At 47.8% G+C, this 57671-nt stretch carries 28 protein-coding genes (2 of these 28 running past the window's edge); 14 read left to right on the forward strand and 14 right to left on the reverse strand.

All coding sequences use genetic code 11. From position 1 onward, the window contains the following. Together C5O19_RS22290 and C5O19_RS22295 are read left to right on the forward strand one after the other, a co-directional pair. Positions 1–572, forward strand: the 3' end of a protein-coding gene (locus C5O19_RS22290; RefSeq protein ID WP_104715600.1) for an acyltransferase family protein. It extends 694 nt beyond the left edge of the window; only the last 572 of its 1266 coding nucleotides appear in the window; the start codon falls outside the window, past its left edge; its stop codon occupies positions 570–572. Between the two features lie 104 nt (positions 573–676). After that, positions 677–3043: a glycoside hydrolase family 127 protein gene (locus C5O19_RS22295; RefSeq protein WP_104715601.1), complete on the forward strand. Its 2367-nt coding sequence runs from the start codon at positions 677–679 to the stop codon at positions 3041–3043. A gap of 130 nt (positions 3044–3173) precedes the next feature. Here the strand turns inward: C5O19_RS22295 and C5O19_RS22300 are convergent, their stop codons facing one another. Further along, positions 3174–3737, reverse strand: a complete 564-nt coding sequence (locus C5O19_RS22300) for an NADPH-dependent FMN reductase (protein ID WP_104715602.1) — start codon at positions 3735–3737, stop codon at positions 3174–3176. A 467-nt stretch (positions 3738–4204) separates the two neighbouring features. Here C5O19_RS22300 and C5O19_RS22305 point away from each other — a divergent pair, with 467 nt between their 5' ends. From C5O19_RS22305 to C5O19_RS22320, 4 genes are all read left to right on the forward strand, one after another. Then, positions 4205–7252: a SusC/RagA family TonB-linked outer membrane protein gene (locus C5O19_RS22305; RefSeq protein ID WP_165796102.1), complete on the forward strand. Its 3048-nt coding sequence runs from the start codon at positions 4205–4207 to the stop codon at positions 7250–7252. A gap of 10 nt (positions 7253–7262) precedes the next feature. Next, complete coding sequence (locus C5O19_RS22310; protein WP_104715604.1) at positions 7263–8588, forward strand: RagB/SusD family nutrient uptake outer membrane protein; 1326 nt, start codon at positions 7263–7265, stop codon at positions 8586–8588. A gap of 231 nt (positions 8589–8819) precedes the next feature. Continuing rightward, on the forward strand, positions 8820–11408 hold the full coding sequence (locus C5O19_RS22315; protein ID WP_104715605.1) for a M14 family metallopeptidase: 2589 nt from the start codon (positions 8820–8822) through the stop codon (positions 11406–11408). Positions 11409–11752: 344 nt separating this feature from the next. After that, entirely contained in the window at positions 11753–14302 is a 2550-nt protein-coding gene (locus C5O19_RS22320; protein WP_104715606.1) for a TonB-dependent receptor plug domain-containing protein, read from the forward strand. Between the two features lie 77 nt (positions 14303–14379). On the opposite strand, the gene C5O19_RS22325 is transcribed toward C5O19_RS22320, so the two are convergent. From C5O19_RS22325 to C5O19_RS22335, 3 genes are all read right to left on the reverse strand, one after another. After that, positions 14380–15213, reverse strand: coding sequence for an NmrA family NAD(P)-binding protein (locus tag C5O19_RS22325; protein WP_104715607.1), 834 nt, complete (start codon positions 15211–15213; stop codon positions 14380–14382). 89 nt (positions 15214–15302) lie between these two features. Continuing rightward, positions 15303–16118 carry an AraC family transcriptional regulator gene (locus tag C5O19_RS22330; protein WP_104715608.1) on the reverse strand — a complete coding sequence of 272 codons (816 nt, stop codon included), beginning with the start codon at positions 16116–16118 and terminating at the stop codon, positions 15303–15305. A 313-nt stretch (positions 16119–16431) separates the two neighbouring features. Beyond that, on the reverse strand, positions 16432–19485 hold the full coding sequence (locus tag C5O19_RS22335; protein WP_104715609.1) for a T9SS type A sorting domain-containing protein: 3054 nt from the start codon (positions 19483–19485) through the stop codon (positions 16432–16434). A gap of 743 nt (positions 19486–20228) precedes the next feature. On the opposite strand from C5O19_RS22335, the gene C5O19_RS22340 reads away from it, so the two are divergent. The 6 genes from C5O19_RS22340 (at position 20229) to C5O19_RS22365 (ending at position 31852) form a co-directional block, all read left to right on the forward strand. Then, positions 20229–22910, forward strand: a complete 2682-nt coding sequence (locus C5O19_RS22340) for a substrate-binding domain-containing protein (protein ID WP_133163430.1) — start codon at positions 20229–20231, stop codon at positions 22908–22910. Positions 22911–23106: 196 nt separating this feature from the next. Beyond that, entirely contained in the window at positions 23107–24420 is a 1314-nt protein-coding gene (locus tag C5O19_RS22345; protein WP_104715611.1) for a sugar porter family MFS transporter, read from the forward strand. 45 nt (positions 24421–24465) lie between these two features. Next, positions 24466–25356: a carbohydrate kinase family protein gene (locus tag C5O19_RS22350; protein WP_104715612.1), complete on the forward strand. Its 891-nt coding sequence runs from the start codon at positions 24466–24468 to the stop codon at positions 25354–25356. Between the two features lie 30 nt (positions 25357–25386). Further along, complete coding sequence (locus C5O19_RS22355) at positions 25387–28491, forward strand: SusC/RagA family TonB-linked outer membrane protein (RefSeq protein ID WP_104715613.1); 3105 nt, start codon at positions 25387–25389, stop codon at positions 28489–28491. 14 nt (positions 28492–28505) lie between these two features. Beyond that, entirely contained in the window at positions 28506–30224 is a 1719-nt protein-coding gene (locus C5O19_RS22360; protein ID WP_104715614.1) for a RagB/SusD family nutrient uptake outer membrane protein, read from the forward strand. 59 nt (positions 30225–30283) lie between these two features. Next, positions 30284–31852 carry a glycoside hydrolase family 32 protein gene (locus tag C5O19_RS22365; RefSeq protein ID WP_104715615.1) on the forward strand — a complete coding sequence of 523 codons (1569 nt, stop codon included), beginning with the start codon at positions 30284–30286 and terminating at the stop codon, positions 31850–31852. A gap of 107 nt (positions 31853–31959) precedes the next feature. Here C5O19_RS22365 and C5O19_RS22370 read toward each other — a convergent pair whose 3' ends face one another. The 8 genes from C5O19_RS22370 to C5O19_RS22405 all read right to left on the reverse strand — a co-directional run bounded on the left by C5O19_RS22370 (position 31960) and on the right by C5O19_RS22405 (position 46670). Beyond that, positions 31960–32982: an aldo/keto reductase gene (locus C5O19_RS22370; protein WP_104715616.1), complete on the reverse strand. Its 1023-nt coding sequence runs from the start codon at positions 32980–32982 to the stop codon at positions 31960–31962. Positions 32983–33173: 191 nt separating this feature from the next. After that, on the reverse strand, positions 33174–34808 hold the full coding sequence (locus C5O19_RS22375) for a RagB/SusD family nutrient uptake outer membrane protein (RefSeq protein WP_104715617.1): 1635 nt from the start codon (positions 34806–34808) through the stop codon (positions 33174–33176). 27 nt (positions 34809–34835) lie between these two features. Further along, positions 34836–37967 carry a SusC/RagA family TonB-linked outer membrane protein gene (locus C5O19_RS22380; RefSeq protein WP_207766519.1) on the reverse strand — a complete coding sequence of 1044 codons (3132 nt, stop codon included), beginning with the start codon at positions 37965–37967 and terminating at the stop codon, positions 34836–34838. A gap of 323 nt (positions 37968–38290) precedes the next feature. Next, the gene (locus C5O19_RS22385; RefSeq protein ID WP_104715619.1) at positions 38291–38635 is read right to left on the reverse strand and encodes an L-rhamnose mutarotase; all 345 of its coding nucleotides are present in this window, start codon (positions 38633–38635) and stop codon (positions 38291–38293) included. Between the two features lie 8 nt (positions 38636–38643). Next, entirely contained in the window at positions 38644–40275 is a 1632-nt protein-coding gene (locus tag C5O19_RS22390) for an alpha-L-fucosidase (RefSeq protein ID WP_104715620.1), read from the reverse strand. Between the two features lie 728 nt (positions 40276–41003). Continuing rightward, the gene (locus C5O19_RS22395) at positions 41004–41606 is read right to left on the reverse strand and encodes a Crp/Fnr family transcriptional regulator (protein ID WP_104715621.1); all 603 of its coding nucleotides are present in this window, start codon (positions 41604–41606) and stop codon (positions 41004–41006) included. Positions 41607–41804: 198 nt separating this feature from the next. After that, complete coding sequence (locus C5O19_RS22400) at positions 41805–42296, reverse strand: hypothetical protein (protein WP_104715622.1); 492 nt, start codon at positions 42294–42296, stop codon at positions 41805–41807. Positions 42297–42413: 117 nt separating this feature from the next. Then, on the reverse strand, positions 42414–46670 hold the full coding sequence (locus C5O19_RS22405; protein ID WP_104715623.1) for a hybrid sensor histidine kinase/response regulator transcription factor: 4257 nt from the start codon (positions 46668–46670) through the stop codon (positions 42414–42416). An 842-nt stretch (positions 46671–47512) separates the two neighbouring features. Here C5O19_RS22405 and C5O19_RS22410 point away from each other — a divergent pair. Then, positions 47513–52117, forward strand: a complete 4605-nt coding sequence (locus C5O19_RS22410) for a LamG-like jellyroll fold domain-containing protein (RefSeq protein WP_165796103.1) — start codon at positions 47513–47515, stop codon at positions 52115–52117. A 198-nt stretch (positions 52118–52315) separates the two neighbouring features. Here the strand turns inward: C5O19_RS22410 and nhaA are convergent, their stop codons facing one another. Further along, positions 52316–53623, reverse strand: coding sequence for a Na+/H+ antiporter NhaA (gene nhaA / locus C5O19_RS22415; RefSeq protein WP_104715625.1), 1308 nt, complete (start codon positions 53621–53623; stop codon positions 52316–52318). Between the two features lie 454 nt (positions 53624–54077). On the opposite strand from nhaA, the gene C5O19_RS22420 reads away from it, so the two are divergent. After that, positions 54078–56096, forward strand: coding sequence for a BCCT family transporter (locus C5O19_RS22420; RefSeq protein WP_104715626.1), 2019 nt, complete (start codon positions 54078–54080; stop codon positions 56094–56096). 102 nt (positions 56097–56198) lie between these two features. Here the strand turns inward: C5O19_RS22420 and C5O19_RS22425 are convergent, their stop codons facing one another. Next, positions 56199–57671, reverse strand: partial view of a glycoside hydrolase family 43 protein gene (locus tag C5O19_RS22425; protein WP_207766521.1) — the 3' portion only. The gene runs 81 nt beyond the window's last position; 1473 of the gene's 1554 nt are visible here — the last part of the coding sequence; the start codon falls outside the window, past its right edge; it ends in the stop codon at positions 56199–56201.

A 57671-nucleotide genomic window follows, 5' to 3' on the forward strand; every position in this document is an offset into this window, starting at 1 on the left:
TGAATCAGCTTTTTGGCGTGGATACGCCTAACAATAATCTGATACCCAATACCCGTCCCTTTTTGGTGTACAGCCTTTTTTTCGGACTGGGTTGGTTGTTACGGCGACAAAGCGAAGTACTACCGCAACTCAAAACGCATCGGCACGTAACGCTGTTTTTCAGCGGGTGCTTACTGGCCGGCGTTTACGTATATTTTTTATCGCAATCCGGCCGGGCTTGGGCTGATGCCAGCTCAGCCTTGCTTAGTGACCATGTCTACAAAGCCTGTTACGGGTTGGCCTCTACGGGTCTGGTTTTTGCGTTTTTAGGATACATGTTGCACTTCTTCTCCCGACCTAACGCTACGTTTCGCTATTTGGCTGATGCTTCGTACTGGATGTATCTGGCCCATTTTCCGCTGGTGGTGGTGCTACAAATTCTGGTTAGTGCCCAACCCTGGCCTTGGCTGCTAAAAGTAACCGTCATTTTTGGGGTTTCGATCGTTACCCTATTGTTGAGCTATCACTATCTGGTTCGTGATCGTTGGCTCGGTACGCTTCTTAATGGCAAAGCCGTGCGAAAGGTTAATTAATAACTGGTATGTAAAAGGATTAAACAAAGAAGTTTTAGTATTTTTGATAAATGTGTTAAATTGACGCAATTTTAAAACAAGACCTCTTTAATTACTTACCTGACATGAATCGGTTTCGTACAGGACTACTTATTGGTACGTTATGCACCCAGGCTTTACTCGGTTTCGCTCAGGAACCGGTAAAGTCTTTTCCACTCCGTGAGGTACGACTGCTCCCCGGAGCATTTAAAGAAGCGGAGCAAACGGATCTCCAGTACATCATGGCGATGGATCCGGACCGTTTGCTGGCTCCGTATCGGAGAGAAGCGGGCCTACCCTCCAAAGTAGCCAGTTACGGGAATTGGGAAAATACCGGGCTGGACGGGCACATGGGTGGGCATTACCTGACGGCTTTGTCACTCATGGCCGCTTCTACGGGTGATAAGCGAGTGCAAGACCGACTTACCTATATGGTCGCCGAGCTAAAACGTTGTCAGGATCAATTGGGAACCGGTTATGTCGGGGGCGTACCGGGCGGCGTTGCCATCTGGAAGGACATTGCCCAGGGAAAAATTGATGCAGGAACTTTTAGTCTGAATTCGAAATGGGTGCCCCTTTATAACATCCATAAAACCTTCGCTGGTTTGCGGGATGCGTATCTGGTGGCGGGCAATGAGCAGGCCAAAACGATGCTGATCCGATTGGCCGACTGGATGATTCAGCTTTCCGCAGGATTAAGCGACGAGCAAATCCAGAATATGTTACGCTCCGAGCACGGTGGATTGAATGAGGTATTTGCGGATGTATCCTTCATTACGGGAGATAAGAAATACCTCGAACTGGCTCGCCGTTACTCGCACCGCGTTATTCTGGATCCACTGGTTGAGCAACTGGATCGGCTAAATGGTTTACACGCCAATACGCAGATTCCCAAGGTTATAGGGTTTGAACGCATTGCCGAGCTTAGTGGGGATAGTGCGTACCATCGGGCTGCCCGTTTTTTCTGGGAAACCGTTGTCAAGCAACGTACGGTAGCCATTGGGGGAAATAGTGTGAGTGAACACTTCAATCCCGCCAACAATTTCAGTTCGATGATTAGCCGCGTGGAGGGGCCAGAAACCTGTAATACGTACAACATGCTTAAATTGACCAAGCAGTTATACGAAGCGGAGGGAAAAGCCAGCTACCTGGATTATTACGAACGTGCTTTGTACAACCACATCCTCTCGACACAACGGCCGGGTACGGGTGGGTTTGTGTACTTCACGCCCATGCGGCCCCGTCATTATCGCGTGTACTCGCAGGTACCGCAGGGGATGTGGTGTTGCGTGGGTTCGGGATTGGAAAATCATGGGAAATACGGTGAAATGATTTATGCTCACCGGGGTAATGATCTGTACGTCAACTTATTCATTCCTTCGCAGTTGAATTGGAAAGAGCAAGGAGTGATGTTAACTCAACAAACGAAGTTTCCGGATCAGGAAAGTACCCGGCTGACGCTAACAACGACGCAACCCCGGAAATTTACGCTGAACCTACGGTATCCGTCCTGGGTAGCGGCTGGAGCTTTGAGCCTAAAAATCAATGGAAAGAAGACGGATGTATCGGCTCAACCAGGGTCGTACATTGCTCTGGAGCGTACTTGGAAGAAAGGGGATCAAATCGAGATTACCCTTACCATGCAAACGACTACCGAAGCCTTACCGGATGGTTCAAATTACGTGGCTTTCCTGCGGGGACCAATCGTACTGGCGGCTAAAACGGATACCACCGATCTGAATGGCTTGCTGGCTGATGATAGTCGGATGGGACACATCGCAGCCGGGAAAACGTATCCGCTTCAGCAAATGCCCCTGCTGGTGAGTACCGAATCGCGGATTGAAAAATACCTGAAACCCGTACCAGGCAAATCGCTTACCTACACGGCCTCTGAATTACTGTATCCGGCCAAGTATCGGACGCTGGAGCTTATTCCTTTTTATCGGCTCCATGACGCCCGCTACGTAATTTACTGGCAAAAACAAAGTCCGGAAGGCTTACAGAAAATGCAGGAAGAGTTGGCCCGGCAGGAGGCAGTAGCTCAGCAGTTAGCCGCGATAACGCTGGATGTTGTCTATGCGGGCGAACAGCAACCCGAATCGGATCATTTTGTCAAGAGCGAAAAAAGCAATACGGGGCAAAATCAGGACCGTCACTGGCGGGATGCCCGAGGCTGGTTTAGTTATCAGCTCAAAAACCCGAATCAGCAGGCGGATCGTATACAGGTGACGTATTGGGGTAAGGACCGAAACCGAAAGTTCAAAATTCTCTTAAACGATCAACCTTTGGCTACTGTTGAGCAGGATGGTCAGAAAGGCGAAGCGTTTTATACGGAAGAATACGCCATTCCGGCCTCTCAAAATGCTCAGGCAGGACCGCTAACGGTCAAGTTTCTCGCGGAGCCGGGTTCGGCGACGGGGGGAATTTATGAGGTGCGGCTGCTAAAGAAATAAAACCTGGGGGTGAATGAAAACCCAAGTTAGGAAACTAGTCGAGCCTACGGCTTTTATACATGCGTGTAAGATCCGTAGGCTCGACTAGTTTTAGTAAGGTCGGATTTTAATCCTGCCCTGCTAGGAATGTTTAAGCCCGTAAGGTCTGCAACGCTTTCGTCCAGCGGGCCAACTCTTTGAACATCGCATCCGCCGCTCTTTCGGAGCTATCGGTAGGCTGGAAATTCATCTCATCGTCAAATAGCTTATTGAAAAACGTCAGGGCTACGCTCTCCACGAGCGGTACCATTTTCAGCGTCGTGAGTACTTGCTTAAGCACTTGAGCCGCCCGTAGTCCGCCCGATTGACCGCCGTAACTGACAATGCCCACGGGCTTGTAGGCCCATTCGTGATAGACGTAATCCAGAGCATTTTTTAGGGGAGCCGTAATACTGAAGTTATACTCGGCGGTAACAATTATGAAGGCATCCGCTTCATCAATCTTCGCACTCCACTGCTTGGTGTGTTCGTGTTCGTACTGACGCATGGCAGGATGGGCGGGTTCGTCCATCAAGGGAAGATGGATTTCACCCAAATCCAGTATTTCCACCGAGAAATCAGGATGGCGTTGGGCTACGGAAGCTACCCAGTCAGCAATGCTAGGTCCTTTACGACCCGGACGAGTAGTGGAGGTAATGATTTTGAGCGTATACATCGATAATAAAAAGGGTTTACGGTGGCCAGCGGGTACTGACTCGGAAGTGAAGAAAAAGCAATCGTATGAAAAACGGAAACCCAAGCATTAAGTTTATCTAATTCCATGAAATCAATCAATACAGTTTCTCAAAGCACTAATAGAACTGTAAAAATTTATGAAATTCTGGATCAAATTAATGCATTCAGAATCAATGGATTTTGAAGATATGAGCTAATAAGGCCTCTCATTTTTTTAAGAAATCACTCGCGTATTGATCAAAGTACGAAAAGGTTTTACTTACTTGCGGCCATTAATCTATAAAATCTATAGACTTAATAAATAGTCAAATCTTCCCTGATGAACAAATCTGATTCGCTGATGACTTCTAAATGTTGTATCTGTTGCCCAATGCTTGGGTAGGTCTTGAGCCTGTTAAGTTTTCCCTGTACTCCCCCGATTCTTTCAAACCATCAAATTCTTCGTGTATGAAAACAAGTATACCTCGTTCTTTGGTATGGCTTACGGTTTGGTTGCTGAGTCACGCAACCTTTGCTCAAACCGTATCGCTCCAAGGCAAAGTTCTTTCTACTGATCAGGAACCTCTGGTAGGAGCGACCGTACAAATCAAAGGCACGCAATCAGCGGCATTGACGCAGCCCGATGGTTCTTTTCAGTTGAGCGTTCCGGCAGGTTCAACCATCCTACGGGTAAGCTATATCGGCTTTGAATCCAAGGAAATTACGCTAAACGGTCAGACGCGTTTAACCATCGAGCTTAAACCTGACAGCCGGCAGCTGAACGAACTGGTCATTACGGGTTATAGTACCCAAAATCGAAAAGACATTGTCGGTTCGATTGCAAAAATTTCCGGGGAAGAACTCAAAAACGTACCCGCCGCCAGTTTCAATCAACTCTTACAGGGCAAAGTGACGGGGGTGCAGGTACAGTCAAATTCTGGCGTACCCGGTGGCGGGATTACCTTTCGTATTCGGGGGAACAACTCCATTAACGCCTCCGTCGATCCTTTGTACGTCATTGATGGAGTGTTTGTAAGCACGAGTGAACCCATCCGTACGGGCCTGGGGCAGCAGCAGCAATCCAATCCCTTAGCCGACATTAACCCGGCTGATATTGAAAGTATTCAGGTCTTGAAAGATGCCAACGCTACTGCCATCTACGGTTCATTGGGAGCCAATGGAGTTGTGATCGTCACCACGAAGCGGGGAAGTCTGAACAGTCGGGCTAAAATCACCGCCAATGTGTCGCACGGCTGGTCATCCGCCATTAAAAAATTTAAAGCTACCACCGGTCCCGAAACCGCCACGCTGGTCAACGAAGCCGTTCGAAATACGGCTCAGGATCGCGGTTTGGACCCTACTACCGTTGCAGTCCCTTTTCCCGATCCTAGCACCGTGCCTACGTACGACCGCATCAGCGATCTGTTTCGGGTGGCTTCTACGTCCGCGTATGATCTTTCGGCTCAGGGTGGTACGGCCAAGAGTACCTATTTTGCCGGATTTAGCTATCTCAAGCAGGAATCAATTGTCAAACCATCTGATTTTGAACGATATACCCTTCGTTTTAACTACGACAATTACTTAACCGACAAACTTAAGCTGGGCCATAGTATCAACGTGACGCGTTCGTTTCGCAACGTGAGTAGTAATGATAATAACCCCACGGGTGTCATCAACTCGGCTATTTTCCCACGTTCGTACCTGCCCATTTTCAACGAAGATGGCACCTACGCCCGATCGGGTAGTTTCGATAATCACCTGGCCCTGATCAACAATCTGAATAACCAGGCCGTCGGATGGCGGACCATTGGTAACGTATTTGCCGAATTACATATCCTGCCGGAACTGACCTTGCGAAGCAGCTGGAGTCTGGACAACACGGACATGTACGAAAACAACTACAGCAATACGCTCATTGCCGCCGGGATTGCTACCAAGGGAGCGGCGACTTCATTTGAAACTAAAAACCTGATTTTCACTAATGAACAGGTACTTACCTACATCAAATCTTTCGGGGAAAAGCATCGGATCAATGCACTGGTAGGAAATACGTTCAACCGGGTATTGAACGAAAGCACGAGTGCATCGGGGCAGAACTTTGCCAGTAACGATCTGACGGCGATTTCGGTAGCTGCTACCACGACGGGCTCTTCCGGTCGGAGCCGGGCTACCTTGCTTAGTTTCTTCGGAAAGGCCAGTTACACTTACAATAACCGCTTTACGTTCGATGCCAGTTTGCGGGCCGATGCCTCGTCCAAATTCGGGGCCGACCGCCGTTGGGGGTATTTCCCTTCGGGCGGGGTAGCCTGGAACGCTTCCCACGAATCATTCATTGAGGATTTAAACGTCTTTAGTGACCTGAAATTTAGAGCCAGTCTGGGTCTGAGTGGGAATCAAAACGGCATCGGGCCCTACGCCGCTCAAGGTTTGTGGTCGTCGGGAGCGAACTACCTCGATGCAGCAGGGATTGCTCCTTCGCAGCTCGAAAACCGACAACTTACCTGGGAAACAACCCGTCAGGTCGACATTGGGACGGAGTTCAGCTTTTTCAAAAACCGACTCAGTTTTATCGTGGATTACTACAACAAGTACACCTACGATCTGCTGCTGAACGTTCCCGTACCCTCACGTTCTGGTTTTACGACGTATTTGCAGAACTACGGAGCGGTTCGTAACAAAGGCGTGGAGTTTTCGATTCATTCCGAAAATTTCGCGGGATCAAACTTCCGCTGGTCCACGGATTTCAATGTTTCCTTCAACCGGAATCGCATTGAAAAACTGGCCTCGGATATTGCTCAGGGAGCTTCGGGTCGGAATATTTCCATTCTGCGGCAGGGCTACTCCGTCAACTCGTTTCAGTTGTACAAACAGCTTTACGTCGATCCACAAACGGGCAATGCCGTATACGAGGATGTCAATAAAGATGGACTGATTACCTCCGCGGATCGGCAAATAGTGGGCAATGCCCTGCCGCGTTTTACGGGCGGACTTACCAATACGCTCTCGTATAAACGATTCGACCTGAACTTTCTCTTTTACTTCCAGCAGGGTAATAAAATCATGAGTATGCATGATTTCTTCCTGGTACACGGAGGTACGCAGAACTTCATCGGCTTTATTCCCCGGCAACTCGAACGCTGGCAAAAACCGGGTGACGTTACGGAAATTCCCCGGATGACGACCTACAGTGGCGATCCCACCGTCAACGGCGGAGCATCTAACAATTACAGCGGAAACGTGACCAATCAGAGTACCCGGTATTTACTCGATGGCTCGTTCATTCGGCTGCGAAACGTGTCCCTGGGTTACACGCTACCGGATGCGATTACCCGCAGAGCCCGTTTGTCGGTAGTACGGGCCTACGTACAAATTGCCAACCTGCTCACCTTCACCCGCTATTCCGGACTTGATCCGGAAGTGAACTCGCAAAGTAATAACCAGAACACGTCGGGCTACGACTGGGCGACGGTACCCCAGCCCCGAACGGTACAGGCTGGTTTGAGTGTCACTTTATAATTTTCGATTCATGAAAAGATATATCCTTGCGGCTGTGCTGACGGCCAGCCTGATTTCCTGCGACAAATACCTGGACGAAACGCCCAATAATGCCCTCCCCGCCGCTACGGCCATTCGGGATGCGGGTACGGCTCGGGCCGCCATTAATGGGGCGTATTCCCGCGTGCAGAGCTACTACGCCAGCGGTTATCCCACACTGGGCACGATTACGACGGACAATGTCATTTTTAACGGAACGCTGAGTCAGTACCTACAACTGGATCAGAATGCCGTTACACCCGATAATGCGATTACGCTGGACGTGTACCAGAGTATCTACCGGGCCATCAATACGGTGAATAGCATCATCGCTTACGTCCCGGCCATCAACGATCCGAACTTAGGCAGTACGGAAAAAAATACCATTCTGGGCGAAGCCTATTTCATTCGTGCTCTAGGCTACTTCGACCTGGGTCGGGCCTGGGGTGGGGTACAGTTACAACTGACGCCAACTACTACGCTAGACGGACTGAAGGGCATCAAACGCAGTACCCTGACGCAGACCTACGATCAGGTACTGGCCGATTTGACCAAAGCTGAAGAGTTGCTGGCCGAAGATGCCACGACCCGAAACCGGGCTCAGAAAAGTACGGCCCGTGCCTTGCGGGCTCGGGTGCATCTGTACCGGAAAGAGTGGGCGGAGGCTGAAACGTACGCTAGCCAGGTCATAGGAAATACGAAATATGCCTTAGTGAAGCCGTACAAAACCTTTTTTACGTCGCCGTTTTTGAGTCAGGAGTCGGTTTTTGAACTGAGCTTTTCTACCAATAACCGAAATAGTTACTGGAATTTATGGTACCCCAGCTCACTGGGTGGACAGTATACCTTGAAACCTTCGGCCACAATCGTAGAGAAATTGAATAACCCAGCGATTGGCGGCAGTCGCAAAGCTCTGCTGGCGGGTACGGGTAACAACGTATACGGTGTGCTCTACAATACCTCGGCGACGAGTACGGATCCTTCCTACGTCATTCGTATTGCCGAGTTATATCTGATACGGGCCGAAGCACGGGCTCAGCAAAACAAGCTTACCGAAGCTTTAGCGGATCTGAACACGGTACGTAGTCGGGCGGATGTTGCGGCAGCTACCGCGAGTACGAAAGAGGCTTTACTGTTGGCTATTGAGGAAGAAAATAACGTCGAATTCGCTTTTGAGGCCCACCGCTGGTTCGATCTGGTACGTACGGGCCGCACCGGCGCCGTGTTGGGCCTGACCAACTCACAATACTGGGTATTTCCCTTTCCGTACCAGGATGTCTTGTCTGATCCGGATCTGGAGCAAAATCCAGGGTATTGATCTGGGTGGCGTATGGTTGGCAGTTGGTCTCGTCTGTATAGTTGTTCGTTGTTTCGTGAATAGTTGCATAATCAAATTAAGCCCAGTATCAGTCATCTAAGACTGGCAGCTAAGCCAGTTGTGCGTTCTGTCTAAGGTTAGTTAATCTAGTAGTAGGCGTTTGGATACCTGATTACAAAGACGCTGAAATCAAAAGAAAAATCCTTCATTCACCTCGTATTCCTTTTCCCAATGAACCAACGATTGCTACTCGTTCTCTTTCTTCTGCTAGCCAGTTCTTCACTGTGGGCTCAGCAGTCGTATTACTTCCCGAATACGGGCACGTTTGATTCACGCGTTCCCAGTCCCGAGCAATTTCTGGGCTACCCGATTGGAACGCATTATACCCGTCACGATCAGATTGTTGCGTACTTCAAAGAACTCGAACGAACCTCCAATGGCAAGGCTCACGTGCAGGTCATTGGCAAGAGTTACGAAGAACGGCCACAGATCATACTGACGATTACGGCTCCGGAGAATTACAGTAATCTGGAAAAGATTCGCCAGAAACACCTCACCGTCACTGACCCGGCTCAACCCAATTTGACCAAGGCCGATCCGGTGATCGTGCTGCTGGGCTACAGCGTACACGGAGCCGAAACGTCCGGTGGCGAAGCAGCCCTGCTGACGGCATATTATCTGGTAGCCAACCAAAGTGCCGAAACGGCCCAGTATTTGAAAGAATCGGTCATTCTGATCGATCCTGCACAAAATCCCGATGGTCGCGACCGGGCGGCCAACTGGCATAACATGTACAAGTCGTTTCCGCCCGTATCCGACCCGGCGGATCTGGAACACCTTCAGGGTTTTCCCGGTGGTCGCGTCAACCACTATTTTACGGATTTAAATCGCGACTGGCTGAGTGCCGAGCAGATTGAAAGCAAGAACCGGGTCGATTTCTCGCATCAGTGGTATCCTAACGTGCACATCGATTTTCACGAAATGGGTACGAACAGTACGTACTATTTCGAACCTACGCCAGCGGGTCACCAAAGTCCGCTGTTGCCACAGTCATCTTACGATTTCAATGCGACGCTGGCTAAATACCACGCCGAAGCCCTCGACAAGATTGGCTCATTGTATTTTACCAAAGAAAGCTTCGATAACCTGTCGCCCATTTACGGTTCGACGTATCCTGATTTCTACGGAGCCGTTGGTGTAACCTTTGAGCAGGGGAGTTCGCGAGGACTGGTGCAGGAAAGTACGTCCGGTCCCGTTACATTTCCGTTCACCATTCGTAATCACCTGGTAACGGGTTTGGCTACGCTCAAAGGAGCTTTGGCCGAAAAAGAAAATCTATTTAAACTGCAAAAGGACTTTTTCAAATCGGCCGTTACTCAGGGCAAGGCTAACCCAGCCAAGGCGTTTGTCTTCGGCGACAGTCGCGATGTTTCGCTGACGAATAAGCTGTTATCGCTGGTGTTACGGCACCGTCTGAAGGTGTATACTCTGAATGCCGACGTAACCGCCGATGGCAAAAAATTCGAGAAGGGAAAAGCCTACGTGGTTCCCGCCGAGCAACCCTTTTTCCGAATCGTACACTCCTTGTTTGAAGAAACCCCAAAACTGAAAGACAGTACGTTCTACGATAACACGTCGTGGTCGGTTGTACACGCGTATGGTATCCAACAGGCAAAACTCAACTCGGTACCTTCGCTAGGACAGGCCGTTACCGCCGTGCCGACCGTGCAGGGAGGTGTAGCGGGTGGTAAGGCTCAGTTGGCGTACTTGCTCAACTGGTCGGAATACAATGCTTCACGGGCTTTGTATTCCCTGCTTTCACAGGGAGTACTGGTAAAGACCTCGCTGAAACCTTTCACTAGTCAGACTGCTACGGGGCCGCAGAAATTCAGTTACGGCTCGCTGGTGATTCCGGTAGCTGGTCAAAAAATCAGTTCGGACAGTCTATACCGGGCAGTAGAAGAAGCGTCGCGTCGCTCCAACCTGACCTTTGCAACTACTTCTACGGGTTTTAGTCTGGAAGGCATTGATCTAGGTAGCAATAACATTCTGCCCGTACGCAAACCCGAAGTAGCTCTGGTCACTGGAGCCACGTCGGGACTAGCCGAAGCTGGTCAGGTCTGGTTTCTGTTGAATGAACACCTGCAATTGCCCGTCAGTAAGCTGGATCCGCAAAGTCTGGAACGCGTTTCACTGGATCGTTATCAGGTGCTGGTATTACCCAACGGAACGTACCGCGAGTGGAGCAAGCCAACCGTCGATGCCTTGAAAGCTTGGGTAAGCCGGGGTGGTACGCTGATCACCTTCCGTACGGCTTCGGAGTGGGCCATCAGCCAGGGTTTTGCGAAAGAACGCGTGTTTGTCGATTCTTCGGCTACGCGTCGCAATGCGTCCGTAACCCGCGTTGATTACGCTACCCGGGCCGAAACGGAGGCTCCGCGACGTATTAACGGAGGGATTTTCCAGGCGGACATCGACATTACTAATCCCATTGCGTTCGGTCTGAACGATCGGAAAATTTTCTTCACGAAAACGGGCAATACAATCCTGTTACCCAGCAAAGACAAGTATGCAACAGTGGCCAAGTACCTGCCTTCCTCGTACATCAGTGGTTATGTTTCCCGGGAAAATGTAGCTAAAATCAACAGCACCGCTTCTATTTTGGTTGGACAACTGGGACAAGGGAAAGTCGTTCTGTTCGCCGAAGATCCGACCTATCGCCACTACTGGCACGGGACCAATCGATTGTTTCTGAATGCTCTTTTTTACGGAAATCTGATTCAGTTGCAGTCGGCTTTTCTGGGAGCTGCTGAAGAGTAATTCGATCGTTTATGACTGAATAGTTTAAAAAGCCGTTGTCGGAACTCCGATGACGGCTTTTTTTTACTAATACAGGTTTCCAAACCTGTACCTGCCATCCGGCAGTTTCCAACTGTCTTGGCAATTTTTCCCCGCATTGCATGCTGGGCCATGGATGTTGAACCCCTCCAGGGTTGGCAAGTCGGCGTGCAAGTTTGCATGAGAAAGGAAAGCGATAGCCATTCAACCCACAAGGGGTTCCATTCGATTAGCCATGGGTGCAGCCTATGGTCAATACCTAACGTTATATTTCAATAAACATATCCCGCCCGCCAGTCGTTATATTCAAACGGAAATAACGATTCATGAAATACACTCTACTTTTTACCTTCTTCCTGACTAGTGCAGTGCTCCAGGCACAAACCCGTCTTGATAGTCTTCGGTCGGATACGTCCCGTAATGTGCAGCTTCAGGAGCTGGTGATTACTGCCTCGCGGGTGCCCGAACGGCTGTTGCTGTCGCCGCTCAGTATTGAGTTGCTCAATGCCCGCCAGATTCGGTACTCGGCTCAACCCTCGTATTACGAAGCGATTGAAAATCTGAAGGGGGTGCAGCTACTCACCTCCAGTTTAGGTTTTAAAGTCTATAACACCCGGGGCTTTGCCAATCCAACCAACGTACGCTTTGTGCAACTGGTGGACGGAATGGACAATCAGGCACCGCACATCGGGTCTCCCATTGCCAGTGCTCTGGCTCCCTCAGATCTGGATATTGAACGGGTAGAAATTGTACCAGGAGCGGCTTCAGCCTTGTACGGACTCAGTGCCTTGAACGGTTTGGCCCAGCTCATTACAAAAGATCCATTCACTTCACCCGGACTAAGCATTGGCCAGAAAACGGGCGTGAATCACGTCGGAGAATCGCAGGTTTCACCCCAACTTTATACTGAAACCAGTCTGCGATACGCCCAGCCTTTGAGCAATCGGTTTGCCTTCAAGATCAACCTTACCTACCAGCAGGGGTACGACTGGATCGCTCGCGACGCTGCCGACCTGAATCCGAATGCTAATGTCTCGCTTGGTTTGACGGGTATGAATAATCCCGGAAGTGATCGGGTCAATCAGTACGGCGATGAATCCGCCAATCGGCGTACGCTGACGCTGGGCGGCAAGAAATACGTAGTCTCGCGAACGGGCTATTTTGAAAACGATATTACCGATTTGCGACTTCGAAACCTACGGGGTGATATAGCTTTATACTGGCGATTGAAACCCGGCTGGACGCTTTCTTATCATTACAAAGCCGCCACGCTCAACAACGTATATCAGCGAACCAATCGTTTTCGACTGGAAAATTACCGACTCAGTCAGCAGGGACTGGTACTGCAATCACCAGCCTTGTTAGTGCGATTGTACGGCACCGCCGAGAACACGGGCGATTCCTACAACATCCGTTCGATGGCGGAAAATATGGATCGTTCGTTCAAATCCGATGATCGCTGGTTTAGTGATTTTTCCAGCCAGTTTGCCGCAGCCACGCAAGCCGGACAAAGCGTAGGACAGGCCCTGCAACAGGCTCGCACTCAGGCCGATCAGGGGCGGATTCAACCGGGTACCACCGCTTTTGATTCGGAAGTTAGTCGTTTGCGAGCTATTAATAACTGGGATATTGGGGCGGCCCTGCGGGTAAAATCCTGGCTGTATCACGGGGAAGCTCAACTGGAAGTCAGTCGCCTGCTGGGCCCTACGTTTCGGGAAAAAACAGGTCTTCATCTCTTAGCCGGAGGCGATTTTCGGGAATATGTTGTCTTCCCCGATGGTAACTATTTTATCAATCCCGATGGTACGGATCGGAATCTTCAATATCGCAAAGCGGGCGGATTTGTGCAGGCTTCGCGGATGTTCTGGGGCGAGCGGTTAAAGTTAACCGGCTCCCTACGTCTGGATAAAAATCAGTATTTTACGCCGCGACTAAATCCCTTGGTAACGGCCGTTTATTCGCCCGCGGCCGAACAGTATGTACGAGCTTCGTACCAGACGGGCTATCGATACCCGTCGCTGTTCGAAGCTTTTTCCAATGTTAATTCGGGCGGGGTGAAACGGGTAGGAGGACTGAAGGTGATGTCGCAGGGCATTTTCGAACGTTCCTATTTCCGTACCTCCATCGATGCGTTTCAAACGGCAATCAATACCGACGTTAATACCAATCAACTGACTACCGAACAGGCCATTCAGAAAAACAAGGGCTTACTACGGAAAAACACCTACACCTACCTGCAACCCGAACAGGTGAACAGTCTGGAAGTGGGGTATCGGGGCCTGTTTTTCAAAAAACGTCTATACATCGACGTTGATTTTTACTACAACGTGTATCGGAATTTCATCGCTCAGGTCGAAGCCAACATTCCAAAAAAATCCAATCCTGATTCACTGGCCTATTACCTGGCCGACCGGACCCAGCAGGACCGCTATCGGCTCTGGACCAACTCAAAAACCCGGGTGTATAATTACGGCTCCAGCGTAGGAATTCGGTATGCCCTGGTACGTGAATGGACCGTAACTGGAAATGCCTCGCTGGCTCGCCTGGACCGGACAGATCAGGGAGACGGTCTCGAAGAAGCTTTCAATACGCCCCAATGGATTACTAATGTTGGGTTGGCAAATCCAACCTTGTGGAAGTCATTCGGTTTTTCAGTGAATTATAAATACCAAAGTGCCTTTCTCTGGCAATCGTCCCTGGCAACGGGGCAGGTGCCCGCCATTCATACGTTTGATGCTCAGGTGAGCTATGATTTCTTCTGGTTGTTGGTAAAAGTAGGAGGTACGAACGTGTTTAACCGCCCGTACACCACCTTCAAGGCTGGTCCCAGTGTGGGAGGACTGTATTACACGTCGCTCGTACTAAAAGCCTGGTAAGAAGAAGTGCGTAAACGATGGAATAGGCATTTTCTGCAAGGCTGTACCAAGGGCGAAACTCACCAAAAGGAGGGGATTCATACGGAAGGAGTCCATAGTCCCGAGGCCGCCGTTCGCTCAGCATAGGCGTCAAAAACAATAGGCGGGCGACCCAGTATTTGTGCTACGTCAGGAGTTAGCGAGGCGTTTCGACCGTCGAGTACCTCGCTGAACAGATACGCAAGTAAGGCTATCATTTCGGGCGGCGTACCTAGATCCTGCAAGGCGGACAGGTACGATTCCAGCGGAATTGTTTCGTAAGAGATTGATCGGTCGGTGTAGCGGGCAATCGTCTGAACAGCCTCGGCAAAGGTAAGCAGGCGAGGACCCGTCAATTCATAGACTCGTCCCGTATGCTGGGGCTGCGTCAGAGCGGCTACGGCCACTTCGGCAATATCATCGGCATCGATAAATGGCTCCCCAACGTCCGCTACCGGCAAGACCAGCTGGCCTTGCTGTATACTTTCCAGAAAAAAACTTTCGCTAAAATTCTGATGAAACCAGCTCGCTCGCAACACAGTCCATTCGACGCCAGCGTTCATGACGATTTGTTCGCACCGTTCAGCGGCTTCCTCTCCCCGGCCGGAAAGGAGGACTAGTCGACGAATCCCCGCCTGCACGGCCTTTTCCACAAACGAACGAATGATGTCAAACGCTTCGGGAATGGCCAGATCGGGCTGAAAGCTGATGTACACGGCTTTCACGCCGCTAAGTACGGCGGGCCAGGTGGTAGCGTCATACCAGTCAAAGGCGGGTTGGTTGCGACGCGACCCGATTCGTACGGGAAAGTTCTGATTATGAAGGCGTTCAACGATCCGGTGGCCGGTTTTTCCGGTTCCTCCCAGCACGAGAATAGGATTGCTAATGTGCATGTTTGCAGCGTTTACGAGTGAAAGCTTCCCTGGAGAAGCTGCTTCAAAAGTATCCCATTGAAAAACGCGGCCCTAGAACAAAACCGACACTAGAAGGGCGAACTCGAAAAATTACCGAGAATCTGGCTGTTTTCCCGAAGATATGACTGGGGTGAAAGACCCGCGAAGGTCTGAAAAGCCCGAATAAAATGTGACTGGTCGGCGTACCCGCGATCAAAGGCTACGTCGGAAAGCTTTGTGTATCGATTGTGATTCAGTTGTTCCACCGAGCTTTGAAAGCGGTAAATACTGGCCCATAATTTAGGCGAAAGGCCAACGTAGTGCTTAAACCGGCGCTCCAAACTTCGTTCGGAAAGCCCCGTCTGCTGTTGCAGCACCTTCATGGATAGATCGCCCTTTTGCTGATGAATTAGTTGCAAAGCCTGATGTAGCGTAGGATCAGGAGTCGCGGATGTTTGTTGTGAACGTTGAACGAGGTATGCTGACAGAAGATCAATTTGGTTAAACACCGTTGCCTGAAGCATGAGCTGCTCAGACAGATGCTGCGTTTGAGGAATGGACAGCTCTTCCAAACCCAGACAGCGGTCCGTTAGAGTCGAAGCATCCAACTGGAAAAGGGTTTTCAACGCGTGCGGATAAAAGCAAAAGCCAATTACGCGAAAGCTACCGGGAAAATGCAACTGCGTGTACTGCGTAGCCGGTCCATAGAGGTACAAGGGGGGGAGGGGCTTCTCGTATTGATAGAATGAACCACTTTCGGACTGCTGAAAGATGAGGCCGGGACAGCCATCTGCCAGTACGCGGAACGTCGGCCCGGATACCTGCGATACGGGCGTTTCGAGGTACCAGATCGCCTGCACATACGCAGCAAGGGCGGGTGGGGGAGCGACAAATTGATAAGCCATACGAACGAAGAATAGAAGTACGCGAATCCGTAAGAAGGCAGGGAGTACTCCTTATTTATAAGAAAGGAGTACTCCCTGCAATCGTCGGGTCCCAGACTTAGTAGTTCAGCGAGTTTCCTAAAACCTGTGCGAGATACGGCTTAATCCTAATTCTCAAAAGCGAAGTCGGATGAACGGAACTTGAGGCCAAGCTATTAAGCTTTCAGTAAGCTTACTGGCATTCCGTAATACCTCAAATTTTCAGCGTTAAAAAAAGCACTAAAAACAGATTCAAAAACGGCGTTTATAAAGTCAAACAAAGCTCTGCTAATCTTTATTTTATTAATTTCTTGATGTACACTTTGCCCTCGCGTTGAATCTTGACCAGATATGTGCCCGAAGGTATGGCCCCAATCTGTACGGCTACCTGCTGCGTAGGGGAGCTGATAAAAGTTTGTTCGGGGATTACAATCCGACCTTGGGTTGTGAGAACACTGACTTGTACCGGGGTTGAGCGATCTTCCTGGAATCGCAAATGCATCAGTTGCGGGGCCGGGTTCGGGTACAGGTCGATTTGAAGGATGTCCTGGCAAGCCTGTTGCAGGGATATAATCGAACTGTAAGCGTAGGATTGATCTTCATCCAGAATTTTGAGGCGGAAATAATTGATTCCTTCGCTGGAAATCAAGGAGAGCATGGAGTAATTGTTCCGGGATTTTCCGGTGGGCAAAGCGAAAGTAAAGGGTACAAAATGCTTTCCGTCCGCACTCTGCTCGATGATGAATCGATTGATGTTCCGTTCATCGGCCGTTTTCCAGCGAAACCGAATATTACAATTTTCATCAGCAGCTGAAAAATGAAGCAGGCGTAAAGGCAGGGGACCACTTATCTGTTTTTGCAAAATAACTGAACTGAAGGGTAACACCGTGTAAGTTCCTGTGTACGTCGCTCCCCGTACATCCGTATAGGTCTCGCCGCCTAAATTGACCGTTCGACTAGTACTATCGGCGTTTACTTCAAAACGAACGTAATTGGTCGGATCATTTTCCGTGACTTCGAGTTCGCTGAAAACGATATTATCCAGCCAGATTTTGCTTTGCGGATCGTGTAAAGTTAAACTCAGAAAGGTATTGTCGTTGGTATAGTTAGGGCTAAGCAATAACTCGACTTCCGTACGTGTAGTTGACAACGTCACTGTTTTTAGTTTACAAACGCCAAAATTTGAAGAGGCTGAAGATAAGAGAGCCACCTGTAACGCCGTAGTATCCCGACTGCCTTTGGCCGAAAATCTCAGCCGGTAGTACTTGCCAAAGGTAATCGTACCAACATTGATAACGGCCCGGGATGATTTCGTTGTCGTGGTATCCGTCAGGTTCAACCGCAACGATCCGCCATCTAACTGTCCCGTATTGTCCCAGGCGGGAGCACTGGTGCCACTGGCGGGCGTAAGCGTATAAGCTGTTGTTCCGGTGGTAAGTCCGGTATTGAACTGGCTATTATTGCTGACTGTAATGCGGTTAGGCCCTTCGGATTGTACAACCACGGGCGACTGGTACGTCTGTCCATACACCCCATGAGTATCATACGAAAGCTGCTGCCACTGGTTGAGGGTCAAGGCTTTCGAAACGCGAGGGGTAGTGGCCGTCGTGACGGTTTGCACAAAGGTGGGGTCTTTCTCGAAGGGTTGGCTGTAATAGTTGCTGTCCAGCGTACCCACTAAAGGCAGATACACCGCACTGCCGGTTTGTACCAGTCCACCCTGCTGATTGAGCGACCGAGCGTAGAAAATATTACGGACTACCCGATGATTGCGGGAGGCGGGTTTGCTATCGGGAAAATAGCCGAAGCCGTACATGTTGTCGTAAAACGTATTGTTGCGTACGGTATGACCTGACGTAGTAACGTTAAGCATCAGTCCGGCTCCCATCACCTGATAGACGGTATTGCCCTCCACCAGATTTCCCAAACTATTCCCATCCATATAAATGCCACAGGCGTAATTGGAATTGACAACGCGGGACGTAGTACCAAAAAGGTTGGGATACGCCTGGCTCACGACATTTCCAATCACCCGGTTGTTGCCGTAGCCGTACGTAGCCGGAGCAAAACCCTTGAACGTATAGATACCGCCTATGTCGCACTTGACCCGGGCAAAGTTGGAAACCTGATTGTTTTGAACCAGGAGATTAGTGCCCTCAAACCGGATGCCGCAATAGCCCACGCTGTCGATGACATTATTGGCAGCGGTTGCGTTTCGGCCTACTAGATTGATGGCGTTGTACTGATTGTTGTTCGGCTCACCCATACCCGCCCGCAGAGCCGTATTCAGGATGGTATTTCGGTTACAAACATAGTCGCGAGCAGTAATGAAAATGGCGTTGTTGTTAGTCTGGTTAAACGTATTGTCGGAAACAAGTACCTGTACGGCCCGGTTAACCAGCATCGCATTGTGATTATTATTAAACTGACAGGACTGAATGCGAATGTTTTGGGTAAGGCTACCCGCGGTACTATCGATCCGGATGCCATACTCATTGGCCTGGGTGAATACCAGTTGCTGAATGCTCAGGTGACTTTTTCCACTGGCAAAGAACGTACTACTCACCACTGGAGCCTCCGTCTGTAATTGATTAGGGTTTGTGGTAGAATAGAGGTAAACCTTTTTAGCCGATTGGTCGAAGTACCATTCGCCGGGCTGATCGAGTGTAGCCAGGTGATTTTGCAGGAAATAACCGTAACCCGCATTAATGGTATAATTTCCTACCCCCGGAGCCACAAAGGTGAGCGTACTTCCGGTATGCGACTGAACCACGGGTTTGTTAAGCAAAAACAGATTTACCCGTACCACGGCGGTAGCACCCGTCCAGTCCTGTCCCGCCAGCGAGTTATCGTTCAATATAGTATTGCCACTGCCGGACTGAATACGCAGATAACCCTGATTAGTAGCGTCAGCATTGGGGTAGCGACCGATCTGTTGGGACGTTCCATTGATGAAAAAATTATTCATGGCCGTAATCGAACCGGCGTAGTCCGCAACCCAGACGTTGCCTTGAAAAACGCTCCAGCCCGAAAGAGGCTGCGACCCGTTGATGATTGGTCGCGATCCCGTGCCGTAGGCTCCGTATGTAATCGAAGCAGTAGCAGTACCGGATTTTTGTGGTAACAACTCACCCCGGAATACATCTCCCCGCCGGAATAAAATGCTGTCGCCGGGATTAAAAGTAGCGGCTATGGTATTGACTTTCGCCAGGGTTTTCCAGGGACTTTGTTGACTGAGCCCCGTGTTACTGTCATCATTGCCATCGGCGGAAACGTAATAGTTGACCTGAGCCTGGAGCAGCGTACAACTGACCAGCAGGAGTACCCCTAAGAAGTAATGCTTTTTCATAAAAAAGGGTTTAGAGTGATACCGACGATAAAAATGACCGGGTCAGCAATTTTTCCAATTGTGTACAAGACCCTTACTGTATTTTCGACAGGGTACTTATATCGTCTTATTTTGTATTGGAATCGTTCAAATATGCGGTGAAGTAACGCATACCCGCTGAATCAGAACCCGTGGAGATGGTGCAGATGTACTGAGAAATGTTGCAACCTGTGTTTTGAGGAGCTTAGACTTTCAAAATACTCGGAGTTTAATAGAATAGAAGCTAGGTAATGAAAAGATCAGGGCATGTTAAAGCGGTAAAAACGGTGTCTGCGGGAAGGTTACATCTATTACGGAGCACAAGCTCGCTTAGTCGTACGTCTTATCTGAGCAGTCAAATACTACACTGTTTATGAGGCTCGAATTTGCCTTTGTTAGGTCCACTATAATAATCGGCTATACGTATATCAATAAACGTCATGCTTATTATTCCCACAATAGAACGCCAGATAGGAAAGGTGAAAGGCAGTGAAACGTAAATAGCGAACAAACGCGGGCAATCCATCCAAAGCTACTCGGGTAAGAAGCGTGACAAGACTAAGGTTAAACGAGAAAACTGGAAAGATAATTCGATAAGAAACGGGAAAGCTTCTCTGACAGCCATTCCGAATACACGCTTTTTTTATTATTTTGTATAATTAATCGTTTGGAACATCGTGCATATCATTCAGAAGCTAATACTTTTTGGTCTACTCGCTCTTTTCGTGGGATGTTCCTCTCAGGAGAAAGCAGAGAAATTTACTATTGGCTTTGCTCAGTGTACCAATGGCGATGACTGGCGGAAGGCAATGCTTGAAGGCATGGAAAAAGAGCTTAGCTTTCATCCGGAAGTAAGGCTACTTATGAAAGATGCCCGCGATAATAGTGAGCTTCAGGTGCGGCAAATTCGGGAATTACTGGCCGCCCACGTGGATCTACTGATCATCTCTCCTAATGAAGCTCAGCCCATCACACCGGTGGTAGAGGAAGTATTCAATCAAGGTATTCCGGTCATTATTGTGGATCGCCGAACTACGTCTAAACTATACACGGCTTACGTAGGGGGAGATAATCATCAGATTGGTCATACGGCTGGGTTGTACGTGGGAGAATTACTCCAGAAAAAAGGCCGAGTGTTGGAAGTTACGGGTACGCCCAGTGCTTCAGCCGCCAGTGATCGGCATCAGGCCTTCGCCGCTACGCTGAAAAACTATCCGAACATTGACTTGGTAGCGAGTATGAATGGCGATTGGGAACAGGCTTTTGTCACGCAACGCTTACCCGATGTACTAGAAACGCACCCTAACATTGATTTAATCTTTGCTCAGAATGATCGCATGGCGTTGGGCGTCTACCAGGTTTGTAAAGCGATGGGGCTGGACAAGCGTATCAAAATTGTGGGCGTAGATGGGCTATCGGGCCCTAAGGGTGGATTACAGTTTGTTGAAGACGGCCTGTTTAAGGCTACGATTCTATATCCTACGGGTGGAGAAGAAGCCATTCGAACGGCTCTTAAGGTGTTGCATCAGGAACCTTATGGGAAAGAAAACATCTTGGGTACCATGGTCATCGATTCGACGAATGTGCACATTTTGAAGCAGCAGACAGAAAAGATCATTGATCAGCGGCAGGACATTCAGCAGCAGCAACTTCGAATCGAACAGCAAAATCGGATCTACAGTAGTCAGCAAACGGTATTATATATTTTAGGGGCTTCTCTGCTCACGGCTGTGGTCTTTGCCGGTATTGCCTATACTTCGCTCCGCTCGAATCGCCGGATTACTCAGCAACTGAAGGCACAAAACGAAGAGATCTCCAACCAGAAAAATACGATTGCCGACCTTGCCGAGCAGGCTCGGCAGTCGACGGAAGCAAAACTCGGCTTTTTTACCAGTTTTTCCCACGAATTACGCACGCCGCTAACGCTGATTTTAAGTCCAGTACAGGAGTTACTTGCCGCCTCTGCTCCGGGAAGCTCCCAACGGAAAGATCTGGAAGTTGTTCAGCGTAATGCCCATTGGCTGCTTAAACTAATCAACCAATTACTCGATTTTCGAAAAATTGAAGTAGGTAAGATGCCCATTCAGGTGGCAGAAAGGGATCTGGTGGCTTTTACGGGTAATTTAGTACAAGCGTTTGAGAAAACGGCTCGGCAGCGAGGGATTGATTTGCGTTTTCTACCTTCAGAAGCCAGCATCATGGCTTGGTTTGATAATAATTTGTTGGATAAAGTGATTGTAAACCTATTATCCAACGCTTTTAAATTTACGCCAGATCAGGGTAAAATCACGGTAATCCTTCAGGTAGATACTCCCAAAGAAAGCATTCGATTGACCATTGAAGACAATGGGACCGGAATGACCGAGGAGCAGCAAACGCATGTATTCGAATGGTTTTATCAGGGTACTACTGCAGCAACTGGTGGCTCGGGCATTGGACTGGCCTTAGCCAAAGAACTCATTCAACTCCACAATGGTACCATTAGCGTTCGCAGCCGAATTAACCAAGGAAGTACTTTTGAGATCAGTCTTCCTACCACGAAACCCATACTTGGTGAGAGGAGTCTTTTGCCTAGCGTGTTACCTGATCCGTTAGATTGGTTAACGGAAACCTCCGCAGAAACCATAGCCGATGGCAACGCCGAAGCGGCTACGATATTAGTGATCGAAGATAATACAGAGCTTTTGGCCTTTTTGAAACGAAAGCTAAAACCCTCTTATCAAGTTAGTGAAGCATCCGATGGTACGGCCGGTCTACAAATGGCCTTTGATACATTGCCCGATGTGATCGTATCAGACGTAACATTACCCGGAATGCAGGGTATTCAAGTGGTCGAAACCCTTAAACGAGATTGGCGAACTTCCCATATTCCAATCATTCTTTTGACAGCCCGTACCGCTCAAGAGCATCAACTCGAAGGCGTGCAGTCGGGGGCTGACCTCTACCTAACGAAACCCTTTGATCCGGCGTTTCTACTGGAAAGTATCAAAACGCTCTTAAGGAATCGACAACTGGTTCGAGATCATTTTCGGCGGGAATTATCCATCGATACCGCTGTACCTATTGCACAGACCAGCGATCGCAAGTTTATTCAAGATCTGACGGCTCTGATTGAAAAAAATATGACAAGGTCTGATCTGAGTGTAGAAGAATTAGCCCGGGAAATGGGCCTTTCTCGCGTACAGCTCTATCGGAAAGTAAAGGCCTTGCTAGATTGTGGAGTAACGGATTTCATGCAAAACCTTCGACTAACTCATGCCCGGGAATTACTAGCCACTAAACCCATGAGCATTGCCGACGTAGCCTATCAGGTGGGCTTTTCATCCCCTACGTATTTTTCAACGGCCTTTAAAGCAAAGTACAATATGTCGCCCTCAGAGTTTAAGAATTTGAACCAACGTAAGTAACGATGTAACCTGAGTGAAAGTGAGGTTACGTGAGTGAAAGATTTATCGGTACAATTTAAGATTGAAAAAATGCAATTTGTCTGATTTTAAGCTAGTTAAATCTGCTCGTCTGCTGCGTAACAAAGTTTAATTTTTTTGATATTAAGTTTAATTATCATAGGGGATCATCTGGCCAGTTTTGATCAAAAATTCCTCTATGAAAAAAGTTTTTCTCTGGTCGATTGTCATTGCATTGGGAGGCTTTCTCTTCGGCTTTGACACCGCAGTGATTTCGGGTGCGGAGCGAGCCATTCAGGTACTCTGGAACCTGAACGTTTTTGAACATGGTTTAACCGTTTCCATTGCTCTGATCGGGACCGTCCTTGGAGCCTTACTGGGTGGTATCCCTTCCGATCGACTAGGAAGGCGTAAAACCTTGATCGGCGTAGCCGCCCTTTACTTGATTTCATCGCTAGGAGCTGCGTTATCTCCAACCTGGATTCCCTTTTTATTCTTTCGTTTTCTGGGAGGTTTAGGCGTAGGGGCTTCCTCGGTTACGGCTCCGCTGTATATATCGGAAATTTCACCGGCCAAATCCCGGGGACGCATGGTGGCCCTATTTCAGACGAATGTCGTTTTTGGCATATTAATCGCCTACTTATCCAACTACGCCTTTGAAGGCATTGGCGAGCATGCCTGGCGTTGGATGCTAGGTGTACAGGCCGTACCTTCTTTGTTGTTTCTGCTTTTATTACTGGGCGTTCCCGAAAGCCCTCGCTGGTTAATTAGCAAGTTGGGCAAGGTGAATGAAGCCCGTCAGATTTTACAAATCATTAATCCAGATGGCTATGAACAAGATGTACAGGCCATCCTGATCGGACAATCCGTACAGGAGCATCAATCCGAAGGGCTCTGGGCTAAAACGAACCGTTTTCCGGTGATGCTAGCCCTGGTGTTTGCTTTCTTCAACCAAGTCTCGGGTATCAATGCAATCATCTACTACGCCCCCCGCATTTTTGAAATGGCCGGTTTTGAAAAAGGGTCTTCTCTTCTTTCGACGACGGGCATTGGGCTAGTGAACTTCTGTTTCACGCTACTAGCCATGAATTTTATTGATCGTTTTGGCCGCCGTACGCTGATGCTGATTGGTTCTTTTGGGGTGATTGGTACGCTGATCTTAGTAGCCCGAGCGTTTTACACGCAGCAGTTTGATGGCGTTCCCTATTACTTATTCATCTACATCGCCTTCTTTGCTTTTTCGCAGGGAGCCGTTATTTGGGTCTTTATCTCTGAGATTTTCCCCAATAGTATTCGGGCGAAAGGTCAGGCTCTGGGAAGCTTCACGCACTGGTTCATGGCAGCGTTAATTGCGTTTACCTTTCCCTACTTGTCCGAAAAACTAGGCGGCGGACACACCTTTTCCTTTTTTGCCATCATGATGGTTCTGCAACTGCTGTTTGTCTGGCGTATCATGCCCGAAACCAAGGGAACCAGCCTGGAGCAGATGGATCGAACCTTAGTCATTCACTAATCGGTACGGAGGAACAACCCTTTGTATCAGACAACACCTATCCATATGAACGCTAAACTTAGCATGGTCTGTTTCGGAGAAGTACTCTGGGACATATTGCCAACCGGACGGCAGGCGGGCGGAGCTCCTTTCAATGTCGCCGTTCACGCTCATCAATTGGGTTTTAACGCAAAACTTATCAGTCGGGTGGGCGAAGATGAACTGGGGCACGAATTACTGGCTTTCATGGAGGAAAAGGGTATCGAAACCTCGTCGGTTCAACGCGGCAAGACGCACTTGACGGGCGTGGTGAAAGCCAATGTGAGCAACCGAAGTGAAGTCACCTACCAAATTGTGCAACCCGTAGCCTGGGATTACATCAGTTATGATTCAACGGTATCGGAGTGGGTAAAAGAAGCAAACCTCTTCGTATACGGGAGTTTGGGAGCCCGGAGTGCCCGGAGTCGGGAAACCCTTTACCAATTACTCGAAGAAGCTAACTGTAAAGTATTTGATATTAACCTACGTCCCCCGCATTACACGCGAGCGATCGTGGAGCATTTGATCGAAAAGGCGGATATCGTTAAAATGAACCACCACGAATTAGCCGAAGTGACTTCCTGGTATGAGTATCCGGGTGAACCCGAAACGGCCATGCGGCATTTAGCCGAACGGTATGATTTACGTACGGTATGTGTAACGCGGGGTGAGAACGGAGCCTGCCTCTTACACAACGATCTCTTTTATGAAAATCAGGGCGTCTACGTGGAGGTTCAGGATACCATTGGCAGTGGAGATTCCTTTTTGGCGGCCTTACTTTATCAATTACAAGTCAATTCATCGATTCAGGCAGCCCTTGATTTTGCCTGTGCCACTGGCTCTTATGTAGCTACGCAGCACGGAGCTACACCCATTCTTTCCCACACAACGGTTGAATCCTTTATGCAGATGGTATAATATAATCTTAACACTTTCTCTAAAACCTCTATGAAATACTTTTTATGGCTCGTACTGCTATTCAGTACGATCGGGGCTACTATGGCCCAAGACAAAATACCCGTTTCCGGAAAAATAACCTCAAAGACCGATGCTCAACCGATTCCTGGGGTAACGGTTTTAGAAAAAGGAACCACTAATGGCACCACTACGAACGAAAAAGGCGAGTATACACTACGGGTTTCGCCGGGGGCAACTTTGCTTTTTTCGTTCATAGGCATGGTTTCCCAGGAAGCAGCCCTTGGTAATTCCAGTGTGCTGGATATGATCCTTGAGGAAGATTTGAAAAAGCTGGATGAAGTCGTCGTCACGGGTTATAAAGCCGAACGCAAGGCCGATCTTACGGGTGCTGTTTCGGTGGTTAAACTGAGCGATATTAAAGATATTCCAACGGCGGACCCCATCAAAAATCTACAGGGACGCGTAGCGGGTATGCAAGTTACGACGAGTGGCTCGCCCGGAGCCACCGCGAGTGTCCGCATCAGGGGTCAGGGAACGCTCAACAATAATGATCCTTTGTACGTCATTGACGGAATTCCTACCAAGGAAGGGCTTCAATCGATCAATCAAAATGATATTGAATCCATTCAGGTACTCAAAGATGCTTCGGCGGCTAGTATCTATGGGTCACGGGCGGGAAATGGCGTGATCATCGTTACTACCAAACGGGCCAAAGCCGGATTTAGTCGTATTGACTTTAGCTCCTTCTGGTCATTTCAACGATATCAATCCAAACTTAGGGTACTTAATACGGAGCAGCGGGCCCGCGTATACTGGCAAGCGGCGGTCAATGACGGCGTTACGCCCTCCAGCCCCTTGTACCAATTTAACTCGCATTTGGACGCTCAGGGAAAACCTGTCCTGGACGGCGTAAGCTATCCGGAGTTTATTGACGCCGCTCAGACGATGCGTCCGGCCAATACTCGCTGGTTTGACGAAATCTCCCAAACGGGATTGATGCAGTCGTATAACCTTAACTTCTCGAATGGTGGAGAAAAAGGGACGATGCTTTTTTCACTCAATTACCTAGATCATGACGGGATCATCAAGGAAACGAATCTGAACCGCCTGACGCTCCGACTCAATTCAGATTATAATTTCCTACAAGGTAAACTCAAGGTGGGTGAAAATCTGACTTTCGCGAAAACCAGACAAACCTTGCTGCCCGAGGGAGAGATCATGAACATGGCCTTGATCCAGCAATCCATCGTACCCGTTCGTACGCTCACGGGTGGTTGGGGCGGGCCCGTAGCCAGTATGAGTGATCGGCAGAACCCGGTACGCCTCATCGCCGATAACCAGCAGAACAAGTCGTATGCGGGTCGCATTTTTGGGAATGTGTACGCTGATTTAGAAATCCTGCCCAAACTTCAGCTTCGCACCAGTATTGGCGTGGATTATACGCTCGGCAGTCAGCGAGTCCTTTACAAAGCCTACACGTCAGGATTTTTATCCGACCCGATGAACCGGGCGACAAATACAGAAAACTTTTATGGAAACTGGATTTGGCAGAATACGTTGACGTATAGTTTAGAGCGTAATAAGCATCGGCTTGACTTTTTAGCGGGTACCGAGCGTATTCGCTATAACAACCAGAGCTTCTGGGCCAGTCGCCAGGGCTTTGCTTTACAAACGCCCGAATACATGTACCTGGACGCCGGCTCTGCGAACAAAGACAACGGTGGCTCCGCTTTTGGTTACGGCCTCATGTCTTTCTTTGGCAAAGTAAATTACGCCCTAGCCGATCGCTATCTGGCTTCGGTAACCGTTCGGCGGGATGGCTCTTCCCGTTTTGGAAGCGACCAGCGGTACGGAACCTTTCCGGCGTTCTCGCTAGGATGGCGATTGAGCGAAGAGAATTTCCTAAAAGACCACGTAACGGCCATTTCCGATTTGAAGTTACGCTTTGGCTGGGGAGTCACGGGAAATCAGGATTTTGCCAACAACGCCATTTATCGCTTGTACGAGTCTAACTACGGTATTGATCCAACCTGGGATTTTGACATCGGAACCGCTTACGATATAACGGGAGCAAATACAGGTAGCCTCCCTTCCGGTTATCGACTCATTCAACAGGGAAATGATAAACTGAAATGGGAGTCTACCACCCAAACCAATTACGGCATTGACTTCAGTTTATTCGAGTACAAGCTTACCGGATCAGTCGATTATTTTGTGAAGAAAACGAAAGATATTCTCGTCAGTCCGCCTTACCTGGGCGTCGTGGGCGAAGGAGGGAACCAGTGGGTAAACGGAGCTTCCATGGAAAACTCTGGCATTGAGCTGCAACTGGGGTACCAAGGGAAAATTGCTAATAAGGTCAACTTTAACTTGTCGGGTAATATTTCTTCCTACCAAAATAAAGTGACCTACTTGCCCAGAGAAGTCGTGAACTCTTACGGCGGCAATGGTCGGGATGTCACCATTCTGGGAAGATCGATCAATTCAATCTATGGCTACGTCGCCGATGGAATTTTTCAAACCCAGGAACAGGTAGATTCCTACGCAACCCAGATCGGAAAGGAGGTGGGCCGCATTCGTTACAAAGACCTGAACGGAGATGGCGTAGTTGATGACAGAGATCGGACCTGGATCGGTAACAGTAATCCGAAATTCATGTACGGACTGAACGCTGATTTTTCCTTTAAAGGAATTGATGTGGTGCTTTTCTTCCAGGGCCTACAACGGGCGGACGTTTACAATGATAATAAGCTCCTGACGGACTTTGCCTCGCTGGCTTCGGGCGTAAACTGGGGGGAGCGTACCTTAGATGCCTGGTCGCCGACCAATCCTACATCTACGATTCCTGCCTTAACCCTGACGGATAAGAACAACGAACAGAGAAGATCTTCCTATTTTGTCGAACAGGGTTCGTATCTGAAACTCCGAAACGTACAGGTCGGCTATACCATTCCGGCAACACTTCTCAAGCGGTACCGCATGCAGCAAGCCCGGTTGTATGTACAGGCTCAAAATGTTTTAACGCTTCGCAAGAAAACCGGCAACTCCGCCTACACAGGAGTAGATCCCGAAACTCCGAATGCGACCTATCCCATCCCAGCCGTGTACACACTGGGACTTAATCTATCCTTTTAACCTCGAAATCCGTTATGAAACTAACACGCCTTTTACTGGCTACGCTCCTGATCGTAGCCGGGAACAGCTGCCAGCGAGCCTTAGACGTTGCTCCTAATGCCGTGATCGATGGCGATGCACTCAATACCCCGGAGAACATTGAAAAATTATGCACGGCTGCCTACGCAGCCATCGGCAATGACCATTACACCGCACCCTTCACCCTGTGGCCCTACGGGAACCTGCGTTCAGGGGATGCCTATAAGGGAGGGGCGGGTACGGCTGATATTAGTGCCTTCCATTTTTACGAAACCTTTTCCTATATCCGGCCCGATCTAAGCGAGAGTGATGTGATCTGGTATCGTTTATATGTATCCATTTCTCGGGCGAATGATGCGTTGAGACGCCTCAATGCGATGAGTGAGGAGGCTTTCCCGAACAAAAAAGTACGACAGGCCGAAATGCGTTTTTTGAGGGGTCATTCCTACTTTGATCTGAAAATCCTGTTCAAGAATATTCCCTACATTGATGAGAGTGTGCCGACTCAGGAGTACGGTAAGATTTCCAACGTTGACTTATCCAATGAAGAAAGTTGGAACAAGATTGCCGATGATTTTCGGTTTGGGACGGAAAATTTACCCGTAGCTCAACCCGAAAAAGGACGGGCCGATCAGATTGCCGCCAAAGCTTATCTGGCCAAAGTGTTACTGTATCAGGCGTATCAGCAGGATGTGAACCATAACGTAACGGGTATCAATCAAGCCAAGCTAACGGAAGTGGTGACGCTTACCGACGCCGTAATCACTTCCGGACGATACGGGCTGTTTGATGACTTCAGCAAGAATTTCCTCTATGAGTACGATAACGGTACCGAATCGATCTTCGCCATTCAACGTTCCAAGAATGATGGAACGCCCAAAGGTCGGCTGGACTGGAGCAGTGCCTTAAGTTATCCCATGAATACCGAGTACGGATGCTGCGGGTTTCATCAGCCCAGTCAAAATCTGGTCAATGCGTTTAAAACGGATTCGCAGGGCTTGCCCCTCTTTGATACGTTCAATCAAAAAGACGTCAAGGAATTGAGCGATTTTCAACAAAATACGTTCGATCCACGGCTGGACCATACGGTAGCCATTCCGGGTCATCCCTATAAATACAAGCCCGACTTTATCTACCAGGCCAGCTGGGCACGGGCTCCGGACATCTATGGTTCGTATGCTTCCATGAAAGAAACGGTAGCATACGATAGTCCTGGTTTTCAGAAGGTACCGCCGTTTATGGGAAGTGCTAAAAACAATATTCTCCTCAGATACGCCGATGTGCTTTTGTGGAAAGCAGAAGCATTGATCGAACTCGGTCGGGAAAATGAAGCCTTGCCTCTCATTAATCAGATTCGGCAGCGGGCGAAGCGAAGTACCGCTCTGCTAAAGGATAAAACGGGGAAAGATATTTCTTCCTACAAGTTAGAGACGTATCAGCCCGGTGTGAACTGTACCTGGAATCGGACGTTCGCTCGACAGGCCCTGCGTTGGGAACGACGACTGGAGTTTGCCATGGAAGGAAATCGATTTTTTGATCTGGTTCGGTGGGGAATCGCAGCTGAATACTTGAATGCCTATTTCACGCAGGAAAAGACCAAGCGGGAATACCTGAAAGAAGCCCGTTTTACCAAAAACAGGGATGAATATCTACCCATTCCTTTAAACCAGATTAACTACACGGCTAATTTGTACCAGCAAAATCCGGGCTGGTAATTCTGGAGCCTTTGCTATTTTATCTTTACCGAACTAACGGGGTATGTACCCTATTTACTATGAAAAGTTATCTAGTATCGGCCCTTGCTGCCGCATTGATCATAATGGATTCCAGCGTGCAAGCCCAGAGTCCTGCTCCCGCTACTTCCACCGAAAAGTACCGCCCGGCCTTTCACTTTACTCCTCAAAAAAACTGGATCAACGATCCCAATGGGCTGGTGTATTACGACGGCGAATATCACCTGTTTTACCAATACAATCCCCAGGGAAATCGCTGGGGCCACATGAGCTGGGGACACGCCGTGAGTAAGGATTTACTGCACTGGAACGAACTGCCCGTGGCACTCAACGAGTTTGCCAATCCAGATGGGAAAAGTGTAACCATGATCTTTTCGGGGAGTGCTGTCATCGACTATGGAAACACCAGTAAGCTTTGCCCGACGGGCACGAAAGATTGTATGGTCGCCATTTACACCTCGCACGTCGATGAGAAAGGCAAGGCTTTGGCCCAGCACCAGAGTTTAGCTTACAGTGCGGACAAGGGTCGTACCTGGCAGCAGTATGCGAAGAATCCAGTACTGGAACTGAACACGAATGAGTTTCGGGATCCTAATGTATTCTGGTATGAACCCCAAAAAAAATGGGTGATGGCTGCCGTCAAACCGGATGAATACAGCGTGCTGTTTTTTGAGTCGAAAGACCTGAAATCCTGGAAGCAGATGAGTCGGTTTGGCAAACAGGGGGATCAAAGCAAAATCTGGGAATGCCCTTCGCTGATTCAGGTACCTATTCTCAATGAGCCGGGTAAAAGCCGCTGGGTATTATTTATCTCTTCGGGACATCGCCAGAAAGGATACGTGGGCATGCAGTACTTTGTCGGCGATTTTGATGGTACCAACTTTAAACTCGATCAAGAAAATCCTAAACCTGCATCACCCGAATGGGGTAATGTGGTTGATTACGGAAAGGATTATTACGCGGCCATTCCCTACAATAATCTACCAGCTTCGCAAAAACGACCCGTTATGATAGGTTGGGTTAATAACTGGGAATACGCGAACGATTTACCGACTGAACCTTTCAAAGGAGCCATGTCACTCCCTCGCGAAGTGGCTCTGAAGCGTACCGACGAAGGGCTCGTACTGATTCAGCAGCCTAAAATCTCAGGCTTACGTAAACAAGTACGCTACCAGCAGAAGTCGCTTACGTTGAATACTACTAGCCAAGTAATCCCGCAAACGGTGGCTTCGCCGTTTGAACTGGAAGTAACGCTAGTGCCCGGTCAGGCCGAGTCCCAGGGTATCCGTCTGTACAAGAATGGTTCAGAAGAGACGATTCTTTCCTACCAAGCGGGGAAGATTCAGCTGGATCGGCGTACCTCCGGTAATGTCACTTTTCACCAGCGATTTCCCAGCATAGAGGAAGCTCCGGTAACGCTTCAAAATGGAGCGATAAAACTACGCCTTATTGCCGATGCTTCGGTACTGGAAGTGTACGTCAATGATGGAAAAGCCGTACTGACGGATTTAGTTTTTCCCGAAAAGACCACTGGACAATTGGAGTTGTTTACGAAAGGCGGCACGGGTGAATTCAAAGATTTGAAAATATCATCCCTTACGGCCAAGTAGTACGAACAGAGAACGGGTTGACTAACGAAAATCTTCGCAGTCAACCCGTTCTCTGTTCGTAAAAGCGTATCGTTTGGACCTGTTATGTTCAGGAACAGGGAAAGAGCTTACGTTCGGGAAGCAATCAAGCCTTCCTGTACTAAAGCCTCCCAAAATTCGTCTGGAATTGTTTTCGTCGCCATTTCAATATTAGGCTTCACTTTACTGGGTTTGGTAGTACTCAACGCTACGCTATGGACGCCCGGAACAGTAAAACCGAAGTTAAAACACGCCTCGGCGGGCTTGATATCAAACTGTTCACACACCGCCCAGAATTTTTCTCGCCATTGCAGCAGCTTTTTGCCTTCTTCAGTAGTTTGATCGACCAGGCGATAGTTGTAATAGTCACTGCCAATGAGAAAACCTCCGTTAAACACGGCTGAATTAATGACTACCACTCCTTTTTGATGCAACTGTTGGATAAATTCAATCAGTGCGGTTGGGTGATCATAAAGCGTAAGGCTATTGGCAATCATAACCCAGTCCAGCTGTACATCCTTCGAGAGTCGTTCGATGATCTGCCATTGTTTGGCTCCTACGCCCACGCCGAGTACTTGCCCGGATGCTTTTAACTCGGAAAGGGCTCGATACGCGTCTAAGACATCCTGATATAGAGCCTCTTCCTCCTCTTGACTCGTGGCTCTGGCTAAGTATTCGTCGGGATCGTGTACCGAGGCCAATTGGGAGCTATACCGACCCAGCAATTCATTTCCCTGGTGAAAACATTCCAAAATACCCTCGTAACTAATTCGCTGGATCGCATCATTTTTGAGATCCTTCCAAACACCGGGCTCAAAGGTAGGTTCATCCGTAGTAAGTGGCACCTGGTACCAGCCTAGCTTATTACTAATGAGAACATCTTTGGGATCTACTTTTAATTCTTCCAGGCATTTCCCCAATGATTCCAGGGCTAAGCCCGCACCGTACTTGCCGGCTGTATCAAAAACGGCCTTCCCGGGTGAGTTTTCAACGCAAGCTTGCACAATGCTACGTTTGGTTTCGAAAGGAGTGGCTTCGTAAATATTACCGAGGCAACTGGTTCCGAAAATGACGGGGGGAAGATCGAGACCTGTTGAAGAAAGGGCTTGCATGAAAATTCGTTTAGAAAGCGAATACTAGACTGGAAAAGCAAAAATGGCAATCGAATGATGAAAATGAAAAGGAACTCGTGCTTAAACCATAGACTTTATTTCAAGGGCTGGAACCTATCAACAAGGTATAAATAATTGCTTTTAGCCCTCTCAAAAGTGGATACATCTTCTGAGAGGGCTAGGAAGTTTCATTAATACCCAGGGTTTTGGGTCAAGTTTGGATTAATATCCCTTTCCGATTGAGGTACGGGCCATAACTCATTTTTGCCCGCCACAAAATTTCGTTTCTGATACAGATAAAATCCCTGACTATCCACCGGAAAAGCGGTGTAAGTAGCTGGTGTATTGGTCAGTTTCATGCCCGTGAATTGGCGATTAAGTTCCGTGGCTGCCGTTCCCCAACGTTGAATATCAAAGTAGTGCAGTCCTTCAAAAGCAAATTCCACTTTTCGTTCCCGACGAATAATCGTTCGCAGGCTGGCTGGATTGGTGGTAGAGACGGCCGGCATGGCTACCGTACTGCGTCCTCTTACCTGGTTGATGGTGGCGTTGAGCAGGGTCTGATCAATGGCTTCTCCGGCTTCCAGTTTTGATTCCAGATAACTTAACAACACTTCCGGATACCGAATGAGCGGGAAATTGCCCCCGTAATTGGTCAGGCTTCCCGAAAAAGTAGGGTCCATGAATTTGTTGATACAATAGCCACTCCAGTTATACCGGGTAATTCGATCCGGAGAAGTAGAAGTAGGGCTGGCTTCGTAGGTAATACCTTTAAATGTAGTACGTCCTGAAATCATAATGGTATAATCCAGACGTGGATCGCGATTGGCGTAGGGGTCGTTTGAGTTGTAAAGCGGCGACTCCTCCACGGTTTTGCCATCCGTACATTCATATGATTGTACCAACTCGTTATAGGGCGAAAACTGATGCCATCCGCCGTAGGCCTCGGGATAGAGGTATTGCAGCATAACTGTACTCAAAAAATCTTCCAGGTACTCGTGAGCAAAAACGACCTCCTTACTATTTTCTCCGGTTTGTCTGAATAGTTGAGCAAATCCGGCTTGATCCACGCTGTATACGCCACTATCTATGATCCGTTTGTAGGTAGCGGCGGCATCACTCCATTTTTTCTCTGCCATTTGTAAACGACCCAGAATAGCCAACGCTGCACCGGAGGTAATCCGACCGCGTTCATTAGCCGGACGCGTGGAGGGAAGGCTAGCCACACTGCTTTTCAGATCATTTTCAGCAAAGGCCCACACTTCGGCTTTCGGGGTTCTTTTGATGCTATTGGCTTCCGCAATCGTCAGCGACTTTGTCGGTAAAGGAACGTCTCCGAAGTACAAAGCCAGATTTAAATACAGGTACGCCCGGATCGTTTTTACTTCCGCAATCATCGTGGCTTTCGTTGCCTCATTAATCGTAATTTCGTTGATATGATCCAGGAAATTATTGCAACGGGCAATGGTTACGTAGGAGTTGCTCCAGAAAGCAGACGTGAGCCAGTACGCGGAGTTTAACGTACCATTGGTTACCGCATCGGGGATAAGTTCTTTTTCAGAACCCAAACCCGCCATCATGTCCAGGTAAATCATGGACATCCCGCCGAAGAAGTCGCCCGAAGCCCATCCGGAACCGAAGTTATAACAGCCCACCAAGGCCAGGTTAGCATCTTTTTCGGTCTTCCAGAAGGTGGCATCCGAAACTGCATCGAGGGGCTGCTTATCAAAAAAGTCCTTCTTACAACTGGGTAAAAACGTGGTAAGGGCTAGCAACAGCGTCGTTTTAACGACTCGGTTGAGCGTCAGGTAAGGTATGTTTTTCATAGGAATTTTCTTGTATAAAAGAGATCACTAGAGGTTTAGATTGATACCAAACGTATAGACTTTAGTAATGGGATAGAACTGACTGCCATCGCCCGTGGCATTGGTCATCTCAGGATCCCAGCCTTTGTAGAACTTGTTGAGCGAAAAGAGATTTTGCCCACTGAAGTACAGACGAAGACGGCTGATCTTCCATTTTTGGAGTACTTCGGAAGGAATACTGTATCCAATTTGAAGATTTTTCAAACGAGCAAAGCTACCATCCCGATTCCAGTACGTAGAGGTTTGGATCGTGCCACTACCCATTTGAAGGCTAGTCAGCTTGGGGTACTTCGCGTTGGGATCGGGGTTGTCGGTAGTCCAGCGATTATCCACCTGCCACCGCTGGATTTGTCCGCCATTATAGAAAGCAAAGGCCGAGTACGAGCCGATTTGTTTTTGATAGCCCGCCAACCCCTGAATCAACGCAGAGAAATCAAATCCTTTGTAATCAAGGGAGAGGGTAGTGCCAAACGTATACTTAGGAACGGTGGTGCCGATAACTTGGCGATCATACGTAGCATCCACTTGTCCATCGGGAACGCCATTAGGTCCGCTGATGTCTTTGTAGCGAACAAAGCCCGGTTGAGCGGCGTAAGGTTGGGCAGGATATTTGCTAATCTCATCTGTACTGGTAAACAACCCATCGGCTACGTAGCCATAAATAACACCAATAGGCTGTCCGACAAATAAGCCGCTACCGATGTTTTGCTTCAACCCATCGGCTAGACCGGTAATCCGATTTTTGATGTAGGAAAAGTTAGGGGAAATGGCCCAGTTCAGTCCGTTACTTTTGCCCCGGTAGGTCAATTGAGCTTCAAATCCACTGTTTTTTACACTGCCGATGTTCACCGCGGAAGTCCCTAAGCCTAGTGTAGAAGAGGTGGCAATTGTATACAAAACACCCGTTGTTTTCTTATCAAATACATCGAGTACCAGACTTAGTTTTCCCTTCCATAGACTCATATCCAGCCCTAGGTTAGAAATAGCCGTTTCTTCCCAGGTAATGTCGCCATTGCTAAGCCGTGTCGTCGCAGCTCCCGTAGCTAAGGCTCCGCCGAATGAATAATTTTGACCCAGACTCACCAGGTTTTGATAGGGGTACGTTCCCACATTCTGGTTGCCTAAGACCCCCCAGGAAGCCCGCAGTTTCAGGTTATCCAGCCAGGAAGCCGAGCTAAGAAATTCTTCTTCCGAGATTCGCCATCCGGCCGAGAAGGAGGGGAAAACGCCCCAGCGACCTTTGGCGGGAAAGCGGGAGGTACCATCAGCTCTTAAGTTAGCCTCCAGTAGATAACGGTCTTTAAACGAGTAGTTGAGTCGTCCAAAAACTGATCGGATGCCCCAGGAGGAGGCCGAACCTGAACTACTCATCCCCGTGGCCGAACCCGCGTTGAGTTCGTAGAGTAAAGAGGTCGGAAAGTCCTTACGGAATCCGGATATATACGAATCACTGTATTCCTCCTGCGATACTCCTGCCAAGACCGTAAAGGAATGATCCTGAATAACTTTAGCATAAGATAGTAAAGATTGCAAGGTCACCTGCGTACCCTGGCCGGAGTAGACGTTAAGGGTGTTAGGTCCTACGTATTTGTTGGCATCGAACTGAAAATCAGAAGCATATTCTTTATTATAACTACTCCAGAAATTGTAACCGATTTTCCCGCTTAGATTTAAACCGGGCAGGATGTTCCAGTTCATTTCGGCCCCGCCTAAAAAGTATTTGTTCGTGCCTTTGTAAAAAGAGTTACTGGATAACCAGGCTTCGGGGCTATAGTTATCCTGGTAGCCATAGGTGCCATCCGATTTACGTCCCGCGTAGATAGGTCCCTGGCGAACGGCAAAATTGATTATACTATTCATCCCACCGCCGTTTGAGTTAGGTGAATGATTTTCAGCGGTATAGCCCTGCAAACTCACTTTTAGCGTCAGCTTATCACTGAGCTGACTGTCATTGTTGAAGAGGAAATTGTAGCGAGTGTAGCCGTTTTTAGCCACAATACCGTCCTGTGATAAGTAACTGGCGGAAAACAAATTGCGACTCCGCTCGGTACCACCCGAAAAATTCAACGAATGGGCCATTTGAAAACCACTGCCCGAGGTCAGCAGGTTTTTGAAATGCGGTACGTTGGGATAGTTATCCGGATCCGATTGATTGCGGAAGGTTTCAATTTGAGCGTCCGTGTAGGAGGGCGACTGACCGGAATTAACATTGGCTTCGTTTCTGAGCTTGGCGTATTCCCAGGAATCCACGAATTCGGGCAGGGCGGTGGGCTTTTGCCAGCCCAGGTAATTATTATAGGTGACTTGAAGTTTACCACTCTGGCCCCGCTTGGTTTCAATCAGGATTACTCCATTCGCGGCTCGACTCCCGTAAATGGAAGCGGAAGCCGCATCTTTAAGCACCGAAATACTTTTGATGTTATTAGGGTCTACGTCATTGATGGAAGTAGCCAAACCATCGACGAGGATGAGGGGGCCTCCACCGGCCCCGTACGAGCCAATCCCCCGAATGGTGATACCCGCTCCATCGTTACTGGGCTGACCCGATCCCTGGGAAACCACTACACCCGTTACCAAACCAGCCAAGGCCTGAGAGGCCTGCGTAATGGGACGGTTTTCAATTTCTTTGGTGGAAATACTGGAAACTGAACCCGTTAAATTCACTTTTTTCTGCGTACCATAGCCTACTACTACAACTTCAGTAAGGGCTTTGCTATCGGTTTGCAGGACAATGTCTACCGCCGTCTTAGTTGAACTAACGGCAATACTCTGACTGACGTACCCCACTGAAGAAATAAGCAGAGTACCCGTAGTGCCGGGAATATTTAGAGAAAATTTTCCATCCCCATCAGAGGTCGTACCGACGTTTGCATTTTCCTCTAGTCGAATCGTTGCTCCGGGTACTACGCCCCCTTTTTCATCCTTGATCTTACCCGTGAGGATGAAGGTAGGGGCAAGGGTTTTCTCGCCTAGCGTAATGGATGAGCTTGCTATTGAACGCTTTGAAAGTGGTAATGTTGGGGTTGATTCTGCCTGAGAAGAACCAGCCACACAAATAAAGCCGAGTAGGATTGCTCGCTGGAACATCCTTTGCGGAGGAGGTAAAAATGAGGTTTTCATAGTAAATTGTATTAAAGAGAATAAAGGTTTGAACCAGCCCCGGCTAAAGAGCTGTATTGCGTGTATGGAAGCAGAATTTTAGCCGAGGATCAGAGGGTATTCATCATAGGCTTAGCGTGGTAAGTATCAGTAATCTCAAATCAAGTACAATCTCAAGGGGCAGAAAATGAAAATCAGTACGAAAGGTGTTATTTGGTTACCGTTTACCCTTGATAGTACTATCAAGGGTAAACGGCAATCCAACGAGAATAAACTAAAATAACGATAATGTATATACGTTAAAAATAGAAGAAGGTAAAACTTAGCCTAAACATCAGTAACGATTAAGCGGGGATCAATGTAAAGATGCGAGCCATTGGTGACCATTTTTCGTTTTCAGCAGACCAGTTGAGCGGTAGCTGGAATTGCGACATGAGTGATTCCCATTCTATTACTTTGGCATTGCTGCGATCCATTTGCTCTTTGAGGCGGAAATCAAAATCATCGCTGGTTTCCATGATCATGAAAAGTCGGTTTCCGGTGCGATAGATTTCCATATTTTTTATGCCGCTATCCAGGATGCTTTGCGTAACCTCGGGCCAGGCATTTTCGGGCTTATGATACGTTTCATACTGATGAATAAGCTCGGGATCATCTTTTAAATCCAGAGCAAAGCAGAATTTTTTCATACTCGGATCTAGACAATTTTCAAAGCGTTAGCGTAGGGCAGCGTGGCTTGATGGTCGGGCAGCTGCACCACCAGACCCTGACTTGTTTGCTCAAAGGACAGCGAGTCAGAACCACCCAGCAGTGAAACGCGGCGAACAGGGATCGGGTGTAAACCCTTCTCGCTAGCCAGCGACTTGATCAGCACTTTTCCCCCCTCGGGCCAGCCCATCACTGTGGCATACAAAACATCCCCCTTGCTGGTAAACCGAATATCCGCCCCGGTGAGAGCCTTGCCTTTGCCTTCGTTGAACCCCTGAGCCGACAGCGGAGCCGCCCCTTCCTGAGCCGGACCCTCACCAAACACCTTCCAGGGACGAGTACCGTAGATAGCCTCACTGTTCACTTTCATCCATGCCCCAATCTCGCTGACGACCGCCCGCTCCTGCTCATCAATACTGCCATCCCCCCGCACCGGAATATTGAGCATCAAATTGCCGTTCTTGCTCACCACGTCCACTAAGGTGTGAATTACCGTCTTGGCTGACTTATAACCCTTGCGATCGTACACCGCCCGGTTGTAGTGCCAGTCCCCGATGCAGGTATCCGTTTGCCAGGGCAGGGGTTCAATGGCATTGCTCTGGCCTCGTTCAATGTCCCAGATCATACATTTTCGCTGCTGCTCATCAAGCACTTTGCCAAACACCACCGCCTGTTGATTGCCCTGCTGGTCTATATTCTTGTTATATAGGTGAGCCGCGATCTTTAGCCCCGCGTCATCGATGGGCCACAGGGGCAAAGCCGTATCATCGAAGTAGATGAAGCGGGGGTTGTACTGATCGATGAGATCCAGGGTTCGCTTTAGAAACTTATCGCAGTAGGCTTTAGTGGGTTTAGCTACACCGTTGCCCCAGTTCCACTGCCGGTGGATCATGCCATCGTCCCAGCTGTTTTCACTTAAGGGGTGGTTTTGAGCGTAGAGCTCCTGGGGGTCCAGGCCCTGCCACCATTTTCCTTTTCCATCTGCTTTGGTCACCTTGCCGTCGTAGGGTACACCCTTTAAAGGTCCTTGTTTATCGCTTCGCTGGGCCGTTTCCATCCAACTCCAGGCGTGAGCGGCGTGCACGCTCACGCCAAAGGGCAGGCCCTGGCGGCGGGCGGCTTTCTCCCAGCCACCGATGATGTCTTTTTTGGGACCTACCTTGGTGGAGTTCCAGGACTGGTGTTTGCTGTTGTAGAGATCCAGGTTATCGTGGTGATTGGCCATGGCCATGAAGTACTGGGCACCGGCCTGCTTGTAGAAGGCCACCAGCTCCTCGGGGTCCCAGCGTTCGGCTTTCCACTCATGAATGACGTCCTTGAAGCCGAATTTAGAGGGATGTCCGTACTTGTTGTGGTGATACTTATACTGGTGGCTGCCTTCCTGATACATGCCCCGGGCGTACCAGTCGCCAGCTTCGGGTTGACATTGGGGACCCCAATGGGCCCACATGCCAAACTTGGCATCTTTGAACCAAGTCGGCGTCTGGAATTGCTCTAGGGATTGCCAGGTCGGTAGAAATGGTCCTTTCTTGGTCTTTGCTAGTTCAGCCAACAGAGGATTAGAAAGGGCTAAGGTGGGTAATAAACCAAGCGTATTCTTAAGAAGGGCTCTGCGATTCATAGTTTAATGCTTAGGCAAGCGTATATCGCTTTAGATAAAGGTAATTGACTGTTACAAATGTATAGTTTAATAAAATGTTTGAATTGTACAAAAAGGATTTTAATTTTAACAAATCGGGTTTTGAATGGTTATGGTAAATTCAAGTAAAATAAGGGAAGGAGTGAAATGTATTAGTAGTCAGTTAGTTATGTACAGCATAGGATTTAAGACTAGCTTTTCGCTGTTGCATACGGATTGCCTATAGTTGAACAAATCGTGGAATGATTGGGAGGTGATGAGTCCGTTTTAGCAGATTTATCTCATCGATAGGGAATGTTCGCTGAGAGATAATGGTCAAGGCTTAGTCCTGGGAAGTGGCTATTTGCACTTCATTTCTAGCTTTACCCGCTGCGATCACGCTTATCAGAATAGGCTACGTTCAAAAAATAATGACATACCAGCCTTGCCACTAAACGTTTTTAGAGTAGTTGGTTTGATCCCTCTCTATACCGAGTACCCCCTTTTGTTTATTCGCAAAGGGGTTCGCTCAAAATATCGGTAGTATACGCGTACGATCACGAAATCAACAGATCAATAGAAGAAGGGTTATCTTATCAATGTATAAGATGACTCTTCTTCTATCGAATCAGTATATAAAAACAGTATGAATAGGTGGATGCTTAAACCGCTATACTTGATCTTAATAGGGTAATGAAAATAGTAATAACTAAAAATAAAATGATTGAGAATTAGGATTTGATAGTGTCCTGTATTCGTTTTTTAATCCGGCTCAGGGATTGGTTTTTTATTCCTAAATAAGAGGCGATATGATAAGCGGCTATTCGCTCTACAATCTTAGGGTGCTCATTGATTAAATTGAGATAACGTTTCTCATTGTTAAATAATAAGAGATCCTCGGTCCGCCCTTGTGCTTGGTGAAAAAAATGCTCCGCCAGTATTCTTCCGAAACGTTCCCAAGACTTATGATTCTGATATAAATTCTGTAAATCCTGGTAAGATAGGTACAATACGTCTGCATCTTCCAATGCTTCAATGTAGTAAACACAAGGACATTGGTAAAGGAAACTACGGAAAGAAACAATGAATTGTTCTTCTGAAAAAAAGAACATATTTTTTTCTTCATTCGTAATTGAATCGCAGTAATAGACTCTAAAAAGGCCCTTTATAACAATCCCTAAATCCTGACATACAATATTTTGCATATTGTAAAAATCTCCTTTACGTAGGTGCCGCTTTCGCCAGAAAGGAAGGCTAACGGATAGGTCTTCTTCCGTTAGCCCTGAGAAGGGAGCGAGTATATCGTGTAAAAATTTTGATGGCTCTATGTTCATTTTCTTCGTTCATGAAAACAAGAATCTTCGCAAGATAAGCATCTTCATTGAGAAGCCGTAGTTCTAATGCCTTGTAATTGAGGTGAACAGGTGGCTCTGATCAGCATTAGTTCTTTTCCTTTGTAAAGAAACATACAATCTCATACGTTAGGCTTCCTTTCATATTGCTTTTATGATCTGTAAATTTTAGCAAATCAATTATGGAAACGTTTTATTGATTTTCCGTTGCTTAACGAATTGATAAATCGAACCAGCGATAAATAGTACGAAGAGAAAAAGTAATGTTTTAGCGATCACCGGATCCGTAACGTTTTTAGCCCAGGGGTGTCCAATTGGAACACGCGTAAAGGTTTCATTGACGGTAGGAACAAGTGATAGAAAAAAGCTGAACGATAAGATAAAATTTTCGAAGTAACGAGCTTTAGTATTTCCTCGTTTCTTACGAGAAATAACAGATGACAGCAGAACTAGGATAAAAATAAATATGGAAAAAACGTGTCCCGCATTAAACCCTCCGTTTTTAGAAATTCCTAATGCTGTTAATGAAGTAATGATTGTACAGTACAAATAAATTTTACCGGCTACCTTTGTTAAATTAATTTTTCCGTATTGGACAAAGGATAAAAGTGCGGAAAGAATGGCGATTACACCAATGGCTGTGTGGAAAATTCCTAAATTTGAAAGTCGCATATCGTTGATTGTTTCTGCAAACTTCTAAAAGAAGGAAATAGCGAAAATTCACTTAAGTGAATTTTCGCAACCTATTTTATTTTCTTGGCTATTCTTAAGAACAAACTATAGCTCCTGCTACGCATCCTCAAATTCTTCACTTGAAGCCTGCAACCGATGCAGTTTAGCGTACTCCAGGGGAGACATGCCATAGAGTTGATGAAAGGCTTTACGGAAGTATTTTGGGCTTTCAAAACCAACCTGCATCATGACCTCCCCAATGCGTACGTCATCGCTAGCCAAGAGCTGAGCCGCCCGTTTCAGACGAACATCCCGCATCAATTCCACCACAGTTTTCCCAGTAATCGTCTTAATTTGACGGTAAAACGAAGATTGACTCATTCCCATTTGCCGAACTAAGACCGGAACCGTAAAGTCTGCATCCATCAGGTGTGCTTCGATGATGGTGATGGCTTTTTCCAGTAGACATTTTTGTTCATCTGGAATGATGAGATCCGTTGGCTGAAGCAAAAGCTGTCGGTGATAATATTCCTTTAATAAAAAACGATTCCGTAGCATTACGGTCACTTTTGTTCGCAACAGATCTACATTAAAAGGCTTGGTCATGTATTCGTCAGCACCCGTTTCGAGTCCTTCCAACTGATGCATAGCCGTGGCACGAGCCGTCAACAGAAATACGGGTATGTGCAGTGTTTTGGGATGCTTTTTGATTTTCTGACACAAATCCAGCCCACTGCTGTGGGGCATCATCACATCGCTAATGACCAGATCGGGTAGTAGTTCCAGGGTTTTATTCCAACCTTCGACTCCATCCGTAGCGGTACTTACCTGATAAGTTTTAGCAAAGGAATTATATAGATACTGCCGCAATTCGTCATTGTCTTCGACAATTAGCAAGTGGGCCGATTGAGGAAGAGGACCTTCTGAAAAGCTTTTTTCTGGGTCAATTGACGGTGTTGAAAGCGTAGTTTCTTCCCGAATAATTTGGGTTTCTGCGGGTATTTTGAGAAGTGTATCTGCGTCAAGGTGTGCTTTGCCAAATGGTAACCGCAAAAGGAAGGTAGTTCCGGCTCCCGGTTGACTAGTAACGAGCACTTCTCCCTGATGGGCATCTACGTATTTTTTTACCAGCGATAACCCGATACCCGTTCCCATTACCTGAATTGACTTGGTATGCGTGGCCTGGTAGTAGGGATCAAAGATTCGGCTCATCTCGGTCGTATTCATACCTGCCCCACGATCCTGTATAGCAATCTGGAGATAATGATTGGTCAGATGCTGCTGTTCGTACACGGCCGGATGGTCCGATGAGCCAACTATAGTGACAATCATATGAATACAGCCACCTTCGGACGAATACTTAAAGGCATTGGAAAGTAAATTAACCACTACGGATTCCAGCTTAGCCCGGTCAACGTACAGGAAAATAGCTTGTTGGGGAACATCAATGGTATAGTCTAAATGAAGCGTTTCAGCCTTTAGCTTAAATATCAAAAATATTTCCGTTAGAAAAGGTACGATGTTCGTCGGAGTAACTTTTAGTTGAATACGGCCTGATTCCGCTTTTCTGAAGTCCATGAGCTCATTTACCAGCTCCAGCAGTTTACGGGTTTGCTGGTGCATGAGCATTATCTTGTCCTTTACCTGATGAATCGGCTCATGACTCATGGCTGCCAACTCTTCGACCGGTCCGAGAATCAGCGTAAGAGGGGTTCGCAGCTCGTGGGAAACGTTTGTAAAAAACTGTAACTTACTATCGGTCAGTTCTTTTTCTTTTTCAACCTTGTAATGCTCCAGCGTTAATTCGCTTTTTAACCGCTGCTGAATGAGACCATTGCGGTGATACAGCAGAAAGGCTACCCCAATGCCAGTCAGGTAAAGCAGGTAAGCCCACCAGGTTTTCCACCAGGGAGGCAAAATGGTTACATACAGCGTAAAGGGTTGTTTGGACCATACACCGTCGTCATTGCTGGCTTTCACCTGAAACCTATACGACCCGGCGGGAAGGTTGGAAAACGTAGCGGTTCGCTGTTGGGCACTCACCGGTACCCAATCCTGATTGTAACCGACTAATTGATACGCATAGTGTTGCTTGTTAGGATTGGCGTAATGTAATCCCACAAATTCGATGGAAAAGTCGTTCTCGTTCGAGTGAAGTTCAATGGAGGAATGGTTCGCCAGGGGGGCAGGAAGCAAGGGCCGGCCATTGAGCGTATCTCCGACAGCAATGGGCTGATTATAAATACGCAGTTCCGTAATCTGGATTTTGGGCAGTGACGTATTGGTTTGAATGGCCTCCGGACGGAAATACGTAATTCCGTTAGTACCGCCCATAAAAAGTGTATGGTCAGTAGCCCGGTAGGCAGCTCCAATTTTGAAGGAATTGCTCTGTAAGCCATCGGTTACGTCATAATGGAGTACTTTTTTGGTCCGGGGATTCAGTTGATAAATACCGGACCCACCCACCCAAAGGTTACCGGATTCATCCAGTAACAAACTTTCAATATCGGTTTCCGGAAGCCACGCCGCCCAGCGTTCCAGGCGTTCCTCTCCGCTAGGGGTGGTATATAGGCGATGCAGTCCCCCACCAATGGTACCAATCCAGAGCTGACCCCCACGATCCTGTAGTAAAGGCCAGGTATAGTCGGTGCTGAGGCTATTAGGGTTGTTGATTTCGTGTTTAAACTGTTTTACCAAATGAATAGACTGGGGCGTGACGGCAATTTTGAGTAACCCGGCACTACGGGTACTGGCCCATAAGAGGGAACGCTGTGGATCATAAGACAGATAGGTAAAATCGTTGGTTGGCAAGGTACGCTTATCAGCCGAATACACTACACCTTGTTTGCTAGTACGATTTAACCGATAGAGTCCACCCGTGAAGGCAGCCAGCCAGATGTAGCCGTACTGATCTTCGGTAATGCTCTCAATACTAAGGCTAGACCAACCCGTTTCTCCCGGCAAGCCGGGGACGGATTGCAGCGTATTGGTCTGAAGATCGAGCGTAAATAAGCCGCCGTAACGCGTACCAACCCACAGTGTGCCATCGTCGGACCAATGAAGTGCGGAGACATCCATACCGTTCACGCTACCGTAATAGGAATGTTCCAAAAAATTTACGTACGTTTTGGTCTTTAAGTCATAACTCGCTAATCCATTTCGCGTACCAATCCATACGCGGTTGCGGGCTTCATCTTTCCAGATAGCGTTGATGTAATTGGTAGCCGGATTGGTGGGCCCCGCAATTTGTCGCCGGATGAGTCCAAAGGGTTTTATGTACGGTTTCAGTACATTGAGTCCGCCCGCAGAACTGGCCATCCAGATATTATGAAACGAGTCTTCCATGATGTCATGAACTCGTATGGAATTGATACTAAAAGCGTCCGTATCGGAGGGAAGAAAGCTTTCCATATCCTCATCCCGAATGGGAAGAACGGGGCTTGGGGTCGTAAGCTTTAGTAGTAATAAGCCAGATTTAGTGCTGATCCACAGGCGTTTATAGGAATCGCGAAACAGATGTTCGATTTCGGCAAATCCCCGGCCTAGTGATTGAAAGGAAGGTGAAGTAGGTAGTTTGGCGTTACGGAAATTGGCCCAGTAAATCTGACCATCGGTACCAATCCACAAGTTTCCTTGTTCATCGGCATGTAGAGCCCGGATATTATTCTCATCCCTCAAGGGAATGTGCCGAGCCTGATACGTAGGCGAGTTAAGTACCCACAGGCCACTTCCCAGGGTCCCAATCCAGATATGATCAAATCGATCGGCAGTGAGCTTACGAATTAGGGGCTGAACGGCGGCGGCTGGCTTTAGCTTCCGGTGATCCACCCGGTTGATCGTTCCCTGCGAGTCAAACTGAAGCATGAATAAGCCGCTCTGACTCGTGCCAATCCATAATCTTCCGGCATGATCAGTGGTAAGGGTAGGAACATCAGCAGTGGCTATTTGCTGAATCAGGGTTTGGAACGAAGGATTCACGGATCGTTCGGTAATACTTTCAAAACGATCCCGATTAGCATTGTACCAGAATAATCCCGGTCCATCGACGCCCACCCACAATGTACCTTGAGCGTCTATGTGCAGAGCACGAATTCGATTGCTAATAATTTCATTTCGATTGTTGTTGGGTAAAACGTACGTTTTTAGCTGATAGCCATCGTAGCGATTAAGACCCTTGTTGGTACCTACCCAAATGAAACCCCGATGATCCTGAGTAACGCAAATGGCATCACTGTGTGACAGCCCTTCATTCACCGTGATGTGATTAAATCTCAATTGCGTAGGTTCTCGTTGAGCCTGGCTGATTTGGGGTACGAGCAAAAGCAAAACCGAGAGCCGCAAAAAAGCCCATAGGAATCGAGGTAGGGAAAGCATTGGCAGTAGGATAGGTTTAAGTCTAGTCAAGGGGTGATATAATGGGATATTTCCCAGGAAATGGATTTGTACGTACCAATTCTCTAATTGGATAAGAGGCTAGCTTACCTGAAATACTCTCTAGATCACTATTTTTTAAAGCAAATTATACTAATTAATCATGGAATTATGAAATAATAAGGGAGTAGAGAAAAGCTTGCAAGCACTTCGACAGAAATAGCAGATCCCTTAAACGTGTACATCCCCTAGCTGCTGACCACACGGGCCGAAATTTCCTGTAGGTATGCCGCTGCACAACAGCTAATTACTTTAAATCAAAATAGTTGATCACGCATCTCCTGCTCATTTGTGAGCTTGTTGCTCTCCTCCATGGGTGGGCCAAAAACTCTTTTCTGATTAGTTAAAGCAGTTTTTCCTAAAATGAGCCCCCTTTTTGACCGAAAAAGAACCCATACTTCTCTTTCAGATGCTCTTATTTTGTACAATAGGAAGTTGCTTTTTGATCATTTTAATATACATCCCAAAACTTAATACTTACCCCAAAACATCTACCCTTTATGAAACTAGCATCCAACCAGCTAGTCCGGCTAGCCATGCCTATCTATTACACTTCCTAACACTTCAGGGCGTACACGCTAAAACCTGTATCTTAAACCTCTCTACGTATGATGTATTCTAGACCTTCTTTTTTCTTTCTTTTTACTTGGCTTATGAGCTTTTGGAGCATTCAAGTCAACGCTCAATCCTCAAAACCCCCTACTAGAATTACCCCTAATTCGAAAACAATCCTCGGTCGTACCAGTGCTCAAAGTAAAAATTTTTCTTATAAAGGAAAAGCTTTGTTGGCAAAGAAGGTCTCGACTGTTGTATTAGACGATGCCTCTGAAACCAACCCGGTTGATGTAACCTCTAAAATCGTCAATCCGAGTTTCGAATCTAGTTTTGCGGGCTGGATTAACGAGGGTTTTTCTACGCAGAGCAATAACGATTTCAACCCTCAGAAGCAGGGGAACACCTACGCGGAAAGATGGGTGGGTATTGCACCCTTACCCAACGTAACGCTGTCGCAACGAATAAAGGGCTTGCCCTACGGCAAATATACCCTCAAGGTAGGGGCTCAACACATTACAGAAAATCCCTTGAGCGGACAACCCGGAGCGTATGTATTTGCGAACACTATCCAAAAAGAAGTAACTGTAAAAAATGAGTACACGATCGACTTTTTGGTGATGGACAGTACTACCGTCATTGGTTTCAAAACAGACAATTCCAAAGGAAACTGGGCTGCCTGTGATAACTTCCGTTTGTATTACAAGGGTGTAGCAACGGAGGCGATGAAAGAAAAACTACAGGCTTTGATCGATTCGACCCCGGCCGTGTTGGCTAAGAAAATGCAAAACGCGACTCGTACTGCCCTTGAAAATGCCCTGGCATCCGCTAAACAAAGCATATCCCAAAATGCTGGGGGTGATGAACTGACCGAGCGAGTCAAGCAACTGGAGACGAGCCTAACGGCAGCCTGGGTATCTAATGATGCCTATACTCAATTGCAAACGGCTATTGACGCGGGAACGGCCGCATACGGCGACGGCAGTGGCAAAGAGGCGGCTACGTTACTGGCGGTCATCAATCAAAAAAAGACCTTAGTCGCTAATCTGGATGCCGCATTAGCGGATTTACAAAAGGCACCCGACGAAATCAATGCGGCCATTTTAGCCTATCGTTATACCAACGCATCGAATGCCACGCCGCTGGACCTGACGCAACGAATGGCTAACCCCAGCTTTGAATCGGGTTTTACGGGCTGGAACAATACGGGCTTATACACGCAAAACAATGCAGACTTTAATCCTCAAAAAGCCGGCAATACGTACGCCGAGCGATGGGCGAGTAGTCCTCCCGTGCCCAACGTAAGCGTTTCTCAGCAAGTAAAAGATCTGCCGAATGGAAAGTATACCCTGACCATTGGAGCACAGAACATTTCCCAGAATCCCGATACAGGGCAACCCGGCGGTTTTGTATTCGGTAACAACGCCCAAGCGGAAGTAAAAGCAAAAGGCGAGTACTCGGTTGACTTTTTGGTTGTGGATGGTACCGCCGTTGTGGGTTTCAAAACCGAAAATTCCAAGGGTAACTGGATGGCCTGCGATAACTTCCGGCTGTACTACAAGGGTGCCGCTACGGACGCCTTAAAAGAAAGACTGCAAAGTCTGGTGGATTCAGCTACGATCGTACTGGGTAAAAAAATGCGGAGTACCAATCGCACCGCTCTCGAAGCTGCCCTAGCCGCTGCCAAAGCAACGTTGGATCAGAATGGAACGGAAGTAGCCGAACGAATTGCTCAACTGGAGACGAATCTAAAACCGGCTCGTATATCGGTTGATGCGTATGGGAAATTGCAAATTGCTGTAGATTCAGTCCTTGGCGTATACGGCAACGGTACCGGGAATGGAGCGGCTGCGTTCAAAGCGGCGATTGACCAGAGTACGACGTTAGTCAACAACCTTGACGCCGAACTGAGCAATGTACAGAACGCTCCCCAGGAACTCTATGAAGCCATGCTGATGTTCAGAGTTGCTAACGCAACCGGTTCCGCTCCGGTAGTAGTTACGGACCCGCGTTTCGCTCGTGGAGCTACAATGGCCTTCGGACGTAGTACGGTTTCCGGCGTTGCTCAAAAGGATATTATTGAGCAGGGTTTCTGCTGGAGTACATCAACTGATCCCAAAATTTCAGATAACAGAACGACCAAATTCTTTTCCAACAATGGAGCGATTTACCGGCTCGAAAACCTGCAACCCGCCACCGTTTATTACATGCGGGCCTACGCAATCGGGCCGAATTTTGCGGTGGGCTACGGTAAAGTACTGAAAGTGATCACGATTCCTAAAGGCACTGTTACGTACGAATTGCGGGAAAGTGTGATAAATGGGGGAGATAACTACCCTCGCATTAGGCAAGCCGTGGAATCAGGGGTATATTACTACAATAACCTGACCAGTGTTAAGGATCATCATTTGTCGGTTAATTACCATGCAGGTACGCCTACTGCAGAGGCTAGTTATGGGGGATACATGCAGTTTGGTGCCAACCCGAGCTATCAGCGAACGGGAACGGCCTTGCACGAAATGAACCACACCATTGGGGTTGGACAGCACTGGATCTGGTATGGCCCGAACTCGCCACTGCGGGCGGAAGGCAGCCGGGGCCGTTGGCTAGGTGAACGAGCTAATAAATTAGTACAGTTTTTGGAAAACAATACGGATGGCTCCATGACGGGCGATGCCGTACACATGTGGCCCTTCGGAATCAACGGTGCTCATGAAGACACCGGCAACGAGTTCCTGTATACTGCCCACGCCCTGGTTACGCAGGCCTTGGGTGAAGATGGACTGGCTAACCCTTCACGCGGCTTTACGACCCCTGCGTACACGTTCGAGCATACGCCTTCCCAAAAGTATTACCTCAAGGTAGAAGGTAATAAAGTAGGACTCAACACCTCGTTCCTGGCAGAAAGCGAATCCGGACAGCTCGTAAACAAGAAGGCTTCTGGGTCAAGTATTCTGACCGATGATCGGGCGGCTTGGTACCTTGAGTTCGATCCTGCTACGGCTTATTATCAACTCCGTAACACCGCTACAGGTAAGCTTTTCACGTACCAGGAGAGCACGGGCATTGGACTAAAGACCTCTGCTTCGCTTACCGCAGCTGAGTCGTTCCAGTTTATGGGAGCCCGGTACGATACGAAGGTCGGTACCGACGAAAAAAGCTTCAGGGCAAAAGCGTACTGGATTATCTCACCAAAGAATAATTATACATCGCCGACCCTGGCCGCCAGTTCCCCAGAATCAATCACTACCGTACCGTTCGATCTTACGGATGCTGCTACTGCTCAACGCTGGTTGATCTTTACGCAGGAACAGGTTAAATCATTTGACTCCTTGCTGGTAGCTCCGACGGCCGTAAAAAATATGTACGTCGCTTCGGGTGATAATAAGATTACGATCACCTGGAATCCGGCCTTTAGTACGGTTTACGAAGTGTTGCGTTCCGAGTCGGAAAATGGTACATACACCAGTTTGGCTAAAGATTTATCCTCTGGTCGTTATGAAGACCCCACCGCGTCAAACGGCAAGCAGTACTATTACAAGATGGTCGCTTACAATGAGCTTGGAACCAGTCCGGCGTCGGCCAGCCTTGCGGGTAAACCGGTCAAAGGGCAGCACTTGCACCTGGCCTTCGATGAGACGAGTGGAACGACTGCCCACGATGACTGGGGCGGCTACCACGCTCAGCTGACAAATGGTGCAGCCTGGACGGCGGGTATGAATGCCCCTACGGATGTAGCAACGTTGTCCGACATGGCAACTACGGCAAATGCGGCTCAAACGGATGGGGCCGTCGCTCTTTCCCAAGCCGCTGCTTCTTACCTGGAACTGCCTCCGGGGGTAGTCAGCACCTTATCTGATTTTACGCTGGCCACTTGGGTGAGGATACCTCAGAATATAAGTGACAATACCCGTATATTCGATTTTGGTACGGGCACGGGTGCCTATATGGCCCTATCACCTAAAGCTGGTCAGAGTTTGTATTACGAAATTACTCACGCTGGAATTAATTATCGGGCTACCATCCCCTATACTCTTCCAAGGGATCAGTGGATTCACGTGGCTATTTCACAAAAAGATACCACCTTCAAGTTCTTTGTGAACGGCCAGGTGATCTTTACCGATAACAAGGCTACGGTGAAACCTTCAGATCTGGGCGTAACGACGCTAAACTATCTGGGTCGCTCTATGTGGGCAAACGACCCGTATGCTGACTTAACGTACGGTGATTTCCGCATCTATAATTACGCTCTGGCCGATAACAATGTAGCTACCCTGGCCAACGCAAGTGCTTTACCCGTACAGCTGGTTTCCTTCGAAGGAAAAGCAAGCCATGAGGGGAACCATCTTATCTGGAAAACGGCTCAAGAGTTGAACAACGATCATTTCGTTCTGGAGCGGGCCTTATATACACCTACCCACTTCAAGGCCATTACCCAGATCAAAGGAAACGGTACGACCCGACTGCCGAGTACCTATCAGTTCCTCGATCCGCAGGCAAAGGGACGCTTGGCGTATTACCGACTGGTACAGGTAGACACGGATGGTAAAACCAGCGAAAGTCGAATTATTTCGGTAGATAATCGGACTTTACGTCCCTTAGTTGGATTCCCTAATCCAGTATCCGCTCAGCTAACCATTGAGCTACCCGACCGTGAGATTTCTTCCGTTCAAATTCATGTGTTAAATACGACTGGACACGTAGTTTACGAAAGTAAAAATCACCATCTGGATAACGGCAATTTGCAACTTGATATGAGTGGCTTGACCATCGGCGTTTATCGGGTTATTATAACTCATCCGATAGAAAATTATGGATTAACGATTATTAAGAAGTAATACTAAACATAGAAAAGCACGAGGCCGCTTACTTGCTACAAGTAAGCGGCCTCGTGCTTTTCTATTTACTTACGTCAGTAATAGGAATGCATGGCTTTTTTCTGAATCCACTAGCTTACCTCATTCGAGCTTTTACACATGTCATCCTCCCATGTAAGCGCTAGTTTTCTCTGTTCTAAAGATTTAATATTTAAGCTTTTATCCTTTCGATAACGAACGCAGGTACGTAATACCTGCGGTACCTGCAACAAGAGAAGCTAACAGGATACCATATTTAGCAGCATCTACATGTTCGGCATCCGAGAAAGCTAAGTTGGACACAAAAAGGGACATGGTAAAGCCGACGCCGGCTAGTAACGCTACCCCTGTAACGTGTTTCCAGTTGACCAGAGCTGGTAAGTCGGCTAGCTTGAGCTTAACCATCACATACGTAAAGCCAAACACCCCGATTGATTTTCCCAGCACTAAACCCACGCCTACGCCGGCACTTACAGGATTCATCAGCTCTGAAAAGAAATTACTTCCAATGTGCATGCCCGCATTAGCCAGAGCAAACAGGGGCATAATCAGAAAGGCTACGTAAGGATGCAGCGTATGTTCAATTTTTTGTAGGGGCGTCTGGGCATCTAAACTTAGCCCCTTTATTTCTTCAATAATCTCGTGCTGATCGGCTGTCATCAAAGGTCCGTGCAGAGGAATAGCTACTTCAAAGCGTTTGAGGCGGGATTTAATTTGTTGTAAATACTCCTGCTCATGAATTCGCGTGCGGGCAGGGATCGTAAAGGCTACGAGTACGCCAGCAATGGTAGCGTGAACGCCCGAAAACAGGAAACAGCCCCAAACAACAATCCCTAGAATCAAATAAAAGAGACTACGCCGGATACCGAGTAGATTTCCCGCCAGCAGAACTCCCAGAAAGCCAAAACCAATCAGGAGAAACCCAAAGTCGATTTTAGCCGTGTAGAAAAACGCAATGACTAGCACGGCTCCCAAATCATCGGCTACCGCTAAAGCGGATAAGAATACCTTCACCGAAGACGGAATATGATTACCGGATAAGGAAAGTAGCCCTAAAGCAAAGGCAATGTCAGTAGCCATGGGGATGCCCCAGCCGTGAATTGAGGGCAAACCGTAGTTGAACATTACATAAATGAGGGCAGGTACGAGCATACCGCCCAGAGCGGCCACCATCGGCAGAGACGCTTTTTTTAAGGTGGAAAGCTCGCCCGCCATAAACTCCCGCTTGAGCTCCAGACCTATGACAAAGAAAAAGATGGCCATAAGTCCATCATTGATCCAGATATGCAGGGGATAGTTAAAAGAAAAATCGCCGAAGCTTAGTGAAAAGGGAGTTTCCCAGGTATGATGATAAGATTCTGCCCCCGGCGAATTAGCCCAGATCAAAGCGACTATCACGCTTAAAAACAAGACGATACCGCTGGTATACTCCTGATGAATGAACTTATTTACGGGCTGAATGAGCCTATCAATGGGGGCTTTACTCATGAATTAGTCGCATTAAATTGTAGTAATAGATAACTCTGGAGCAGGTCTGTTGGTTATATCTGAACATTCAAAGATTCAACTTGCCTGCAGTGAAGATGGAAAGGGACTGACAAAACTAGACTTCTCCCGAAAGACATCGATCCTAATTAGAAAAAAATAATGGTTTGCCTTTCATTTTTTGCGTAAGCTCTATAATCTTTCCTTTCTCTTACTCCGCTTATTTGAAATACCAGGGCATTTTCCCCTTTCCATTTCAGGCGATTAGCTGAGCGAAAACGCCTGGAAAAGTGGCTGCTTACCCGAACCCAAAGTAAAACCATCAAACTCATTGTCGACGAATGAAAGAGATACCCTTTCTTTATGATATGCCGAGTACAGGGTATTAGAAAGAACAAAGTGCATAAAAACAGGTTCTTTATATTATCAATTCTTAGGCATATAAAATTATTCAAATATGAGCAGGCTGCCCTCATTTTTAGCTCAGACTACCTTTCACAAAGGGATTATTCTGCCCAGTTTACTTTTTATATTTTTTGTTACGTTCGTTTCCAGCTTTTTCCCGGATTCAACGGCTTCCATCTTAGGGCAAATTCAGGATTGGATCTTTATTAACTTAAACTGGGTCTATGTATGGTCGGTTACGTTGTTTGTCTTTTTCCTGCTGGCCCTCGTCGTAAGTAAATATGGCTCGATCACCTTGGGAGACGATGATGCGGTACCTGAATACTCATTTCTTTCCTGGATATCAATGCTTTTCGCTGCTGGCATGGGGATTGGTCTCATGTATTTTAGCGTTTCAGAACCCCTTGCTCATTTCTCCGATCCAACCTTTGCTGAGTATAGCGAAATAAAGCGGGCCAAGGATGCTCAGCTGTACACGTTTTTTCACTGGGGTATTCATGCCTGGGCCATTTATGGCGTTGTAGGCTTATCACTGGCTTACTTTACGTATCGCTATAAATTACCGCTCTCACTTCGCAGCTGCTTTTATCCAATCCTTAAAAACCGAATCAATGGCGTAGCTGGTAACGTCATTGATTCGTTTGCTTTGTGCAGCACCTTCTTTGGCATTACGACTACCTTAGGTTTTGGTGTCGTTCAGCTTAATGCAGGGTTAGTCGAATTAGGCCTAATTCCGGAGAAAGGTTTTAGTTATCAAGTCGCGATCGTCATGGCGATTATGGCGATTTCTATTTTCTCAGCTACCTCAGGCGTAAACAAAGGCGTCAAGTTTTTGAGTCAGCTAAACATCTTCAGTGCAGTACTCCTGATGCTCTTTATTTTGATTACAGGTCCGACCGTATTTTTGCTCGGTTCTTTATCGGAAGGCGTAGGAGACTATTTAAACCAATTTTTAAGCCTCACCTTCAATACGCACGCCTACGAGCCTTCGGTTCAACCCTGGTATTTCAGATGGACCATTCTGTACTGGGCCTGGTGGATTTCGTGGTCACCCTACGTGGGTCTGTTCATTGCACAAATATCAAAAGGCCGGACGATCCGTGAATTTATCATTGCCGTACTACTGATTCCGACCGCCTTCAATTTTCTGTGGATGACCGTATTCGGCAATAGTGCTACCTGGCTGGATCGAAACGTTGCAAACGGATCGCTAACGGACATCGTAAGTAAGACCGATGAGCTACTCTTTCAATTCTTAAACTATTTTCCAGCCAGTGGACTTACCAGTAGTCTGGCAGTATTCCTGATTTTTGTCTTCTTTGTTACCTCCGCTGACTCGGGCATTTTCGTGATGAACAGTATTTCAACAGCTAATGCTGCCCGCTCTCCTAAATGGCAACTGGTTGCCTGGGGCATATTACTGGCACTGGTGGCTTTGGTGTTACTAAATGCGGGGGGGCTGCAATCCCTGCAAACCATGACTTTGATTACGGCATTGCCTTTTTCAATAGTCATGCTCTTGTTTTGTTATAGTTTACTTCAGGGACTGTTGGTAGACAGCTATTATTATTCGAAAGCCTTTTCTCCGTCCGCTCGTAATTGGTCGGGTGAATTCTGGAAGCAGCGTTTGCAACGCATCCTTTCCTTTAAAGATCAGTCGTACGTAGAAACCTTCATTCAGCAAACGGTAGAACCCGCTTTACAGGAACTGGCTTCTGAATTCAACAGCCAGCGAATTTCTACCGCGGTTCGTAAAAAGGAAAATCCAATGGAGATTGCCCTTACCATCGAGCATGAATCGATTGAAAACTTTACTTACGGAGTACGCACCCAACTCAAGACCATCTCTACCTCGTTAGTTGCTGAAAAAAATATTCCGGGTGTTCGGGGCACGCAATCTTACATTCCTGAGACTTTTTTTGGAGATAATCGCCCCGGCTATAATATCGAATACTTTACCGAGAAAGAAGTGATTGCGGATGTACTCAAACAGTATGAACGGTTCCTCGAACTGTCTTCGGAAATAAAGAATGAGATCTTTACGGATACGACGTTAAGACGTAAAGAGTAATACGCAACAGAGGTTTAGCCCATAATCCGACGAAACTCTGATTATGGGCTGACGCATACAAAGCTTGAATTAGGCCTGTCTATGATTTAATCTCCTGATGCCCTACTTTTCAATCGTGTGTTGGGCATAATCAACATCAACCGATCCTTTTTCGGCTTCGTTGTTGAAGCAGTAAATACCGATTCGATCCCCCCGGTAATAGCCCCAGGCTAACGCGTAAGGCTCGCCGAAAGAGGTATATTTTTTCCCATCCAGGCTATACGAAAAAGTAGCTTTTCCCTCTAATCCCCAGACCGACCGAAGCCAGATGGTTGATCCGGTTAATGCATCACCCTTGAGAACTGCCCCATTTTTTCGATATTCAATCCAGCGGGTACTGCCCTCCTGAGCAACCCCAAGAGTGGCGTGTTGTTCCGAGAAATGACACAGCCCACTTCGCTGACCTGAAGCCATCCGCGAAACGTCCAACTTTACAATCATTTCATTTTTAGAAGTTCTGAAACAACGCTGCGTAAGGGTATTGCCAGCGGTTAATAGTTCATTGTTTTTCAGGGGTTTAAAAGCCTTGAGCCGCAGCCATCCCTTCCGCTCACGGAGCGAATACTTGTCGTTCCGGGGCTGATAATTCCATTCCCATTGCTGGGCCATGACAGGTGCATTGAATTCGTCGCTTCGGGCCAGAGTGTAGCCGTCGGAATGGGTATAAGGCATTTTACCCTCCCAGGTCATGGTTCCAATCGAGTCTCCGACTACAGTACCAATGATCGGCCAGTCCTTAATCCAGGTAATGGGTAGTAAGCTTACGATGCGTCCTGACCAGTCTCCCGAGCCATGATGAGTCAGAAAGTACCATTTCCCATCCTTGCCCGGAACAATGCCTCCCTGATTGGGCTCCATGGCTTCCTGACTCGTCAGAGCAAGTTGCTTTTCTTCAGCATACGGGCCCGTAATCGTTCTGGAGCGTTTGGCCATCACATACCGTCCTTTATCAGGTTTGTGTTCACTAAAGACGAGGTAATACCAGTCCTTAACTTTAATGAGCTTACTGGCTTCTCTTCCTGACCCGGCATTTACTAATCTGGCTGATGGCCGATCAATGGACTTTCCATCGGCCGATATGTTGAAAAGATAGGTTTTGTAACCATCGGCAAAATGCGTACCGATGAAATAGCCTTTCCCTTGTTCATCCCAGATTGCCGAGCAGTCATCCCAGCCGGGTTCCCGGAGTAGGGGAGTTAGGGGTTCCCAGGGGCCTTCCGCTTTCGCCGCGGAGGTCATGAAATATCCTTCGTCGGGCGTTCCAAAGAAAAGGTAAAAGCGATTCTTATGATGTCTTAACGAACCGGCCCAAATGCCTTTGCCGTACCGATTCATTTTCTTCCAGGATAATTCATCGGAGATTTGCGTAAGATCCGAAACGGCATGACCACAGATTTTCCAGTTTACCAAGTCCTTAGATTCCAGGATAATCATACCTGGCGAGAACTGAAAGGTAGAAGAAATGGCGTAATAGGTGTCGCCCACCCGGATGCAATCCAGGTCGCTGTAATCGCTGGGAATGATGGGATTGTGGTA

The sequence above is a fragment of the Siphonobacter curvatus genome, assembly GCF_002943425.1.
Taxonomy (GTDB): Bacteria; Bacteroidota; Bacteroidia; order Cytophagales; family Spirosomataceae; genus Siphonobacter; species Siphonobacter curvatus.

Coding starts and splice junctions, on each gene's coding strand:
- C5O19_RS22295 (WP_104715601.1), top strand. CDS start 677: ATGAATCGGTTTCGTACAGGACTACTTATTGGTACGTTATGCACCCAG.
- C5O19_RS22300 (WP_104715602.1), bottom strand. CDS start 3,737: ATGTATACGCTCAAAATCATTACCTCCACTACTCGTCCGGGTCGTAAA.
- C5O19_RS22305 (WP_165796102.1), top strand. CDS start 4,205: ATGAAAACAAGTATACCTCGTTCTTTGGTATGGCTTACGGTTTGGTTG.
- C5O19_RS22310 (WP_104715604.1), top strand. CDS start 7,263: ATGAAAAGATATATCCTTGCGGCTGTGCTGACGGCCAGCCTGATTTCC.
- C5O19_RS22315 (WP_104715605.1), top strand. CDS start 8,820: ATGAACCAACGATTGCTACTCGTTCTCTTTCTTCTGCTAGCCAGTTCT.
- C5O19_RS22320 (WP_104715606.1), top strand. CDS start 11,753: ATGAAATACACTCTACTTTTTACCTTCTTCCTGACTAGTGCAGTGCTC.
- C5O19_RS22325 (WP_104715607.1), bottom strand. CDS start 15,213: ATGCACATTAGCAATCCTATTCTCGTGCTGGGAGGAACCGGAAAAACC.
- C5O19_RS22330 (WP_104715608.1), bottom strand. CDS start 16,118: ATGGCTTATCAATTTGTCGCTCCCCCACCCGCCCTTGCTGCGTATGTG.
- C5O19_RS22335 (WP_104715609.1), bottom strand. CDS start 19,485: ATGAAAAAGCATTACTTCTTAGGGGTACTCCTGCTGGTCAGTTGTACG.
- C5O19_RS22345 (WP_104715611.1), top strand. CDS start 23,107: ATGAAAAAAGTTTTTCTCTGGTCGATTGTCATTGCATTGGGAGGCTTT.
- C5O19_RS22350 (WP_104715612.1), top strand. CDS start 24,466: ATGAACGCTAAACTTAGCATGGTCTGTTTCGGAGAAGTACTCTGGGAC.
- C5O19_RS22355 (WP_104715613.1), top strand. CDS start 25,387: ATGAAATACTTTTTATGGCTCGTACTGCTATTCAGTACGATCGGGGCT.
- C5O19_RS22360 (WP_104715614.1), top strand. CDS start 28,506: ATGAAACTAACACGCCTTTTACTGGCTACGCTCCTGATCGTAGCCGGG.
- C5O19_RS22365 (WP_104715615.1), top strand. CDS start 30,284: ATGAAAAGTTATCTAGTATCGGCCCTTGCTGCCGCATTGATCATAATG.
- C5O19_RS22370 (WP_104715616.1), bottom strand. CDS start 32,982: ATGCAAGCCCTTTCTTCAACAGGTCTCGATCTTCCCCCCGTCATTTTC.
- C5O19_RS22375 (WP_104715617.1), bottom strand. CDS start 34,808: ATGAAAAACATACCTTACCTGACGCTCAACCGAGTCGTTAAAACGACG.
- C5O19_RS22380 (WP_207766519.1), bottom strand. CDS start 37,967: ATGAAAACCTCATTTTTACCTCCTCCGCAAAGGATGTTCCAGCGAGCA.
- C5O19_RS22385 (WP_104715619.1), bottom strand. CDS start 38,635: ATGAAAAAATTCTGCTTTGCTCTGGATTTAAAAGATGATCCCGAGCTT.
- C5O19_RS22390 (WP_104715620.1), bottom strand. CDS start 40,275: ATGAATCGCAGAGCCCTTCTTAAGAATACGCTTGGTTTATTACCCACC.
- C5O19_RS22395 (WP_104715621.1), bottom strand. CDS start 41,606: ATGAACATAGAGCCATCAAAATTTTTACACGATATACTCGCTCCCTTC.
- C5O19_RS22400 (WP_104715622.1), bottom strand. CDS start 42,296: ATGCGACTTTCAAATTTAGGAATTTTCCACACAGCCATTGGTGTAATC.
- C5O19_RS22405 (WP_104715623.1), bottom strand. CDS start 46,670: ATGCTTTCCCTACCTCGATTCCTATGGGCTTTTTTGCGGCTCTCGGTT.
- nhaA (WP_104715625.1), bottom strand. CDS start 53,623: ATGAGTAAAGCCCCCATTGATAGGCTCATTCAGCCCGTAAATAAGTTC.
- C5O19_RS22420 (WP_104715626.1), top strand. CDS start 54,078: ATGAGCAGGCTGCCCTCATTTTTAGCTCAGACTACCTTTCACAAAGGG.